Genomic DNA, 46,466 nt, shown 5'->3' on the forward strand with positions numbered 1-46,466 from the left:
CCCCGCCCCGCCCGGGCCCCCGCCACCCCCGCCCGGGCCGTCTCCGGCGCCTGCGGTCGGGCGGGGGACGTCACGGCCGCACTGCAATGCGCCACGGGCCCGTACCGATCGGCGGGACACCGCCTACTATCCCGACGTAACGTTCGTTAACCGGGAGGGTCCTATGGCGTCCGAGTTCGAGTCGGAGTTCGTGGCGGTGCGCCGCCACGAGGGCGGGGTCGCGGAGCTGGTCCTGGACCGCCCCAAGGCCATGAACGCGGTGTCGACCGACATGGCCCGCGCCATCGGCGCGGCCTGTGCCGCGCTGGCCGCGGACCGTTCCGTACGGGTCGTCGTGCTCTCCTCCGCCGCGGAGCGGGCCTTCTGCGTCGGGGCCGACCTCAAGGAGCGCAACTCGCTGTCGGACGCCGAGCTGGTGCGGCAGCGGCCCACCACGCGCGGTGCCTACGGCGGTGTGCTGGAGCTGCCGATGCCGACGGTCGCGGCCGTGCACGGGTTCGCGCTGGGCGGCGGCTTCGAGCTGGCCCTGGCCTGCGACGTGATCGTCGCCGACGAGACCGCGGTGGTCGGCCTGCCGGAGGTCTCGGTGGGCGTCATCCCCGGCGGCGGCGGCACGCAGCTGCTGCCGCGCCGCGTCGGGGCGGCGCGGGCCGCCGAGCTGATCTTCACCGCGCGCCGGGTGGAGGCCGCCGAGGCGCTCTCCCTGGGCCTGGTGGACTCCGTGGTGCCGGCCGGCCGGGACACGGCCGAGGCGCTGGCCCTGGCGTCGCGGATGGCCGCGAACTCGCCGGTGGGCCTGCGGGCCGCCAAGCGCGCGCTGCGGCTGGGGCACGGAATGGACCTGGCGGCCGGGCTGGAGATCGAGGACGCAGCCTGGCGGACGGTCGCCTTCTCCGGTGACCGTGCGGAGGGCGTGGCGGCGTTCAACGAGAAGCGCACGCCGAACTGGCCGGGGGAGTAGGCACCCGCCGGGCCCGGCCGGGCATCGTGCCCGGCCCGGCCCCGGCGGGCCCCGGTCGGCCCGCGAAGACCTCGGGCGCATCGAAACTCGCGCCATTTATCTCAAAATCCGACAAAACTCCCTAACCTGGGGTGATGGGAGCTGACGGGCGGCTGCGAGCCGTGGTGGGCCTCGCCCAGGCGATGGCCGCGGCGAGCACGCCGCGCGACAGTGTGCGGGCGGCCGCGCGGGGTGCGCGCCTGGCGATGGACGGCTCGTTCGCCGCGATCTCCGCGTGGGAGCGCGAGCGGGGGTGCCTGCGGGTGCTCGTCAACGAGGGCGAGCGGCGGTCGGACGAGGAGGAGTTCCCCGAGGACGAGTCCTACCCGGTGCACGACTTCCCCGAGATCACCGAGTTCCTGCACGAGCGGTGGGTGGGCGGTGGAGGCCCGCACGCCTGGGTCGAGAGCGCCGTCGGCGACCGTCCGGGGCGGCGCGGCGAGGCCCTGCGCCGCCGCGGCCGCGGTACGTGCGTGGTGGCGCCCGTCGTGCTCAGCGGCCGGGCCTGGGGTGAGCTGTACGTGGCCCGGGACGAGGGGCTGCCCGACTTCGACGGTGACGACGCGGAGTTCGCCACCGTGCTCGCCGCCGTGGTGGCGGCCGGCCTCGCGCAGAACGAGCGCCTCGAGGAGGCGCGCAGGCTCGCCTTCACCGATCCGCTGACCGGGCTCGCCAACCGCCGTGCGGTCGACATGCGCCTCGACGAGGCACTGGAGGAGCACCGGCGGACCGGCGTCGTCGTCAGTCTCGTCGTCTGTGACCTGAACGGCCTGAAGAAGGTCAACGACACCCTCGGGCACGCCATGGGCGACCGGCTGCTGGAGCGGTTCGGGTCGGTGCTGAGCCTGTGCGGGGCCATACTGCCGGGCGCGCTGGTGGCGCGCCTCGGCGGCGACGAGTTCTGCCTGGTCGGGGTCGGCCCGTCGGCGGACGACGTGGTCCGGGTCGGCGAGGAGCTGTGCGCGCGCGCTGCCGAGCTGGAACTGGGCGAGGGCGTGGCCTGCGGGGTGGCCTCCACCGGGGACCCGATCGGGCCGGTGAAGTCCTCCAGGCGGCTGTTCCGGCTCGCGGACGCCGCCCAGTACAAGGCCAAGGCGGCCCGTTCGGCCGGTCCGGTGGTGGCGGGCCGGGACACGGCGGTGGTGCGGCTGGCGGACGCCGCCGCCCAGGAGGCTCCGGGGGAACGGCGGCGCTTCCGCGGCCGCCAGTGACCGCGGGGCCGGTGCGGGGCGCCTCGTTGCGTAAGGGGTCCAGTGGCTGCGCGATCGTGACAGTTCCAGCTAGTGACATGTAGCGATTCAATCCGTAGGGTGCTGAATATGGATATGCACACTGTCGTGGTGGGGACGTCCGGTACCACCGCCGAGGACGTCATCGCCGTTGCCCGCGGCAACGCACGGGTCGAGCTGTCCGGCGAGGCGCTCGACGCACTCGCCCGCGCCCGGGAGATCGTCGACGCGCTGGCCGCCAAGCCCGAACCCGTCTACGGGGTGTCCACCGGGTTCGGCGCCCTCGCCTCCCGGCACATCAGTCCCGAGCTGCGCGCCCAGCTCCAGCGCAACATCGTCCGCTCGCACGCCGCCGGCATGGGCCCGCGCGTCGAGCGCGAGGTGGTCCGCGCGCTGATGTTCCTCCGCCTGAAGACCGTCGCCTCCGGCCACACCGGGGTGCGCCCCTCCGTGGCGCAGACCATGGCCGACGTGCTCAACGCCGGGATCACCCCGGTCGTCCACGAGTACGGCTCCCTGGGCTGCTCCGGCGACCTGGCGCCGCTGTCCCACTGCGCACTCGCGCTGATGGGCGAGGGCGACGCCGAGGGCCCCGACGGCGTCGTCCGCCCCGCCGGCGAGCTGCTCGCCGCGCACGGCATCGAGCCCGTCGAACTCCGCGAGAAGGAGGGCCTCGCCCTCCTCAACGGCACCGACGGCATGCTCGGCATGCTGGTCATGGCCCTCGCCGACCTCGACCGGCTCTACAAGTCCGCCGACATCACCGCCGCCCTCACCCTGGAGGCGCTGCTCGGCACCGACAAGGTCCTCCAGCCCGAGCTGCACGCCATCCGCCCGCACCCGGGCCAGGGCGCCTCCGCCGCCAACATGGCCGCCGTGCTGAAGGGCTCCGGGCTGACCGGGCACTTCCAGGAGGAGTCCGCGCCGCGCGTGCAGGACGCCTACTCCGTGCGCTGCGCCCCGCAGGTCGCCGGCGCCGGCCGCGACACCATGGCGCACGCCGCCCTGGTCGCCTCGCGCGAGCTGGCCTCCGCCGTCGACAACCCGGTGGTGCTGCCCGACGGCCGCGTGGAGTCCAACGGCAACTTCCACGGCGCCCCCGTCGCCTACGTCCTGGACTTCCTCGCCATCGCCGCCGCCGACCTCGGTTCCATCGCCGAGCGGCGCACCGACCGGCTCCTCGACAAGAACCGCTCGCACGGCCTGCCGCCGTTCCTCGCGGACGACGCCGGCGTCGACTCCGGCCTGATGATCGCCCAGTACACGCAGGCCGCCCTGGTCAGCGAGATGAAGCGGCTCGCGGTGCCGGCCTCGGCCGACTCGATCCCCTCCTCCGCCATGCAGGAGGACCACGTCTCGATGGGCTGGTCGGCCGCGCGCAAGCTGCGCACCGCCGTCGACAACCTGACGCGGATCATCGCCATCGAGCTGTACGCGGCCACCCGCGCCATCGAGCTGCGCCACGGTCTGACGGCCGCCCCGGCCAGCCTGGCCGCGATCGCCGCCGCCCGCGAGGCGGGCGTGCAGGGTCCCGGGCCGGACCGTTTCCTCGCCCCCGACCTGGCCGCCGCCGACGAGTTCGTCCGTACGGGCGGGCTGCTCGCCGCGGTGGAGCAGGTCACGGGTCCGCTCGCCTGACGACGGGCGCCCGCGCCGCACGACCGAAGGGCCGCCCCGGGAGAGATTCCGGGGCGGCCCTTCGTCGTCGTACGGGTGCTCTACGAGCCGGGGGAGCGGCGTACCGAGAAGGCCACGAAGGCGGCCCCGACGCCGAGGCAGAAGGTGCCGCCCAGGAGGTAGGGGGCGGTGTCGACGGAACCGGTGTCCGCGAGCGAGAGGGACTGCGCCCGCGTACCCGAAGCGGAAGGCGCCGCGCCCGTGATCGTCCCGGTGGGAGCCGCTCCGTCGGCGGCCTCCGCGGTGTTCGCGCCCGTGGGTACGGCGGAGGGGCCCTCGGCCGCTTCCGGGGCGGTCGCGCCCGCCGAGGGCACGAACCACAGGGCGGCGAGGAGGGTGGTCGCTCCGAGAGCGGTGAGCAGCGGTCGGCGTGCGGACACGGTGCGATCCCCCTTGTGGCAGCAGCGAATTGGCCGTGTGCGGTGATGCTACGGAAAGGGGCGGGTCGCGGGAAAGTCAGGGCTTCCCCGGGCTTACTCTCCGTCGTATGAACCCTTCTGAGACATCACGATATGTACGACTTCGGGTGGATCTGGTGCTTGAAGTGCCGGACGCCCAGGCGCTCACGGGTGCGGCGCTCGCCCACATCAAGGCCGACGAGTTCATGCCGGACGAGGAGCGCAGCCATGCGGAGGCCGCCGTCCGGGAGGACGAATCGGAAGCGCTGGCCTACCTCGTCGACCCCACCGACCTGGTCCTGGACATCCCCGGGGTGGAACTCGCGCAGGCCTCGTGGAGCAGCGAGCCCGTCGAATACGACCCCGAGTCGTTGGAGTGGGACCTCGACGAGGAAGATGGGGACTTCGACGAAGAACCCGACAACGCCTGACCGTGTGGTTGCCCACATCCGAACGGAATGTGGAACCGGCCGGCGCCGTTAACGCGTTGTCAGGACCAGGCGGGGGGCTGCGTCCCCCCGGCGGGCCAACCCCGGGACGGCGGTCTCGGGGTTTCCGGCAACGATGGAGTGGCGTGTGAGGACGGACAGCAAGCGACGGAGAAGGTCCCTGGCGGCCATATCCGTCGTGCTCGGCGGCGTACTGGTGCTCTCGGCGTGCAACGACGAGGGTGGCGGGGACCCCAAGGGCAACGGGGAGGCCAGCAAGTCCCAGGCGGACGTGGACGCGGCAGCGGCCAAGGACGCCTCGAAGGCCAAGATCACCATAAGCCCGAAGGACGGCGCGACCAATGTCGGCCTCAACGACGCGGCCAACGTCGCCGTCACCGACGGCACGCTGACCCAGGTCGAGCTGAAGACGAGCGAGGGCACGGCCGTGGCCGGCGACATAGCCGCCGACGGCAAGAGCTGGAAGCCCAAGGGTGCGCTGAAGCGCTCGACCAAGTACGCCCTGTCGGCGACGGCCAAGGACGCGGACGGCAAGGAGGCGCACGAGAACGCCTCCTTCACGACCGTCTCCCCCGAGAACAGCTTCGTGGCCTCCTTCGTGCCGGAGGAGGGCCAGACCGTCGGCGTCGGCATGCCGGTCTCGATCACCTTCAACAAGGCGATCAAGGACAAGAAGGCCGTCCAGGCGGGCATCACGGTCTCCTCCAGCAGCGGCCAGGAGGTCGTCGGCCACTGGTTCAGCGCCCAGCGCCTGGACTTCCGCCCCGAGCAGTACTGGCAGGCGGGCTCCACCGTCACGCTGAAGCTGGCGCTGGAGGGCGTCCAGGGCGCTCCCGGCGTCCAGGGCGTCCAGAGCAAGACCGTCACCTTCAAGATCGGCCGCAGCCAGGTGTCCACGGTCGACGCGAAGACGAAGAAGATGACGGTCACCCGGGACGGCGCGGTCATCAAGACCATCCCGATCTCCGCGGGCGCCCCGGCCAACCCGACCTACAACGGCCAGATGGTGATCTCCGAGAAGTTCAAGGAGACCCGTATGAACGGCGCCACCGTGGGCTTCACGGACGCCGACGGCAAGGGCGAGTACGACATCAAGGACGTGCCGCACGCCATGCGCCTGTCGAACTCCGGGACCTTCCTCCACGGCAACTACTGGGGTGCGGACTCGATCTTCGGCAGCGTGAACACCAGCCACGGCTGCGTGGGCCTGAACGACGTCAAGGGCGCGGGCGACCCCAACCAGCCGGCCGCCTGGTTCTACGACAACTCGCTCATCGGCGACGTCGTCACGGTGATCAACTCCCCGGACAAGACCATCAAGCCGGACAACGGCCTCAACGGCTGGAACATGAACTGGGCCGACTGGAAGGCCGGCTCGGCCGCCTGACACCCGGCACGGCGGGCCGCAGGCCCGTACCACCGCGAACGGCGGGGAACCCCACGGTTCCCCGCCGTTCGCCGTCCCGGCCGCACGACGGCCGAAAACTCCGGGGCGGCGCGCCGGCGCAATCCCTAAGGTCGGGGCCATGATGATCCACTCCCTCGTCCCGCCCCCGTCCGACACCGAGGTGGACACCTGGCTGGCGGTCCTCACCGCGGCCGCGGCCGTCGACCTGCCGCACCTGCCCCCGCCCTCCCGGGTGGAGGTCGCCGGACGGCTGCGCGTGACGCCGGCGCGCGGCCGGCCCGTGCTGTGGACGGCCGGCGAGGGCGGCGGCCGGGGCCGGGCCGGGGGCGACGGGGTGGCCGCCCTGCTCCTGTTCACCGAGGAGGGCAACACGCACACCGCGTTCCTGGACGTGCTGACCGTGCGTCCCGAGGCCCGGCGCCGGGGTGTCGGCACCGCCCTGTGGGAGCGGGTCCGCGAGGAACTCCTCGCGGACGGCCGGACCTCGGTCGCGGTCATGCTGGACCTCGGCGGCCCCGGCCAGGCCTTCGCGGAGGCGATGGGCTTCGAGAACGTCCTGCCGATGGCCTGGTACGCACAGGACGTCCCGGCCGTCGCACCCGTACCGGACCCGGCCCCGCCCGGCTACGAGCTCCACACCTGGCACGGCCTCGTCCCGGCCGCGTGGGCGCCGGCCGCGGCCGCCGCCCACGCGGCCATGGAGGACGCGCCGACCGGCGACATGGACGAGCGGATCCAGACCTGGACGCCCGAGCGGTTGCACACCCTCCAGCAGCTGGTCCTCGACCGGGGCGGCGAGATGATCACGGTCGCCGCGGTCACCCCCGGGGGCGAGGTGGCGGCGTACACGGAGATCGTCCTGCCGGATCCCGAGGGCACGAGCGCCGTCCAGTACGACACGGTGGTGGTACCCGCCCACCGCGGCCACGGCCTGGGACGGGCCGTGAAGGCGCACATGGCCGCTCAGGCCGCAGCCCGCCACCCGCGGCTGCGCCGCATCGCCACCACGGTGGCGGACGAGAACGGCCCCATGCGGGCGGTCAACGAGGCGCTCGGTTACCGGCGGGAGCGCGGCGTGGGCATCTACCAGATCAAGCTGTAGCCGCGTCCCGGACGCAGGCCGCCACCCCGGGGCGGGCGGCCCGCTCGGCGCCCTCCGCCGGGACGGCCTCCTGCCCGGTCGCGTGCCCGGCGGCCGCTCCGGCGGCCTGCTCGGCGGCCCGCTGCGCGTCCCAGGACGCCAGCAGGCGCAGGGCGTCCTCGGAGGCCGAGCCCGGCTCCGCGTGGAAGGTGATCAGGGCCTGCGTCGGATCGTCGGGGAGCGTCAGCGTCTCGAAGGACAGGCGCATCTCCCCGACGAGCGGATGCCTCAGCAGCTTCACCCCGTGCGTCTTGTCCGCCACCGTGTGCGCCGCCCACAGCCGCCGGAACTCCTCGTTCTTCACCGACAACTCCCCGACCAGCGCCGACAACTGCTCGTCGTCCGGGTGCTGGCCCGCGTACATCCGCAGGTTGCTGACGACCCAGCACGCCTGGCACTCCCACTCCCCGTACAGCTCGGCGGTCGCCGGGTCCAGGAACATCAGCCGGACCAGATTGCGTTCCGCCGCGGGAAGCGTCCCGAAGTCCCCGAAGAGCGCGGCCGCCAGCCGGTTCCAGCCGATGACGTCCTGACGGTGTCCCACCAGGTACGCCGGTACGCCGTCCATCGCGTCCATCAGCGTGCGCAGCGCCGGCCGTACCTGCTGGGGCCGCCGGCTCGGCCGCCGCCTGCGCGCCTTGGGGCGCGCCAGGTCCATCAGGTGCGCCCGCTCGGTGCCGTCCAGTCGCAGGGCCCGCGCGATGGCGTCCAGCACCTCCGCCGACACGTTGTGCCCGTCGCGCTGTTCCAGCCGCGTGTAGTACGCGACCGACACCCCCGCCAGCTGTGCCAGTTCCTCCCGGCGCAGCCCCGGAACGCGCCGACGGCGCCCGTAATCCGTCAGGCCCACGTCCTCCGGGCGCAGCCGTGCGCGGCGGGAACGGAGGAACTCGCCCAGGCACGCTCGCTGATCAAGCTGGTCCATGCCGCCCAGTATCGCCGGGCGGGATGCCGCCCGGAGGGCGTCAGCCTGACCCCAGCAGTAGTAGGTTCGCCAGTCCTAGGAAGCACAGGGGGATGGGTGCCGGCGCGACGGACCGGCAGCGTGGTGCGTACCGCAGACACCACGGTCCCGAGGAGCACGCACCCCATGTCCGCCACCGTCACCGCCGCCGACGCCCCCACCACCGAGGCCGCCACCCCGTACGCCCGGGTCGCCGCGTACGCCGCGCCCGCCCCGGGAGCCCCGCTGGAGCGCACCACCGTCCCGCGCCGCCCCGTCGGCCCGCACGACGTCCTCATCGACATCAAGTACGCCGGGATCTGCCACTCCGACATCCACCAGGCGCGCGACGGGTGGGGCGAGGGCATCTACCCCATGGTCCCCGGTCACGAGATCGCCGGAGTCGTCGCCGAAGTCGGCACGGGCGTCACCCGGTTCACGGTCGGGGACCGGGTGGGCGTCGGCTGCATGGTCGACTCCTGCCGCGCGTGCGAGCACTGCCTCAGCGGCCAGGAGCAGCACTGCGCGCAGGGCATGACCGGCACCTACAACGCCCTCGACCGCAACGGCGAGCCGACCTACGGCGGCTACTCGACCCGTCTCGTCGTCGATGAGAACTACGCCGTCCGCATCCCCGACGGCCTCGACCTCGCCGAGGCCGCCCCGCTGCTGTGCGCCGGCATCACCCTTTACTCGCCGCTGAAGCACTGGCAGGCGGGCCCGGGCAAGAAGGTCGCGGTCGTCGGCCTCGGGGGCCTCGGCCACATGGGCGTGAAGCTGGCGCACGCGCTGGGCGCGGAGGTCACCGTACTGTCGCAGACCCTCCGCAAGGAGGCCGACGGCCGGAGGCTGGGCGCCACCCACTTCCACGCCACCGCGGACGAGGCCGTCTTCGAGGAGCTCGCCGGGAGCTTCGACCTGATCCTGTCCACCGTCTCGGCCCCGCTCGGCCTGGACGCGTACCTGGGCCTGCTGAAGGTCGACGGCGCGCTGGTGAACGTGGGCGCCCCGGAGGAGCCCGTCTCCCTGAACCTCTTCTCCGTCATCGGCGGCCGCAAGACCCTCGCCGGATCGATGATCGGCGGGATCGCCGAGACCCAGGAGATGCTGGACTTCTGCGCGGAGCACGGCCTGGGCGCGGAGATCGAACTCATCGACGCCGACCGGATCAACGAGGCCTACGCACGCGTCCTGTCCAGCGACGTCCGCTACCGCTTCGTGATCGACACCTCGACGATCTGAGGGCGTCCGCCCGCCCGGCGGCCCGGCAGGCCGGTGGGCCTGCCGGAGCCGGGTCGGCGCTCGTGCGCCGGGTCCGGGTCCCTCATTCCCCGGGGGCCGCGGCCACGCCGATCGGGCAGGAGACGCCCGTGCCGCCGATGCCGCAGTAGCCGCCCGGGTTCTTGTCCAGGTACTGCTGGTGGGCAGCCTCCGCCGGCCAGAACGGGCGCTCGGCCGCCGGGAGCACGGCCGTGGTGATCTGCCCGTAGCCCGAGGAGCCCAGGACCTGCTGGTAGGCCGTGCGGGAGGCCTCGGCCGTAGCCTGCTGGGCGGGGGAGTGCGTGTAGACCGCCGAGCGGTACTGGGTGCCGACGTCATTGCCCTGGCGGAAGCCCTGCGTGGGGTCGTGGGACTCCCAGAACAGCTTGAGCAGGGACGCGTAGGAGACCTGTGCGGGGTCGAAGACCACGCGGACGACTTCGGTGTGGCCGGTCAGGCCCGAGCACACCTCCTCGTACGTCGGGTTCTCCGTGAAGCCGCCCTGGTAGCCGGCCAGCGTGGTCCACACCCCGGGGGTCTGCCAGAACTTGCGCTCCGCGCCCCAGAAACAGCCCAGCCCGAAGTCGGCGACCTCCAGGTGCGCCGGATAGGGGCCGGCCAGCGGGTTGCCCAGCACGGTGTGCTTCTCGGGAAGGGTGAACAGCGGCTCCGCGCGGCCCGTCAGGGCCTCCTCGCGGGTGGGGAGCTCGGGCGTACGGCGGTACGAGAACATGGATTCCCTCCTTGTGGGAGGGACAACGCACGGAGGGCGGGCCGGGATTCCCCGACCCGCCCCCGACCGTGCCTCACAGGCCCGGCGTGACCTCGCGCACCGCCCAGTTCCGTGCGTTCACGTACCGGGACCTCGGCGAGTAGTACCAGGGCATCGCCCCGATGTACCCGTCGATGTGCCGGAACTGCTCGACCGCCTCCGCGTCCCGGTCCTGCCAGAACAGGAACCAGGCGAGCAGGTGCCGCAGCCGGACCGTCCGCCAGTCGTCCGGGTCGGCCGCCGCCAGGTCCACGAGGGCCGCCTCCACCGCCGCGACCACTTCCGGCTCCTTGAAGAACGTCTCCGGCCGGAGGTCCGACTCGCGCATCTCCTGCTCCACGTACGCCGCCAGCGGCAGCAGCGACAGCAGCTCACCCGGCTTGCCCGAGGCGGCCGACTCCCGGGCGAAGGCCAGGGCCAGCTCGTGCGAGCCGCGCCACTTGGCGCACCAGTACTGCAGGGCGCTGGTGTGCGCCGTCAGCACCTTGGGGTCGCGGCGGGTGATCTGCGTCCACAGCTCGCCGTACTGCTCGTGCGCATAGCCCAGGCCCTGCGCGATGGGCTGCTCCACCATGTACGGGACCGGGTCCGCGGGATCGGCCAGCCGCTGGGCCTCGTGCGCGTCGGCCTGCGCCTTGACCAGCAGCTCGTGGAAGATCCGGAACTGTTCCCTCGTGGTGTGCTCGGCGGTCAGGCTGCCGCGCACGTTCCACGCCACCGCGATGCTCGTGTCGGCGTTTACCAGGGCGGCGGTCGCGTCGGCCGGGCGGGCCGCACGCCAGGCCAGCAGCCAGGCGTCGTCCTCGGCGGCCACCTCGGCCAGGGCGCGGACGCGCTGCCAGCGCTCCTCCCAGTCCGTCCCGCACGCCTCGACGTACGCGGCTCCCGCCTCCCAGTCGCCGGCGCGGACCGCGTCGAGCGCGGCCTTGCGCTCCGGCGGGACGGGCAGCGCGTTGTCGGTGTCGAGGTCCTCCTCCGCCACGAAGCCCAGCGCGACGACCGCGGCCGCCTCCCGGGCCTTCTGCTCGGCCTTGGCGGCGGCGGTGCGGCTGTCGGATGCCACGGTGCGGCCCTCCAGGGCGGCCACCTCCGCCTCCAGCCGCTTCGCCTTGCGGATGTAGTAGATGCCGCGCAGGATCTTGAACGCGCCGAACAGCAGCATGGCGCCGAGGACGTACAGGCCGATCACGGGGCAAGCACCAGCTTTCGCAGGGGTTCGGTGTCGGGCACGTCGGCGACGACCGCGTCCAGGGCCAGGCGGAGCCGGTCCTCGAAGCCCTCGGCCGGGTAGTGCAGGGCGGCCGAGTCGGACCACGACAGCTGCCAGCGGGCCTGGCCCCGGCCCGTCAGCTCCACGGTGACCAGCTGGTTGAGGGCGCGCCGGACCACCGGGCGGGCGAACTCGCGGGCCGTGCGACCGGTGGCGGCCGCGGCCTCCTCCGACTTCGGGAACCGGTCGGCGATGCGCCAGCGCACCGCCGGGTCGGTGTCGACCGCGTCGAGGAAGGCGGGCACCCCGGGGCCGGCGCCCTCGGCGGCGAAGGCCTCACGGATCTCCTCCGCGCCCTGGCCCACGTACTGCGTCATCGACTCGTGGACCAGGTCCTCCCAGTCCATCCGCCGGAGCCCGAGGGCCTCCGGGGTGAGGACGGCCTGTTCCAGCGCGGCCAGTGCGGCACCCGCGTCGGTCAGCAGCTCCAGGGCGGGACGGGCGCTCTGCCCGGCGCGGCCGTCGTCGGGCAGGGCCTCGATACGGGCGACGCGCTCGGCGAGAGGGGGGTGCGAGTCGTACGGGGAGGCGGGCTCGGTCGACAGGTCCCGGCGCAGTCCGTCCAGCTCCTCCGCACGGGCGTCGAGCAGCTTGCGCAGGCCGCCGAAGACCTCGCCGGGGCGGGGCAGCAGACCGGCGCCGACGCCGAGGGTGGCGTAGGAGCTCATGTAGAAGCCGTGGGCGGAGTCGAGGGCGTTCAGCTCGCGCAGCGCCGAGGCGGCGGAGTCGCGGCCGGCGACGCGCACCGAGGCGAGGTCGGCGGCGAGCTCCTGGCGGCGGCCGGCGGTGTGCGTGGCCCGCATGTAGAAGTTGCCGTACGCCATGTAGATCTTGGCCATGGCGCGGTACGTCGCGCCCTGGCCCGCGGTGTCGACGCCCTTGGCGTCCTTGCCCTTGGCGAGCCGCTTCTCGTCCCGCTTCTCCTGGCGGGCCCGCTCCTTGGCGACCTTGTTGTCGGCGCGCTCGTGGAAGTGGCCGATCGTACGGATCAGCTGGGCGCGGCCGCGGGCGATCAGCGGGGTGAGGCGGGTGTCGAAGTTGGCGTAGTGGCCCATTTCGTGGGCGAGCACGGCGCGCAGCTGCATCTCGTCCAGGCCCGTCATCAGGGGCAGGCCGAGGTAGAGACGGCGGGTCCCGGGCCGCAGGCCCAGCAGCCGGGCGTCCTCGGCGACGGCCGCGTTCACCTCGTCGATCAGGACGATCTCGTCGGGGGCGCGGGTGCCGACCTGCTGCGCGACCTCGCGCACGGTCTGCCACAGCACGGGCTCCTGCGCCTCGGTGACGGTGACACCGGCCGGCGGCTCGCCCTTGGGGGTGCGCAGCATGAACAGGCCACGGACGATCGGGACGGCGAGGACGACCGACACGATGATGATCTTGAAGGCTACCGGGCCGTGCAGCCAGGTGACGACGGCGAAGTCGACGCCGACCAGGGCGGCGAGCAGGATGACGCCGAGCAGGTAGAAGCCGGCGAGCAGGACGAGCGCGCGCACGGCGCGCAAAGAAGCGCCCATATGGACAGATCCCCCCACGGGATGAAGAACAGCGGTGCTGAGACGTGTGGCGGGGGTCGATGGCCGCCACGCCGCATGATGCGGCTCAGAGATTGTTTACGGCAACCTTATTCACCGCTCGTCGCCGCTGCTCGTGGGGGGTACCCGCGGGTATGGCCCGCGGGCGGCGCCGCTCTCCGGCGCGGATGCCCGGCGGGTGGACGGCCGCCCGCCGGGAGGGGGTGCGCTACTGCGGAAGCGTCGCCGGGGAGCCGCCGTTGGCCTCGTAGCCCGCCACCGCCAGCGCCCGGTACACCGCGTACTGCGCCGCCGGGTCCTCCGCCGCCGACCACGGCAGGGCGCCGACGTAGCCGTCCACGTGCCGGACCTGCTCCATCGCCTCCGCCCACCGCTGCATGTTGACCAGGAAGAGCAGCAGCAGGTGCCGTACGTGCGCCAGCATCGGGTCGTCCTGGCGGGCCGTGTGCACCGCGTACAGCGCGCCCTCCACCGCCCGTGTCACGGCCTCGCTCCGGTAGAAGCCGCTGCTCAGGATCACGTCCGGCAGGTTCTCGTACAGCGCGAACAGCGGCAGCGCCGCCAGCAGCGAGCCCTGGGGGGCACGCGCAGCCGCAGCGTGCGAGAAGGCGTCGGCCTTCTCCCGCGAGCCGTGCCACTTCGCGCACCAGTAGTGCAGCGCCGCCAGGTGCGCGCCCATGTGCTCCGGCGCCCGGTCGATGACCTTCGCCCACAGCTCGTCGAACTCCGCCTCCGGGTACGCCAGACCGCGGGCGATCGAAAGCTCCGTGATGTACGGGACCGGATCCCCCGGAGCCAGCAGCGCGGCCTTGCGGCACGCCTCCCGGGCCTCCTCCAGGATGATCCGGTGGTCCTCCGACCCGACACCGCCCGAATGCCGCCACGCCTGCTGCACCAGCAGCTCCGCGTGTACCTGCGCGCCTCCGGCGTCCTTGTCCGCCTCCAGCCGCCACGCCTTCAGCCACTGCGCGCCCGCCCCGGGCTGCGCCACCAGCTCCAGCGCCGCCGACCCGCCGAAGGCCTGGACGCGCTGCCAGCGCAGCTCGCCCTCCCGCGGGGTCCCGGCGAGCAGCTGCGAGGCCGCCTGCCACTGCCCGGTGCGCCGCACGTTGTCGAGCGCGTCGATCAGGTCCTGGTCGGGCCCGGGGAGGCGGATGTCGAGGTCCTCCTGCCGGTCGAATCCGTAGTTCGCCGGGTCGGCCGCGTCAGGACTGCCGGGCGCGACCAGGCGGACGCCGCCGCGCCGGCGCCGGACGTACGGGCCGACGATGAACACGATCATGAGCACCGCGAACAGGAACCACAGAATCTCCATGCCTCCAGCGAACCAGACCGAGGGGGCGGGAGGCGAACAGGGGGGTGCACGCCGGGCCGGGGCATAGCATCTGACCATGAGCGACGACAGCCACGAGCACCAGAGCTTCGAGACCCGCGCGATCCACGCGGGCAACACGGCCGACCCGCAGACCGGCGCGGTCGTGCCCCCGATCTACCAGGTCTCCACCTACAAGCAGGACGGCGTCGGCGGCCTGCGCGGCGGCTACGAGTACAGCCGCAGCGCCAACCCGACCCGCACCGCGCTGGAGGAGAACCTCGCCGCGCTGGAGGGCGGCCGCCGCGGCCTCGCCTTCGCGTCCGGACTGGCCGCCGAGGACTGCCTGCTGCGCACGCTGCTCTCCCCGGGCGACCACGTCGTCATCCCGAACGACGCCTACGGCGGCACCTTCCGCCTCTTCGCGAAGGTCGTCTCCCGCTGGGGCGTGGAATGGTCGGTGGCCGACACGTCCGACGCCGATTCCGTACGCGCCGCCCTCACCCCGAAGACGAAGGTCATCTGGGTCGAGACGCCCTCCAACCCGCTGCTCGGCATCACCGACATCGCCGTCGTCGCCGACATCGCGCGGACCGCCGGCGCCAAGCTGGTCGTGGACAACACCTTCGCCTCGCCCTACCTCCAGCAGCCCCTGGCGCTGGGCGCGGACGTGGTCGTGCACTCGCTGACCAAGTACATGGGCGGGCACTCCGACGTCGTCGGCGGTGCGCTGGTCACCGCCGACGAGGCGCTCGGCGAGGAACTGGCCTACCACCAGAACGCGATGGGCGCGGTGGCCGGGCCGTTCGACTCGTGGGTCGTGCTGCGGGGCATCAAGACCCTGGCCGTCCGCATGGACCGGCACGCGGAGAACGCAGCCAAGATCGTCGAGGTGCTCAAGCGCCACCCGAAGGTCACCAAGGTCCTCTACCCGGGTCTGCCCGAGCACCCGGGCCACGAGATCGCCGCCAAGCAGATGCGCAACTTCGGCGGCATGGTCTCCTTCCAGGTCGTCGGCGGCGAGGAGGAGGCCGTCGCGGTCTGCGGCCGTACCAAGATCTTCACGCTGGCCGAGTCCCTGGGCGGCGTCGAGTCCCTCATCGAGCACCCGGGCCGCATGACGCACGCGTCGGTCGCCGGCTCGGCGCTGGAGGTCCCGGCGGACCTGATCCGCGTCTCGGTGGGCATCGAGAACGCCGACGACCTCATCGCGGACCTCACCCAGGCCCTGGGCTGATCCCCCGCCCCCGCCGGACCCGGGTCCAGCCGGGCCCGGCGGGGGCCGGCCCGGGTCTCGGCCGCACCGGGCCACTCCAGCCCCGCCGGAAGCCGAACGGCCCGGCGGGGCCGATACGGCACGGCGGGGCCGGAGGGTGGGGCTACCAGCCCTCCAGAGGTGGGGAGATGCCGCTCGGCGGGCCCGACCAGGGGCGGGTCAGGGACGCCCAGACCACGAAGGCCACCGCGGCGGCGAACAGCACCGCCCACCCGAACCTGCGCAGTGCCCGCCGCCGCCGCAGGAGCCGGTCCCCGCGGGCCGCCGCACCCGCGGCCAGGCCCGTCGGGACCACCGGGTACGGGCCCTCAAGGAGCTGCCTGACCTGGGCCTCCTTCCGGTCCGGGAGCCCGCTCACGCCGCCTCCCGGGCCCTCAGCAGGGACACCGCCCGGTTGCACAGCACGCGGACCCGCTCCACCGGCATCCCGAGCTGAGCCGCCGTGACCTCCTCCGCGAGCCCCTCGTAGAGCCGCAGGACCACCACGAGCCGCTCCTGCGGGCCCAGCCGCGCCAGCACGCCGGCCCCGCCGTGGTGGCGCCAGCCGGTCCGGGCGAAGGCCGTGCACAGCTCATGGCGGGTGAAGTCGTATGGGTCGTCCGCACGCAGCCGCCGCCAGTGCGCGTACGTACGGGCCAGCGCGCCCGCGAGCAGCCGGCGGGCCGGCTCCGGTTCACCGGTCAGCAGCACCGCGACATGCAGCAGCCGCCCTGCCGCACCCGCGACGAAGGCCTCGAACTCCCCGTGGGAGCCGGACTGTTGATCAACCGCCCGCATGCTCACATAGTGCGGCCGGTAGGGCCGGTCAGGTCAAGAGGACGGACGTACTCCGCTCAGGAGGCCGGACCGGCTTCGGCCACGGCCGCCATCAGCTCCGACAGCGACAGGTTGAAGCGCGTCAGCAGCCCGGTGAAGGACTCGCGCTCGTCCTCGCTCCAGCCCTCCGTGACCCGCGCCATGAGCTCGCGCCGCGAGGAGCGCACCTCCTCCAGCCGCGCCAGCCCCCGCGGGGACAGCGCGAGGACCACGGCCCGCCCGTCCTCGGGGTGCGAGGTCCGCTTGACCAGGCCCCCGTCGACCAGCGGTGCGACCTGCCGGGTCACCGTGGACGAGTCGATCCCCATGCCGCCGGCGAGCGCCTTGACGCCCATCGGGCCCTCCAGGTCGAGCCGGTTGAGCAGCAGGTAGGCGGCGCGGTCCATCGAGTTGCGGGCCTGGCCCACGCCGCCCAGACGGGTCTGCTCGGCGCGGCGGGCGAAGACCGCCACCTGGTGCTGGAGCGCGTCGAGGAGACCGGCTCCGGCGGGCGCTTCGGCCTGCACGGGCAGATCGGAATTGGCCGGGGAGGAAGGCATGGCCGTGGGCTCTCTTCGCGTGGGTCCGACAAGGATGGGGGACAGCGTACGCGGCCCTGCGGCGGCTCGTACGCCTCGTACGAGAACTGGTACGACCCGCCGGGGCGGCCGTCCCACGGGCGTTCCGGATGGCGAGATTTCGCCCCTGCGTCATCAGCCCGGCCCGGGCTCCGCCGCAGGGCGCCCCGGCCCCCGCTCCAGGGCCCGGCCCCGCCCCTTCCGGAGCTCCCGCGGACGCTCCGGGCCCGGCCGCTCCCGGGCTGCGAGACTGACGGCATGAACTACCGCGTGCCCCAGCCCGTCCCCCAGGTCATCCTCGACGACGTCCGGGGGGCCCAGAAGATGCTGTCCGGCGTCTCCCGGGTCACGCCGATGGAAGGCAGCAGGCACCTCTCCGCCCTCACCGGCTCGCCGGTCCACTTCAAGTGCGAGAACCTCCAGCGCACCGGCTCCTTCAAGCTCCGCGGGGCGTACGTGCGCATCGCGGGCCTGCGCCCCGAGCAGCGCGCCGCCGGCGTCGTGGCCGCCAGTGCCGGCAACCACGCCCAGGGCGTGGCGCTCGCCTCCTCCCTCCTCGGGGTCCGCTCCACCGTGTTCATGCCGGTCGGGGCACCGCTGCCGAAGGTCGCGGCGACCCAGGAGTACGGGGCCGACGTCCGCATGCACGGCCAGGTCGTCGACGAGACCCTCGCCGCGGCCCAGGAGTACGCCGACCGCACCGGGGCGGTGTTCATCCACCCCTTCGACCACCGCGACATCATCGCCGGCCAGGGCACGGTGGGCCTGGAGATCCTGGAGCAGTGCCCGGAGGTGCGCACCATCCTGGTCGGGATCGGCGGCGGCGGGCTCGCCGCCGGCGTGGCCGTCGCGGTGAAGGCGCTGCGGCCCGACGTGCGGGTCATCGGGGTGCAGGCGGCCGGCGCGGCCGCGTACCCGCCCTCCCTCAGGGCCGGCCACCCCGTCTCGATCGACGACCCGAACACAATGGCCGACGGCATCAAGGTGGGCCGCCCCGGCGACGTCCCCTTCCGGATCATCGGTGAGCTCCTCGACGACGTGCGCACGGTGTCCGAGGACGCCCTCTCCAGCGCCCTGCTGCTGTGCCTGGAACGGGCGAAGCTCGTCGTCGAGCCGGCCGGGTGCAGCACGGTGGCGGCCCTGCTGAGCGAGCCCGAACTGTACGGCGAGGGCCCGGTGGTGGCCGTACTGTCCGGCGGGAACGTCGACCCGCTCCTGCTCCAGCGGATCCTGCGGCACGGCATGGCGGCGGCGGGCCGCTACCTGTCGCTGCGGCTGCGCGTGACCGACCGGCCCGGCGCGCTCGCCGGGCTCCTGGGGGTGCTGTCGGTGGTCGACGCGAACGTGCTGGACGTGAGCCACGTGCGGACCGACCCGCGGCTGGGCCTCACGGAGGTGGAGGTGGAACTGCAGCTGGAGACGAAGGGGCCGGAGCACTGCGCGGAGGTCGCCCGGACGCTGCACGGCGCCGGGTACAAGGTGATCGGCTAGGCGGGCCGCCTCCCGGGCCCTGCGGCCTCCCGCGGGGACCGTCCTGGGTCTTGCTCGGCCCGGCGGTGCGGCCAGGACCACGACCGTACGCGTCCTGACCACCCTCCTGCGTCCCGACAGCGGTGGCGCCTGCGGCGCCCGCGTCGAGGTCCTGAGGCATCCCCACGAGGTCCGGCGCGCCATCGGGCCCGTACGCGTGATGCCCGGCCGGAGAACCGGCCGGGCATCACGCACGAACCAACAGTGATCGGGCGATCGCGCGATCGAGGGTGATCAGCCGGTGAAGGGCTTGACGTCCAGGATCCTGACCGAGGCCTTCTTGCCGTTCGGCAGCTCGTACTCGGCGTCCTCGCCGATCGACTTGCCCATGACGCCGGTGCCCAGCGGGGACTGCGGGGAGTACGTCTCGAAGTCCCCGGACGCGTACTCGCGCGAGGCCAGCAGGAACTCCATCGTGTCGTCCTCGTCGCCGTCGAAGGCGATCTTCACGAGGGTGCCCGGCGCCACCACGCCGTCGGAGGCGGGGGCCGTCCCGACCTTCGCGTTCTCCAGGAGCTGCGTGAGCTGGCGGACCCGGAGCTCCTGCTTGCCCTGCTCCTCCTTGGCCGCGTGGTATCCGCCGTTCTCGCGGAGGTCACCCTCCTCGCGGGCGGCTGCGATCTTCGCGGCGATCTCCGTGCGGGCGGGACCAGAGAGGTAGTCCAGCTCCGCCTTCAGCTGGTCGTACGCCGCCTGGGTCAGCCAGGTGACGCTCTCGCTCGTCTGGGTCACGGGTGCTCCTCGTCGGTACAGGGGACTACACGCCCGCCAGCGGCGGACGAAACCACGAGCCTAACAATTCGGGAAGAAAAGGGGGAGGACCCCAGAGGGGCATTGCCCCTCGGGCCGCGCTCCCAAGCCTCGGCGTGCGCCTCAGCCGGCGGACGCCGCCGGCTGGCATCCGACCAGCTCGATCATGGTGGCCCGGCCGGTCGTCTTCACCGAGACGACCTCGTCGACCCGCGACTGCCGCTGGGCGAAGGTGAAGTCGGCACGACCCACCTCGGCGTGCTGTTCGTCCTGCGAGACCATGGTGCAGACGCCGGTGACCGAAGCGTCCTTGCGGACCTCCAGGTGCACCTTCACCTCGGTGTCCGAAATCACCTGGAACTTGATCACCTCGGCGCTCACGCTCCGCCCCGCGACGTAGTCCCAGCCGATCCAGCCGATCACGCCCAGCAGGACGGCACCCAGCGCAGCGCCGATGATCTTGAGCTTCCGGTCCGCACGCTCGTCCGCCGACCGGCCGTACCGGCCCTCGGGCAGTCCCTCGCGCACCGCGCTCATGATCTTTTCCTCTCGCTGGGGAGGGTGGGTCATCCCTGGAATTTTCCGTCCCCCAGTTCGGTCACTATAGAAGCCGAGTGTCGCGCCGAATCGCAGAGGATCCTGTTTTGACCGAGCAGCTTCGACTGATGGCCGTCCACGCCCACCCCGACGACGAGTCGAGCAAGGGCGCGGCCACGATGGCCAAGTACGTGTCCGAGGGGGTCCCCGTGATGGTCGTGACCTGCACGGGCGGCGAGCGGGGCTCCGTACTGAACCCCAAGCTCCAGGGCGACAAGTACATCGAGGAGAACATCCACGAGGTACGCGCCAAGGAGATGGAAGAAGCCCGCCAGATCCTCGGCGTCCAGCAGGAATGGCTCGGCTACGTCGACTCCGGCCTGCCCGAGGGCGACCCGCTGCCCCCGCTCCCCGACGGCTGCTTCGCCCTCGCGGACGTCCACGAGGCCGCCGGCGAGCTGGTCAAGAAGATCCGCGCGTTCAAGCCGCAGGTCGTCACCACGTACGACGAGAACGGCGGCTACCCGCACCCCGACCACATCATGACCCACAAGATCTCCATGGTGGCCTTCGACGGCGCGGCGGACACCGAGAAGTACCCCGAGGCCGAATACGGCCCCGCCCACCAGCCGCAGAAGCTCTACTACAACCAGGGCTTCAACAAGCCGCGCACCATCGCCCTGCACGAGGCGATGCTCTCCCGCGGTCTGGAGTCCCCCTACGGCGAGTGGCTGGAGCGGTGGAAGGAGTTCGAGCGCAAGGAGCGGACCCTGACCACCCACGTCCCCTGCGCGGACTTCTTCGAGATCCGTGACAGGGCGCTCATCGCGCACGCCACGCAGATCGACCCGGACGGCGGCTGGTTCCGCGTTCCCATGGAGGTCCAGAAGGAGGTCTGGCCCACCGAGGAGTACGAGCTCGCCAAGTCGCTCGTCGACACCTCCCTCCCCGAGTCCGACCTCTTCGCGGGCATCCGGGAGAATGCCTAGCCATGAGCGCTACGCAGGCAGCACTGACCCAGCTCCTCCCCCTGGCGGGTGACACCTTCGACAAGAACAAGGTGACCCCCGGCATCCTGGGCTTCCTCGTGTTCGCGGCCCTCGCACTCGGCGTGTGGGCCCTGATGAAGTCCATGAACCGGCACATGGGCCGGGTGGACTTCGAAGAAGCTCCGGACCCGACGACGGCCACCCCCGAGCCGAAGCCCACCAACTAGCCCCCGCCGGGTCCGCCAGGGCCGGCGGGGCGCCGGGACCGGCACGCCGGCACGCCGCCGGGCCCTCGCGCCGCCCGGGCCTGCGGCCGCGCCGACGGCTCAGCCCTGTCGGCCGACGCCACCGGGCCCCTGTGCGCTGTACCCGGGCCTGCGGCCGCCCCCGCAGCCGTGCGGCCGGGGTTCCGTGGGCGGCGTGCGGGGCGGCCCTGCGGGTCCGCCTTGCGGCCATGCCCCGCGGCCGTCCTGCGGCCATGTCCCGCGGCGGTGCGCGTCGGCCGGGTGGCCCGCGGCGGCCGGGGCCGGCCGCGGACGGCGGCGGGCGGGCCCTGCGGACGGCGGCGGGTGTCCGGTCAGGACCGCGGTACGCCCATGACCTCCCGCGAGTGCAGGTTCGGTACCAGCCCCAGCCGCCACGCCTGCCAGCCCTCGGCCGGATCCACACCCCGGCCCAGGATCACCCCGTACGTCTCCAGGCACTCCTCCAGCCGGCCGTCACGCGCCGGATGCCGCGCCTCCACCAGCCGCGCCAGCTCCGCCCGCGCCTCCTCCGGCACCCCCGGCCCGGCGAGCCCCACGTACGGCAGCAGCGTGCACCGCAGGAACCGGGCCCAGTCCTCCCCGCGCCGGTCCCCGTACGAGATGAACAACCGGACCGCCTCCTCGCACAAGCCGAGCGCCGGTGACAGCCGCCCGTTGCCCGCGTCGACCACCGCCAGCTCCAGGCACGTCCACGCCTCCCCGTGTGCCAGCCCGATCCGCTGGAAATCCGCCCGTGCATCCACCAGCAGCTGCCGGGCGAAACCCGAGTTCTTCAGGTTCCCCGTCTGCGCCGCCCGCTGGTCCCGCGTCACCCGGCCCGAATGGTGGCGGGCGTGCGCCAACCCGTACACGTCCCGCATCCGCGAGAACATCGTCCGCGCCCGCTCCAGCTCCCGCACCGCCCGGTCCCGCTCCCCGCTCACCTCCAGCGCCTGCCCCAGGTAGTACTGCGTCCACGCCTCCCCCCGCGCGTCCTCCGCCTCCCGGTGCCGGGAGAGCGCCTCCCGCAGCCGCTCCACCGCCGGCCCGGGATCCCCGTCCACCACCCGCGCCCGGCCCAACTGCGTCAACGCCCAGGCCTCACCGCGGTCGTCCCGGGTCCGCCCGTACAACTGCAACGCCAGGTCCAGCTCCTTCTCCGCCCGCTCCACCTCACCGAACCGCAGGTGCACCTGCCCCAGCTGGAAGTGCGCCCACGCCTCCCCGTGCACGCTCTCGCTCTCCCGGTGCAGCTCCAGCGACGTCTCCAGCAGCCGCGTCGCCTCCGCCAGGTGCGCCAGATCCCGCTCCACCGCCGCCAGCGCGTGCAGCCCCCACGCCCGGTCACCCGCCAGCTCCGCGGGCTCCTGCAACACCAGCGCCTCACGGATGCGCACCGCCGCCTCCGGCAGATTCCCCTGGTGGTGCAGCGTGATGCCGAGCGAGACCAGCGCCATCGCCGCCCCCGCCTCCTGATGGGCCTCCATGTACTGGTCCACCACCGACGTCAGCGTGGTCCGCGCCTTGTCCAGCTCACCCAGCTGCCGCGCCGCGATACCCGTACGCCACTGCACCGACCGCACCAGCCGACCCTGCGGCCCCGCCTGGTCCTGCCCACCCGCCGCCACCGCCTGCGTCAGCTCGTCGATCTCACCCAGCCGGTACAGGTCCCCGCGCAGCAGACAGAAATCGCACAACGCCCCCAGCAGGTCCAGCACCGCCTGCTGGTCCACCCCCTCCGAGTGCCGCAGCGCCGCCGTGATGAAACTCGACTCGTCGTCCAGCCACCGCAGCGCCGCGTCCAGCGACACGAAGCCGTGCCCCCCGAACTGGTTCGCCCGCGTCGACATCTTCCCGTCGACCATCCGGATCACCGAGTCCGCGAGCTGCGCGTAGTCACGGATCAGCCGCTCGTGCGCCGCCACGGCCTCCGCCCGGTCCTCGTCCGCCGCCAGCCGGGCCGCCGCGTACGCGCGCACCGCGTCATGCATACGGAACCGCTGCCCCCGCACCCGCTCGATCAGACCGGCCTCCCACAGCTCCTCCAGCGTCCGCAGCGCCGCCTGCTCCGGTACGTCGGCCAGTGCGGCCGCCGCCGCGCCCCCCAGCGAGGCGCGCCCCGCCAGCGGCAAGCGCCGCAGCAGCAGCCGGGCCGGCTCGGCCAACCGGGCGTCGGCCGCCCGCAGCGCCGCCTCCACCGGATGCACCCCGGCCCCGTCACCGCCGCCCGAAGCCACTGCCCCGGCCCCGTTCCCGTAGCCCGAGGCCACTGTTCCGGGCCCGTTCCCGCCGCCCGAGGCCACTGTTCCGGGCCCGTTCCCGCCGCCCGAGGCCACTGCCCCGGCACCGTCCGCGCCGCCCGAGGCCACCGCCCCGGTCCCGTCCGCGCCGCCCGAGGCCACTGCCCCGGCACCGTCCCCGCCGCCCGAGGCCACCGTCCCGGCACCGTCCGCGACGGCCACCCCGTCCCGCACCAGCGGAGCCAGCATCCGCAACGCGAGCGGCAGCCCCCCGCTCACCTCCACCACCGAGGCCACCCCGGCGGCGGATCCCACGGCCGCCGCCTCCGGCGCCACCGCCCGCACCAACTCCGCCGCCTCGTCCCCGCCCAGCCGCTCCACCGGCAACTGATGCACCCACGCCGCCAGATCCCCCGGCAACTCCAACGGCTCCCGCGCCGTCACCAGCACCAGACTCTCCGAACGCTCCGGCACCAGCATCCGTACCTGCGCCGCATCCACCGCGTCGTCGAGCAGCACCGTCACCGGCAACCCCCGCAGATGCTGGTGGTACAGCTCGCCCAGCCGCCTGACCTGCTGCTCCGCCGACGCCCCCTCCCGGAACAACAACTGCTCACGCGGCGCACCCAGCCGGTTCATCAGGTGCAGCAACGCCTCCCGCATCGACAGCGGCGCCTCACCCGGCTCACCACCCGTCGAACCACCCCGCATGTCCACCACACACGCACCCCGGAACTGGTCCCGCAACGCGTGCGCCGCCCGCAACGCCAGGGCCGTCCGCCCGACCCCCGGCTCCCCGTGCAGCACCACCACCACCGGGCGGGTCTCCGTACTCGCCCGCGCCGCCTGCACCCACTGCGCGATCCGCGTCAGCTCCGCCCGCCGCCCCACGAACCGGTCCGCCACATCCGGCAACTGCCCGAACGAATGCTCCAGCGCACTGCGCCGCCGCGCCTCCGCACTGCGATCCACCCCGCGCAACGCCGGCCCGGCCGTCCGCGCCGACGACAACGCGACCGGCCGCGGCGCCCGCGCCGCCGCGGCCACCGCACGCTGCTGCTCCAGGAACGGACGTACCCCGCGCACTTCCAGCGCCGACAACCACTGCAGCTTCAGCTGCTCCGCCCCACCGGGCCGCCCCCGCTCGCCGGCCCGCCGGTTCGCGGCCGGCACGTGCACCGCCGTCACCTTCGCCACGGTCGCCACCGCCCCAGCGATCCCCACGACAGCGCCCGCCGTCAACGCCGTACCCGCCGCGACACCCAGCGACAGGTCCGCCCCGACGGCCGCGGCCGCCGCGACCGCGGTCACCAGCACCGCCGTCGACGTGTCACTGCGCCGGAACGCCTCACCCAGCGACTGCTCCCCGGCCGCCGCCTCGTCCAACGCCCTTACGTACGCCTCGTACTCGGGAGCCGCACTCGCGGCGAGCGCGTCCAGGGCCTCCTTGCCGCGCGCCAGCAGCGCAGCCCTGTCCACCGCCCCGCCCGCGGTGTCCGCCGAGCCCGCCCCCCGCCGGACCGCCTCGTCCACAGCCCGCTCCAACAAGCGCTCGGCTTCACCGCGATGGCTGTCCCGCATCGGCATCCCCCTCAGAGAGCTCCGGCAACGTGCCACAAGTGTCCTGCGGGACTCCGCCGCGCGCGAGGGAATCTGAGCTAGTTCAGAGGGAAGCGGACACTCCTTCGTACAGTCGGGTCGAAAAACATCAACTCCCTTAAGGCAGAGCCTCCATGACGCCACGAGCGATCCGCGCCACGGCGGCCCTGTGCGCCGCCCTCCTCCTGCCCGCACCCCTCACCGCATGCCAACAGCCTCCACCCACACCGGGATTCGCCGCACACCAGGAAGAACCCGCCCCCGCGGACCGCGCCGGCGCGGCCGTCCTGAATCAGCACCGGATCGCCGAGACCGTCACCGCCGACCTCAACGCCTACCTGGACCTCCCCCACCGGATCGAGGTCGTCGCCCGCTCCTGCGCGGGCGAGGGCAGCGGCTACGACCCCGCCGCCCACCGCATCGAACTCTGCTACGACGACCTCACCGAGGACCGCGCGCTCTTCGAGGACGCAGGCGCCGGCCCCACGGACGAACAGCTCGCCGCCCTGGCCCGCGAAACCCTCTACCACGAGGCGGGCCACGCCCTCATCGACACCCTCGGCCTCCCCGTCCCCGGCGACCGCGCCGAGGAGGACGCCGCCGACCGGTTCGCCCAGCTCATGCTGCTGCGCGAGGGCTGCCCGGACGGCGAACGGACCCTCCTCACCGCCGCCCGCGCCTACGACCTCGCCGCCGCGGCCCACCCCGAACCGGACCCCGACGACGAACACGCCCCCGACCCCGCCCGCGCGGAATCCCACCGCTGCGCGACCTACGGCGCCGCACCCACCCGCAACCCCGACCTCGCCACCCCACTCCGCACCCACTGCCCCCACACCTGGCCCCGAACCCGCGACGCCTGGACCCGCGACCTGGCCCCCTTCCTACGGCGGTGATCCAACCCCGTGCGGCAGGATGGGGGCATGCCGAATCGCCTTGCGAACGAGACCTCGCCGTACCTGCTCCAGCACGCGGACAACCCCGTCGACTGGTGGCCGTGGTCGCCCGAGGCCTTCGCCGAGGCGCGGGAGCGGGGCGTACCGGTTCTGCTGAGCGTCGGGTACAGCTCTTGTCATTGGTGTCATGTGATGGCGCACGAGTCGTTCGAGGACGAGCTGGCCGCCGCCTACATGAACGAGCACTTCGTCAACATCAAGGTGGACCGGGAAGAGCGGCCCGATGTCGACGCCGTCTACATGGAGGCCGTGCAGGCCGCCACCGGGCAGGGTGGATGGCCCATGACGGTCTTCCTCACGGGAGACGCGGAGCCGTTCTACTTCGGGACCTACTTCCCGCCCGAGCCCCGGCACGGGATGCCCTCCTTCATGCAGGTGCTCGAAGGCGTGCGGGCCGCCTGGGTGGGGCGGCCCGAGGAGGTGGCCGAGGTCGCGCAGAAGATCGTGCGGGACCTCGCCGGGCGGCAGCTGGACTACGGGAAGGCCGGGACCCCGGGGCCGGAGGAGCTCGCGCAGGCGCTGCTCGGGCTGACCCGCGAGTACGACGCCACGCGCGGCGGGTTCGGCGGGGCGCCGAAGTTCCCGCCGTCCATGGTGCTGGAGTTCCTGCTGCGCCATCACGCGCGCACCGGATCCGAGGGCGCGCTGCAGATGGCCGCCGACACGTGTGAGGCGATGGCCCGCGGCGGGATCTACGACCAGCTCGGGGGCGGGTTCGCGCGGTACTCCGTGGACCGGGAGTGGGTGGTGCCGCACTTCGAGAAGATGCTCTACGACAACGCCCTGCTCTGCCGGGTCTACGCCCACCTGTGGCGGGCCACCGGTTCGGAGCTCGCGCGGCGGGTCGCGCTGGAGACCGCCGACTTCATGGTCCGGGAGCTGCGGACCGCCCAGGGCGGCTTCGCCTCGGCCCTCGACGCCGACAGCGAGGATCCGCTGACCGGGAAGCACGTGGAGGGCGCGTACTACGCCTGGACGCCCGCGCAGCTGCGGGAGGTGCTGGGGGAGGGCGACGGGGAGCTCGCCGCCGGGTACTTCGGGGTGACGGAGGAGGGGACCTTCGAGCACGGCGCGTCGGTGCTCCAGCTGCCGCAGGACGGGCCGGCGGTGGACGCGGAGCGGATCGCCGGGATCAGGGCGCGGCTGCTGGCCGCGCGGGCGGAGCGGCCGGCGCCCGGCCGGGACGACAAGGTCGTCGCCGCGTGGAACGGTCTGGCCATCGCCGCGCTGGCCGAGTGCGGGGCGTACTTCGAGCGGCCCGACCTGGTGGAGCGGGCGACCGAGGCCGCCGATCTGCTGGTGCGGGTGCACTTCGACGCGGCCGCCGGCCGGGCCCCCCGGCTCGCGCGGACCAGCAAGGACGGCCACGTGGGTGCCAACGCCGGGGTGCTGGAGGACTACGGCGACGTCGCAGAGGGCTTCCTCGCCCTGGCGTCGGTGACCGGTGAGGGGGTCTGGCTGGAGTTCGCCGGGTTCCTGGTGGACCTGGTCCTGGACCGGTTCACCGCCGAGGACGGGTCGCTGTACGACACGGCGCACGATGCGGAGAAGCTGATCCGGCGGCCGCAGGATCCGACCGACACGGCCGCGCCGTCCGGGTGGACGGCGGCGGCGGGTGCGTTGCTCTCGTACGCGGCGCACACCGGGTCCGAGGCGCACCGTACGGCGGCGGAGCGGGCGCTGGGGGTGGTGGCCGCGCTGGGTCCGCGCGTGCCGCGTTTCATCGGGCACGGGTTGTCGGTCGCCGAGGCGTTGCTGGACGGGCCGCGTGAGGTGGCGGTGGTCGGGCATCCGGAGGATCCGGCGCGGGCGGCGCTGCATCGGGCGGCGTTGCTGGGGACGGCTCCTGGTGCGGTGGTGGCGGTCGGTCTGCCACAGTCGGCGGAGGGCGGGGGCGAGGGGGAGTTCCCGCTTCTGGCCGAGCGCACTCTCGTGCGCGACCTTCCGACGGCGTATGTGTGTCGACATTTCGTCTGCGCGCGGCCTACGACGGACCCGGTCGAGCTGGGGGAGCAGTTGGGTGCGGTTCGTCCGTGAAGTGCCTGGAGTGCCGTCAATTCCGTTTGTGGACATGTCGATTCTGAAACGCGTGCTTCATCGACACTGAGGCTGGATGTCATGTTCACTGCCTAGTCTCATGTCTTCGGGATCCACCGAGACGGCGCGCTGGGGGGTGCGACCGGGGGGACGCGGGGGAAGCGGGGCGGCGGCGGGCCGGGGGGCCTGCCGCGAGTCTCCGGGGGGTTTTCTGATCGCCGCCTGGGGGGCGGCGGGTCTGTGGGGGGCCTTATGTACACGTCTGTGTTCATTGCTGTCATTTCACTGGCGCTCTTCTGGATGGCCGCGTTCACGCTCTGGTGGCAGATGCACGCGTGGCGGACCCCCGAGACGCTGGCCTCCACGCGCTTCGACCGTCCCGACGGGGAGGGGCGCCTGGCGTTCTCGCTGCTGTTGCCGGCCCGCCACGAGCAGGCGGTGCTGGAGCACACCATCGACCGGCTGCTGGAATCGAGCCACGCCGACTACGAGATCATCGTGATCGTCGGGCACGACGACCCGGAGACCGCGGCCGTCGCCGAGCGGGCCGCGGCCCGCGAGCCGGCCCGGGTGCGGGTGGTCGTCGACCACCACGAGACCAAGAACAAGCCGAAGGCGCTCAACACGGCCCTGCCGTCCTGCCGCGGCGACATCGTCGGGGTATTCGACGCCGAGGACCAGGTCCACCCCGAACTGCTGGCCCATGTCGACCACGCCTTCCGTGCCACCGGCGCCGACGTGGTCCAGGGCGGGGTGCAGCTGATCAATTTCCACTCCAGCTGGTACAGCCTGCGCAACTGCCTGGAGTACTTCTTCTGGTTCCGCTCCCGGCTGCACCTGCATGCCGAGAAGGGCTTCATCCCGCTGGGCGGCAACACCGTCTTCGTCCGCACCGAGGTGCTGCGCGAGGCGGGAGGCTGGGACCAGAACTGCCTGGCCGAGGACTGCGACCTCGGGGTGCGGCTGTCGTCGGTCGGCAAGAAGGTCGTCGTCGCCTACGACTCCGACATGGTGACCCGTGAGGAGACGCCCGGCTCGCTGGTGAGCCTGCTCAAGCAGCGCACCCGCTGGAACCAGGGATTCCTCCAGGTGTACCGGAAGAAGGACTGGCAGCAGCTGCCCGGCCGGGGCCAGCGCTGGCTCGCCCGCTACACGCTGATGACGCCGTTCATGCAGGCCGCCTCGGGTGTGATCATCCCGGTCAACTTCGCCGTCGCGGTCCTCCTCGACGTACCGGTGGGCATCGCGATCATCACCTTCCTGCCCATGATCACGGCGCTGGTGACGTTCGTCTTCGAGATCGTCGGCCTGCACGACTTCGGCCGGCAGTACGGCCTGCGCGTGCGCTTCGTGCACTACGTCAAACTCGTCGTCGGCGGCCCCTTCTACCAGGTGATGCTCGCGGGCGCCGCGATCCGTGCCGTCTGGCGCGAGCAGCGCGGCCGCAACGAGTGGGAGCTGACCAGTCACACCGGCGCCCATCTGACGGCCGTCCCCGCAGCCGCAACCGCATCCGCCCCTGCCGCGTCCTCCGCCTCCGCCTCCGCCGCGATCCGAGAGGACAGCAGCCGGTGACCGCCACCCTGCCCACGGCCACTGCCCCCGGAACCGGTCCCGGGACCGGAACCGGAACCAATCCCGGGACCGGAACCAATCCCGGGACCGGAACCAATCCCGGGACCGGGACCGAGACCCCGGCCGTCCCCGCCCGGCGCACCACGGCCGGCGGGCTCGGCCGCCGCCCGGCCCCGCCCGTCCGCCCGCTCGTCCGCTTCCGCTCCTCCCGCCCCGACCTGCTGCTGTGCGGGGCCCTGCTGCTCGTGATCGTCGCCGTCCAGGGCTGGAACATCACGAACTTCCCGACCCTGAGCGACGACGAGGGCACCTACCTGGCCCAGGCGTGGGCGGTCCAGCAGGGCGAGGGGCTGGCCCACTACACGTACTGGTACGACCATCCGCCGCTCGGCTGGATCCAGGTGGCGGCCCTGACGTACCTGCCGTCGCTGTTCGTGCCGGAGTGGATGACCGTCGCGCCGATGCGGTTCTCGATGCTCGCGGTGTCCGGGGCGTCCTCGGTGCTGCTGTACGTGCTGGCGCGCCGGCTGTGGCTGCCGCGCTGGGCGGCCGGGCTCGCGATGGCGCTGTTCGGGCTGTCGCCGCTGTCCGTGGTCCTGCAGCGGGAGATCTTCCTCGACAACCTCGCGGTGATGTGGATGCTGCTGGCGTTCTGCCTCGCCGCGTCGCCCAGCCGCCACCTGTGGCACCACTTCGCCTCCGGGCTGGCGGCCGCCACCGCCGTCCTCACCAAGGAGACGATGCTGGTGGTGCTCCCGGCTCTGCTGGTGACGATGTGGCGGCACAGCCACCGTGACACCCGGAAGTTCGCCGTCACCGGTGCCGTGACCGCCTGTGCGCTGATCGGCCTGTCGTACCCGCTCTACGCCCTGCTCAACGGCGAGCTGCTGCCGGGCGCCGGCCATGTCTCGCTCATCGACGGCATCACCTACCAGATGGGCCGTGAGGGGTCCGGTTTCATCCTCACGCCCGGCTCGGGCTCGAACGGAGTGTTCCGGTCCTGGCTGTACTACGACACCGTCCTGCCGCTCGGGGGTCTGGCCGGCGCGGCGCTGCTGATCGTGACCGTGCGGCGGTCGGTGACCGCCCGTGCGCTGGCCGGCCCCGCGCTCGCCGCCGTCATCCTCGCCGTCGTCGCGATGCGGCCCTCCGGCTACCTGCCGGCGATGTACGTGATCCAGGCACTGCCGTTCCTCGCCCTGGTCCTGGCGGGCGGGGCGGCCAGTGTGACGCACGCCGTGCTGCGCCGCCGCCGCGCGGCCGGGCAGCGGGGGCCGCGGCTGTGGGTGCGCCGGGCGGTGCTCGGCGTACTGGCCGTGTCGGCCGCGTTGTACGTGCTGCCGCGCTGGTACGAGGGGAACCGCACCGCGCTCACCGTCGACGCGAACGCCCCGTACCGGCAGGCCGCAGCGTGGCTCGGCCGTGAGGTCGCCGATCCGGCGCGCACCCGGGTGCTGCTCGACGACGCGCTCTGGCTGGACGCCGTGCACCACGGCTTCGAGCCGGGGCCCGGCGCCATCTGGTTCTACAAGGCCGACCTGGACCCCGCGGTCACCAGGACCCTGCCGGGCGGCTGGCGGGACATCGACTACGTCGTGTCCTCGCCCACGGTCCGCCGTGACGCGGTGGACCTGCCCACCGTGAAGGCCGCGCTGGAGCATTCGACCGTGGTGGCCGTCTTCGGTTCGGGTGAGGACCGCATCGAGATACGCCGCACCGACCGCGAGAGTGGGAGCTGAGCCACCATGAGCGAGGACGTGTGGTCCCCCAGTGCCCCGGTCGGTGCGGAGCGAGATGCTCCGCGGGGGGCGGCCGGCAGCGTCACCTTGATCATCCCGACGTTCAACGAGGCGGGGAACGTGGCCGAGTTGCTGCGCCGGCTCGGCCGGGCGCTCCCGGGTGACCTGCCCTGCGAGGTGCTGTTCGTGGACGATTCCACGGACGACACCCCCGCCGTCGTCGAGAAGGCCGCCGCCGACCACCCCTTTCCGGTGTCGGTGCTGCACCGGGAGGTGGCCGAGGGCGGCCTCGGCGGGGCGGTCGTCGAGGGGATCCGGCGGGCGGACAGCGACTGGATCGTCGTGATGGACGCCGACCTGCAGCATCCGCCCCACCTGGTTCCGGAGCTCGTTGGCGAGGGCGAGCGCACCGGCGCCGATCTCGTGGTCGCCTCCCGCTACGTCAGCGGCGGCAGCCGGGCCGGGCTCGCCGGGAGCTACCGCGTCGCGGTGTCGCGCGCCGCGACGTGGCTGGCGAAGGGGCTCTTCCCACGGGCGCTGCGCGGGATCAGCGATCCGATGAGCGGGTTCTTCGCGATGCGCCGCTCGGCGGTGACCGACGGGGCGCTGAGGCCGCTCGGCTACAAGATCCTGCTGGAGCTGGCGGTGCGCTGCCGTCCTGCCCCGGTGGCGGAGGTGCCGTTCGTCTTCCAGGAGCGTTTTGCGGGGGAGTCGAAGTCCACGGCCCGGGAGGGCCTGCGGTTCCTGGCGCACCTCGCCTCGCTGAGGTCCGCGGCCCCGCTCGCGCGCATGATCGGCTTCGGGCTCATCGGTCTCACCGGTTTCGTGCCGAACCTGGTGGCGCTGTGGCTTCTCACCGGCGCGGGGATGCACTACCTGCCGGCGGAGATCGTCGCGAACCAGGCGGGGGTGCTGTGGAACTTCGTCCTCATCGAGGTCCTGCTCTTCCGTGAGCGGCGCAGGTACCGGCACTGGGCGGACCGGGTGGGCCGGTTCGCGCTGCTCGCCAATGCCGATCTGCTGCTGCGCATCCCGCTGATCGCGGTGTTCGTCGGCCGGCTCGGGATGGGGGTGCTGCCGGCCACCGCGCTCGCGCTGGTGACCACCTTCGTGCTGCGGTTCGCGGCCACCGAGGCCCTGGTCTACCTGCCGCGCCGTACGTCCCCGGTCGAGGCGGGGCACCGCACCAGGAGTTGAGCCCCACAGATAGAGCCGCACGGATCGAACCGTACGGATAGAGCCGCACAGAAAGGAACCTTTCCATGCGTCCGACCTTCCGGCGGAGGGCGGGGCGGCGTGCCGCACTGCTCGCCGTCGGGGCGATGACCGCGGGTCTGCTCCTCACCGCACCGCAGCAGGCTACGGCCGGTCCGCCCAATCTGTTGTCCAATCCCGGTTTCGAGACCGCCGGCGCCGCCGGCTCCGACATGCCGTCCTGCTGGTCGAAGTCCGGCTGGGGCGACAACGACTTCACCTTCGCGACCGTGCCCGACGCGCACAGCGGCACGAAGGCGATGCGGGTGTCCCTGACCCGTCGGGTGGACGGTGACCGCAAGGCGCTGGTCACCGAGAACACCGTGTGCGCGCCGACGGTGACGCCGGGCCGGCAGTACGACCTGTCGGCCTGGTACAAGTCGAACACCCCGGACGTGTCGGTGACGGTGTTCCGCCGCGACACGACGTCGGGCTGGCAGTACTGGACGGACCTGCAGAATCCGCCCGTCAGTGCCGGGTGGTCGCGTACGGAGGTCCGTACGCCGGTGGTTCCGCCCCACACGGACAAGATCGCCTGGGGTCTGTCGGTGTACGGGGTGGGCACGCTCACCACGGACGACTACGCGCTGGAGGAGGTGGGTGCGCTCCCGCCGCAGCCGGTCTGTTCGGGCACGGCGGAGGAGTGCGCGAAGGGCAAGTGGCAGGTGATCCCGGCGCAGAACCCGGTGCGTTCGATGCACGCGGTCGTGCTGAAGAACGGCAAGGTGCTGCTGATCGCGGGCTCGGGCAACGACATCGCGCAGTTCAACGCGGGCACCTTCACCTCCGCCGTCTACGATCCGGCGAACGGGTCGTTCAGGACGATCCCGACGCCGGTCGACATGTTCTGCGCGGGCCATGTGCAGCTGTCGGACGGCCGGGTGCTGGTGATGAGCGGGAACAAGGGCTATCCGTCGGCGGACGGGAAGATCGGCTACCAGGGGCTGAAGGACTCGTACACCTTCGATCCGGTCACCGAGACGTACACGAGGACGAACGACATGAACGGCGGGCACTGGTACCCGTCGGCGACGATCCTCGGCAACGGCGACGTGATCTCCTTCGGCGGGCTGAAGGAGGACTCGACGGGCAACGTGACCGCGGAGAAGTTCTCGGCGGCGCAGAACAAGTGGCTGCCGATGAACGAGGTCAACCAGACCTGGTCGTACTGGGGCCTGTACCCGTCGATGATCCTGATGCAGGACGGGCGGCTCTTCTACTCGGGCAGCCACACCTTCGGCAACGGCACCCCGGGCACGGGCGCCTCGATCTACGACTACGACGCCAACACCATCACCGACGTGCCGGGCCTGCGCAACAAGGACGAGCGGGACGAGTCGGCGAGCGTGCTGCTGCCCCCGGCCCAGGACCAGCGGGTCCTGACCATCGGCGGTGGCAACAACGAGCGCAACCCGGCGGCGAACCGGATCACCGACATCATCGACCTGAAGAAGCCGAGCCCCGCCTACACGGCCGGCCCGGACCTGCCCCAGGGCCTGGTCGACACCGGCACCGGGAAGCGGCCGCAGACCGGCGCCGAGGGAAAGATGTACGTCTCGGCGGTGCTGCTGCCGGACGGCAAGGTGCTGGAGACCGGCGGTGGGCTGCACGACCGGGCCGACCCGGTCTTCGAGGCCTCGTTCTTCGACCCGGCGACCAACAGCTACCAGGCGGGTCTGGCCACCGACCCGATCCCGCGGACGTACCACTCGGCGTCGTTCCTGATGCCCGACGGCCGGGTCATGTCGGTGGGCGACAACCCGGGCAACGGCACCTACAACCACAACGTGTCGATCTACACGCCGCCGTACCTGTTCAAGGGCGCCCGCCCGCGGATCACCTCGGTGATCGACACGCAGTGGGTGTACGGGGACACGCAGCGGATCACCGTCGACCGGCCGGTCGCCAAGGCGGAACTGATCCGTCCGGCGGCGGTGACGCACTCCTCGGACCCGAACCAGCGGTTCGTGGACCTGCCGATGACGGTGGACGGGACCACCATCGACCTGAACGTCACGAGCAACCCCAACCTGGCGCCGCCCGGCTGGTACATGCTCTTCGCGGTCGACGCGAACGGCGTCCCGTCGATCGCGACGTGGGTGCACCTGGGCGGTCCGTCCGCCCTGGCGGCCGCCCAGGAGCAGCCGTCCGCGCACGAGCACACCTTCGCGGACGCGCTGGGCCCGGCCAAGAAGAATCCGGCGAAGCGGGACTCGGTCCCGGTCGCGCCGAGTGTGGCGGGCTGCGACCGGCACTACGGCTCGGTCAACGTGTGCGTGCCGACCCGGTTCCCGGCCGAGGTGGAGGCGACGACGAAGGCCCGCTGCGAGTGGCTGGCCTCCCACCGGTATCCGAAGCGCCTGAAGGTCAACGGCAGTGATCCGCTGCGGCTGGACCCCGACGGCGACGGATTGGCCTGCTGAACGCGTCGGACAACGGAAGGAGGGACCCGGCCCGGGCGTGCGACCGGGTCCCTCCTTCCGGGATCAGTGCTGGTAGGCGGCCAGCGAGATGCCGATGTAATGGGCGACGAAGGCGGCGAGGGTCAGGGAGTGGAAGACCTCGTGGAAGCCGAAGAAGCGGGGGGAGGGGTTGGGCCGCTTCATGCCGTAGATGACGCCGCCGACGCTGTACAGGAGGCCGCCGACGATCACGAGGACCAGGACGGCGATGCCGCCGGTGCGCATGAAGTCGGGGAGGAAGAACACGGCGGCCCAGCCCATGGCGATGTAGCAGGGGGTGTAGAGCCAGCGCGGGGCGCCGACCCAGAAGACGCGGAAGGCGATCCCGGCCGCGGCCGCGATCCACACCGCCCACAGCAGGGTCCGGCCGGTGGAGGGCGGGAGCAGCAGGACGGTCAGCGGGGTGTAGGTGCCCGCGATGATCAGGAAGATGTTGGCGTGGTCGAGCCGTCGCAGGATGGCTTCGCCGCGCGGGCCCCAGGTCCCGCGGTGGTAGACCGCGCTGACGCCGAAGAGCAGGCAGGCGGTGAGGACGTAGATCCCGCAGGCGACGCGAGCCCGGGTCGAGTCGGTGAAGGCCATCAGCGCCAAGCCGGCGACGAGCACGGCGGGGAACATGCCGAGATGGAGCCAGCCGCGCAGCAGCGGTTTGGTCTCGATCGCGGACTCGACGGCTTCTGCGGCCTCGATGACGGGGGAGGCCTCGATGACCGGGGAGGCCTCGGAGGTCGCTGCGGCCTCGGCGGCGGGGACGGCGGCGGCGTCGGAAGTCATGCGCGCCATGCTACCTACGGGTCCGTAGGTTCTCGGCCATCGTCTTTACGGAAGATTGACGGACGTGGCAATGCTCACGTGAGAGGCCCTCTGGACATATGCGCACATCCACCGGATGATCAGATGAGTGCGGTCGACACCGGATGAGCGGAGCGCGAAGCGTCCGGGTCGCAGCCCCCACGGGGCCAACACCAAACACACCCCTCAACAAGGAGCAATCGTGGCGCGCGACAACGCGGCTCCCACTGTCCCGACGACCCACCAGGAGCTGATCTCCTGGGTGGACGAGATCGCAGCCCTGACCCAGCCGGACCGCGTCGTCTGGTGCGACGGCTCCGAGGGCGAGTACGAGCGCCTGTGCGAGGAGCTCGTCGCCAAGGGAACGTTCAAGAAGCTCGACGAGACGAAGCGCCCGAACTCCTACTACGCCGCCTCCGACCCCTCCGACGTCGCGCGCGTCGAGGACCGGACGTACATCTGCTCCGAGAAGGAGGAGGACGCGGGCCCGACCAACCACTGGAAGGCCCCGGCGGAGATGAAGGACATCTTCGCGGGAGACCAGGGCATCTTCCGCGGCTCCATGAAGGGCCGGACGATGTACGTCGTCCCGTTCTGCATGGGCCCCCTCGGCTCCGAGCTCTCCGCGATCGGCGTCGAGATCACCGACTCCGCCTACGTCGCCGTCGCCATGCGCACCATGACCCGCATGGGCAAGCCCGTCCTCGACGAGCTCGGCACCAACGGGTTCTTCGTCAAGGCCGTCCACACCCTCGGCGCTCCGCTCGCCGAGGGCCAGGCCGACGTGCCGTGGCCCTGCAACACCACCAAGTACATCTCGCACTTCCCCGAGACCCGCGAGATCTGGTCCTACGGATCCGGCTACGGCGGCAACGCCCTCCTCGGCAAGAAGTGCTACGCCCTGCGCATCGCGTCCGTCATGGCCCGCGACGAGGGCTGGCTCGCCGAGCACATGCTGATCCTCAAGCTCACCCCGCCGGCCGGCGAGGGCGGGACGAAGTACGTCGCCGCCGCGTTCCCGTCCGCCTGTGGCAAGACCAACCTCGCCATGCTGGAGCCCACGATCCCCGGCTGGACGGTCGAGACCATCGGCGACGACATCGCCTGGATGCGCTTCGGCGAGGACGGCCGCCTCTACGCGATCAACCCCGAGGCCGGCTTCTTCGGCGTCGCCCCCGGCACCGGCGAGCACACCAACGCCAACGCCATGAAGACCATGTACGCCAACACCGTCTTCACCAACGTCGCGCTCACCGACGACGGCGACGTCTGGTGGGAGGGCATGACCGAAGAGGCGCCCGCCCACCTGATCGACTGGAAGGGCAACGACTGGACCCCGGAGTCCGAGACCCCGGCCGCCCACCCCAACGCCCGCTTCGCCGTCCCGGCCTCCCAGTGCCCGACGATCGCCCCCGAGTGGGAGGACCCCAAGGGCGTCCCGATCTCCGCGATCCTCTTCGGCGGCCGCCGCGCCTCCGCCGTGCCGCTGGTCACCGAGTCCTTCGACTGGAACCACGGCGTCTTCATCGGTTCGAACATCGCCTCCGAGAAGACCGCCGCCGCCGAGGGCAAGGTCGGCGAGCTGCGCCGCGACCCCTTCGCCATGCTGCCGTTCTGCGGCTACAACATGGGCGACTACATGGCCCACTGGGTCAAGGTCGGCGCCTCCGCGGACGCCGCCAAGCTCCCGAAGATCTACTACGTGAACTGGTTCCGCAAGAACGACGCGGGCAAGTTCGTGTGGCCCGGCTTCGGCGAGAACAGCCGCGTCCTGAAGTGGATCGTCGGCCGCCTCGACGGCACCGCCGAGGGCGTCGAGACCCCCATCGGCATCCTGCCGACCAAGGACTCCCTCGACCTCGACGGCCTCGACCTCCCCGCCGAGGACCTCGACTTCCTCCTCACCGTCGACAAGGAGGTCTGGCGCGAGGAGGCCGCCCTGGTCCCCGAGCACCTCAACACCTACGGCGACCACACCCCCAAGGAGCTGTGGGAGCAGTACCACGCACTCGTGGAGCGCCTGGGCTGAGCCGGGACACGCCCTGAAGAAGGGCACGCCCTGAACAAGGGCACGCCCTGAACAAGGGCACGCCCTGAACAAGGGCCGATGAACGTGGGAGCCCCCGACCAAGCGGCGTCCCACCGCTGTGGGAGCCCCCGACCAAGCGGCGCCCACCGCAGCACCGACCTGTCCTGTCAGGAGCGTCCGCGCTCCTCCAGGTAGGTCGTGTGCGTCTGCTGACGGCGGGCCTCCACCTCGTGGAGGCCCGCCGTTACGCGTCGCGCCTCCTCGCGCAGCAGCCCCAGCTGCCGCTCCAGATGCCGCTCCGGAGACTCGCCGCCCGGCGCCATCCGGCTCCACCAGCGGGTCCGGTTGTAGGCGTCCACGCTCTCCGGCACGTCCCGGCGCACCGCACGCGACACCGCGTGCACCGCCTCCGGGTCGGCGGCCAGCACCTCGGCCACCCACCCCGGCTCCAGCAGCGCCCCGTACAGCTCCAGCAGTTCCGCGAGGACCGCCCCGGCCCCCGGCGGCAGCTCCACCCCCTCGACGTACCCCCGCAGCCGCCCGAAGTCCTCGCGCAGCACGCCGAGCTCCTCCCGCGGATCGAAGGGCGGCGGTGCCGTCCGCTCCGGCGGGGCGATCAACGCACCCGCTCCGTACAGCCCGGCGACGACCACCGGCCAGTACGCACCGGCCACCCCGGCCAGGGTGAGGGCCAGCCCGGCCACGCCGCAGGCGGAGCCGGCCAGGTTCTTCCGCGACTCCAGGTACCTCAGGACCCCCGTCGCCCTACTGGTAGCCACGGATCTCCTCGAAGGCTCCGGCCAGCGAACCGGTCCCGCCGGTGGCGTCGAAGAGCCGCCCACCGGTCAGCTCCGTGATGTGGGTGAGCTCCTTGCGGTCCGAATCGCCGAACAGCACGGCGAAGACCGGCGTCCGCTTCTGCGCCTCGGGCAGCTTCGCGTAGAAGGAGTCGAAGTGCCCGGCCCCGACGCCCTCGGTGTTCTCGCCGTCCGTCATCAGCACGATCGAGGTGAAGGCGTCCGTGCCGCCCTTGCCGAGCTGCTCGTACGCCGCCTCCAGGCTGCCGTAGACCGCCGTACCCCCCTCCGGCTCCAGCGACTTCACGTCCCGGCGGATCGCCTCCAGGGCCGGCCCCGGATTGCCGGGCTCCACCACGTGCGTGTTCACCTCCTTCACCTTCGACCCGAAGGGCAGCAGCGTCACCTCCTCGCGGTCCCGGAAACGCCGCCCGGTACCCGAAGTCCCCGTACCCGTCAGATCGGTGAGCGCCGACCTCAGCCGCCCGATGCGGTCCTCCTCGCTCATCGAACCCGAGGTGTCCAGCACGTACACCGTCCGCGAGGGCCGGCGCAGCTCGTTCTCGTAACTGGCCAGCAGCCCGTCGGCGACGACACGCGAACCGGGGAACGGCAGCTCGCGCCGCTTCTCCTGGTCCAGCCCGGCGGCCGGCGCCACCCCGGCCGTGACCGGCCGGCGGAACGTCTGCCCGGTGATCGCCCGCTGCGCCTCCGGGCCGCGCAGCCAGTCGGTCAGTACCCGACCCGCATCACGCGCCCCGGCCGGGGCCGAGGCCAGCAGGGTCAGCGGATAGGGGGCCGTCACCACCCCGTCGCGCGGCCGGACCACCGTCAGCGGCGCCCGGCCGTCCTTCGCGTCACGGTTCATGGACAGCAGCACCGACTCGTAGTTCACCAGCGCGTCCACGTCCCCGCGCCTGCCGTACGCGGTCACCAGCCAGCCCGACGAACCCGACGTCAGCTTCTGCCCGGCGAAGAACTCCTTCAGCCGCGGCGCGGCGGCCTTCACGTCCGCGTCGCTCAGCGCCGCCTGCGCGCCCGACAGACCCGAGGCCACCGAGACCAGCGCCGAGAAGCCGGAGTTCGAGCGCACGGGGTCGGTCATCCCGTACGTCAGCCTGCCCGCCGCGACCGCCTCGTGCACCGCCGGCCAGGTCACCTCCCCGGGCTTCCAGCCGAGCCGGGCCAGTGCCTCCGGCTTCACACCGAGGGCGACCGGCGAGGACATCACCGGGGTCTCGCTGGAGAGCTTCCCGGCGGCCTCGGGCCGCAGCCGCAGGTAGTCGTTGGACGACAGCCAGATCGCGTCGTACCGGCCGTCGGCCTGCCCCGAGGCGACCTGCTCGGCGGCGTCCAGCGTCCCCGACCACGTCAGCTTCACGGTGACCCCGGTCGCCTTGCGGGCCTGCTCCAGCACCGGCTCCATGTCCACGAGCTCACTGGAGGCCAGCACCCGCAGCGTGCCCTCCTTGTAGGCCGTCTCCGCGGGCCCCGGGGACCCGCCGGAGGTGCAGGCCGTCGCCGCCACGAGCACGGCGAGGGCGAGCACGAGGGCCGTCCGGGCCCGTCGGCGCCGCGGCCGCGGGGGCCGGGGCGGAGCCTGCGCCGCCGCCCGTACCCGCCCGGCCGCGCTCACAGGGCACCGCCCTCGGACGCACCGGCGGTCCGCGTCCGCGCCAGGTACGCCGACGCGCTCTGCAGCTCACCGGCGAGGGACTCCACCGTCGCCGCCATGTTCTCCGCGGCCTGCACCTTGAAGGTGTCGATCGCGTCCAGCGTCCGGTAGATCTGGGCGAAGGCCGTCCGCAGGGTCTCCGCGCCCACCGCCGGATCGGCCGCGATCCGCTGGATCTCACCGCTCTGCGCGGACAGCATGTCCGCGTTGCCCCGGATCAGCTCCTCGGTGGTCCCCTTCAACGCGTTGACCTGCTCGGTCACCTTCCGCTGGCTGTCCAGGGCCGACGCCAGCATCACCGCGATCCGCAGCGCCGACACGGTGGTCGTGGCCGCCCGGTCGACGCCCTTGATCAGCTCGTCGTTGTTGCGCCGGACCACGTCCATCGCCAGGTAGCCCTGGGCGCACACGGCCAGCTGCGTCAGCAGGTCCTGGTGCTTCTGACGGACCGGGAAGAGCACGTCCGCGCGCAGCGCGTCGGCCCCCTGCGGGTCCGTGCGCTCGGTCTCGGCGACCCGCTGCCCGACGGCGATGTCCAGGGCCTCGGTGAGGACCGCGTACTCCTGGAGCCTGCCCATGGTCTCCCACAACCGGGAGCGCTCGGTGTGCAGGGCGGCGTTGTCGCGGCGCAGCTCGTCCTGGCCGCTGCGCAGCGCCCCCACGATCCGGTTCAGGGCGGTCTGTGACGAGGCGTACTTCGCCACGTGGTCGCGGAACCGGTTGCCGCCCGGCAGCTTCGCGAGCAGCCTGCGGGCCCCCTTGGCGGGAGTGTCCCGCGGGTCGAGGTCCTCGACCGTGCGCCGCAGTTCGACCAGGGAGCCGGCGACCCGCGCCTGGGCGTCGCCGCCGCCGTCGGAGCCGAGGGAACGCACGGCCCGCTCCAGCATCCGGTTGGACTGCTGGGCGGCGGTGCGGACGTCGGCCGAGCCGAGCGCGGTGATCTCACCGACGCGCTGCGCGAACTCGGGGGAGCGGGCCTCGATCCCGGCGAGCGAGCCGACGTACTCCCCGGCCCGGCGGGCCATCTCGTCGCGTACGCCGTCCTGGAGCGGTACGAGTCCGGCGGCCTGCTCCTTGCGGACGGCGGGCACGGGCTCGGGAGCGCTGAGGACGAGCGGGGCGTCCTCGGGTGGTGTCAGTGTCATGGCTGTCGTCCCCTAGCCCTTGGCGCGCTGGGCGAGCGCCATGAGGATCTTGACGGTGGGTGTGCCGACCTGGCGGATACCGGCCAGCCCCGGGTTGAGGTAGCCGGCGTGCGGGGCGGTCGCGGCGGTGAACTCGGCCACGCCGTCCTGCGGGCGGAACCCGCGGAGCACGGCCAGCTCGCGCAGCTTCGGATCGGTGGCGAGGAGCGCGCCCAGCTCCTTCGCGTTCTCGCTGAGCGGTACGAAGGTGTGCGCCGTGTTCACGGTGGTGTCCGGGTAGAGCACCACCATCTCGCCCGGGTCCTGCTTCTGCAGCAGCAGCGAGGCGACCTGGGACTCGTACACCAGGATCAGCGGTTCGCCGCTGCCGCTGATGAAGGCGCGGAAGGGGTCGTCGGTGCTGGTCTCCAGGGCGCCCTGGACGGAGATCAGCTTGCGCATCAGGGGCGCGGTGCGCTCGACCCCGGCGTCGTCGGCGACGACGGTGTTGCCGTTCGCGACGTTGGAGGTGGCGGCGAGGAAGAGCGCGCCGGAGTTGGAGGAGGCCGGGTCGGTGGTCCTGACGAACACCGTGCCGGTCAGCTCGGCGTGCGCGGAGGAGCCGGCCAGCTGCTGCCAGGTGCGGTCCTCGGCGGCGGCCTTGAGGAAGGGGCCCATCAGCAGGGTCCCGGAGTTCTTGCCGGTCAGGGTGGCGAGGCCGCCGGCGGCCAGCACCTTCGCGGCGCCCGGACGGGCGAGCACGACGAGCGGGGAGTAGAAGGGCTTGGTCTCCTGGGCTCCCTTGAGGCCGGCGGCCGCCGCGACCTCCTTGGCGGGTTCACTGCTGCCGGGGAAGGCGAAGTCGAATTCCTTGAGGGCGAGTTGGTCCATCGCCCAGGAGCCCGAGGTCTCCGTCTTCACGATGTAGCCCTTGGCGGCAAGGGCCTTGACGACGTCAGGGTCGCGGAAGAATTCGGACTTCTCCGAACCGATGACGCCACGCACGGTCTTCGTTGCCGTGGATTCTGGGCGATCCTGCCCCTGCAGTGCGACGTAGAGCACGCCGCCGATCAGGAGGAGGCCCAGGACGATTCCTAGGATGCGTCTCACGGGTGCAGCGTGCTCACGGAAACCCACATTCCGCGCCCTCTTGAGTGAACGTCAGGTGTCCAGACGGTCCCACTTCGAAATGCTGTGTGAGTTCGCGGGTGCTGGTGGGCGGGGCGGCCGCCCGGGAGGATCGGGGGCATGGGCGTGAGCGCGTTGAAGTGGCAGGGCTGGCTGGTCGGTCTGGTGACGGTCGCCGGGCTGCTGGTGTTCGCCCCGCTGGGCCTGTACGTGTGGGCGAGCGGCGGTGAACCGCAGCAGGCGCCGCCGCGGGCGGCGGCGCAGGACGTACGGGTCACCGGATGCCGTGTCGATCCGGCCAGTCGGCGGGTGGTGGCCGCGGTCGAGGCGACCGGGCGGGCCGAAGGAGTCGGCGCGTACGTCGTGACGGTGGAGTTCCGCGACCGGGCCGAAGCGGACCCGGGACGACGGGCCGCCCAGGCGCTGGTGCGGATCCCGGGCGTGGCCCCGGGCGCGACCGAGTACGGGGAGGCGGTCGGCCCGGTGTGGCCGGTGGCCACGGTGCCCTGGTGCGGGGTCGCCGGCGCGGAGTTCACGCAGCCGACCCCGACACCGGGGCTTCCGTAGCGGGTGGGGCGGGTGCCCGTCAGCCGTTGTTCACCTTGACGACGACGGTGCTGCACACCTTGTCGGCGAAGGTCTGCTTCTTGGCGTCCCACAGCGGCCACAGCCAGCCGAGGTAGCAGGAGAGGCTGTCCAGGGCGTGCGCCAGCTTGCGGACGAAGGCCATGCCGAAGCCGAGCGTGGCGCCGTCGGCCTCGCGGTGCAGGCTGATGCCGACGACCTTCTTGCCGATGGTCTGGCCGGTGGTGCCTTCCTTGTAGAGCTGGAAGATGGCCATGCCGAAGGCGTACAGCATGCCGATGAGGCCGAACACACCGGCGACCGAGTCGCCCGTCTCGTCGCCGGCGAACGCCGCGCCGAGGCCGATCAGCGCGTACATCGGGCCGGCGATGATCAGCAAGTCGAGCAGGTACGCGCCGACGCGCAGGCCCCAGTGGGCCAGCGGCGGCATCCCGACGGGCATGCCGGGCATGCCCGGGGGCGGGTACGCGCCGTACTGCGCCGACGGCGGGGTCTGCTGCGGGTAGCCGTACTGCGGGGCCGCGCCCGGCGCCGGCTGCTGCGGGTAGCCGTACTGCGGGGGGACGCCCTGCGGGGCCTGCTGGCCGTAGCCGGGCTGGCCCTGCGGGGGCTGCTGGCCGTAGGGGTTGTTCGGATCGCCGAAGCTCATGGGCGCATCTCTCCAGAGTGCTCGATCGGGGACGAAGCGGAGTGGAGGAGATGGTTCATATGAGCGGCCTCCCCCGTGCTGCCGCGATGTTTCAGCCAACATCGTGTTCGGAGCGCCGGGATCTGTCCAATTCATTGGCCGCACGGCGGGCGGCGGAGCGGCCCCGGAAGGGTCGTCCGCAGGGGTATGGCGCCCGGTCCGGAGCCTCCGCGGCCCCGGACCGGGGCCGTCTAGAGGGCGCCGGCCAGGTCCAGGGACTCCAGGGCGGCGGCGTGCGCGTCCATGCGCTCGGCGGCGAGGATCGCGACGGTGGTGTCGGCGCGTGACGCGGCGACGAGGAGCGCGCGGGCGGCGAGGTCGTGCGCGCGCTGGTGCAGCGCGGCGGCGTCCCCCGCGGAGCCCCGGGGCGCCCGGGCGGGCTGCGCCCCGCGCAGCCGGGCGACCTGGTCGGCGATCCCGGCGGCGGCCTCGTCGAGCCCGAGCTCGTCGGTGACGGCGAGCAGGGCCGCGAGGTGGCCGGCGAGCTGGATGTCCAGCGCTTCGCCGCGGCTGCGGTGGGGGTAGTCGACCGTCGTGCCGCCCATCCGCTGGACGACCGGCTTGGTGCGGATCGGCTCGTACATGAGTGGGCCTCCTGCGTGGTCAGGAGACCATCCTACATTGGATTGGTTCTAATTTTGAGTTCGATCCTGTTGTTGGCCGAGTATGTTCGCTCCGGCCGGCGGCCGGTACCACGCCCGGAACCACCTCAGGCCTGGCTGTAGCCGTCCAGGAAGTTCCCGATCCGGGTCACGGCGTCGGCCAGATCCTTGGCGTTGGGCAGGGTCACGATCCGGAAGTGGTCGGGTTCGGGCCAGTTGAAGCCCGTACCGTGCACGACCATGATCTTCTCGGCCCGCAGCAGGTCCAGGACCATCTGCCGGTCGTCCTTGATCTTGTAAACGGCCGGATCCAGCCTCGGGAAGGCGTACAACGCGCCCTTGGGCTTCACGCAGGTGACGCCCGGGATCTGGGTGAGCAGGTCGTGGGCGACGTTGCGCTGCTCCAGGATCCGCCCGCCGGGCAGGACCAGGTCCTCGATGGACTGCCGGCCGCCGAGCGCGGTGGCCACCGCGTGCTGCGAGGGCATGTTCGCGCACAGGCGCATGTTCGCGAGGATCGTGAGGCCCTCGATGTAGTCCGTGGCGTGGCTCTTCGGGCCGCACACCGCCATCCAGCCGGCCCGGTAGCCGGCGACCCGGTAGTTCTTCGACAGGCCGTTGAAGGTCAGCGTCAGGACGTCCGGGGCGATGGCGGCGGTGTTGAAGTGCTTGGCGCCGTCGTAGAGGATCCGGTCGTAGATCTCGTCCGAGCAGACGATCAGGTTGTGGCGGCGCGCGATGTCCGTCAGACCGCGCAGCATCTCCTCGTCGTAGACGGCGCCGGTCGGGTTGTTCGGGTTGATGATCACGATCGCCTTGGTGCGGTCGGTGACCCTGCGCTCGATGTCGGCGAGGTCCGGCATCCAGTCGGACTGCTCGTCGCACCGGTAGTGCACGGCCGTGCCGCCGGCCAGCGAGACGGAGGCCGTCCACAGCGGGTAGTCCGGCGCCGGGACCAGTACCTCGTCGCCGTCGTCGAGCAGCGCCTGCATCGACATCGTGATCAACTCGGAGACGCCGTTGCCGAGGTAGATGTCCTCGACGTCCAGGTCGATGCCCTTGGTCTGGTAGTGCTGCATGACCGCGCGGCGCGCGGACAGCAGGCCCTTCGCGTCGCCGTATCCGTGGGCGGAGCCCAGGTTGCGGAGCATGTCCTCGAGGATCTCCGGCGGGCACTCGAAGCCGAAGGCCGCGGGGTTGCCCGTGTTGAGCTTGAGGATGCGATGACCTGCTGCTTCGAGTCGCATGGCCTCTTCGAGCACGGGGCCGCGGATCTCGTAACAGACATTGGCGAGTTTGGTTGACTGGATCACCTGCATGACGGGAGCTTACGGGCCCGGGTGCGGGGTTCACCTGCGTTTTCGCAGGGAGACTCGAAGGTGGTTTTGTCCCGTTTGGCGGGATGGGCGGGTAGGGGTGCGCTCTTCCCTTGGAATCCGGGGCCGCGGCTGCGCTTCGGCCTGCGGAATGGGTGAGCCCGACTGCGTCGAAGTGCTGCGTGTTGCCCTCGTCACCCTGAGGGGGTCGCGGGGGAGGCGGGGCGACTGAGTACCCGGGCTGAGTACGCGCACTCATGCGGCCGCCCGGCCCGCGGGAGAGGCTGGGGTTCTGAACCAGGGCGAGTGATGCCTGAACGGCGGCAACCAAGGAGCGCGGGGCAGTGGAGTTCGTAGTCGGTGACATGGCGATCACCACGATCGGCACGGATGGCGACGACCGGGCGATCGAGTTCCTGGTCAGGCCGGAGGGGACCCTGGAGGAGGGCCACTTCGCGATCTTCCGCGAGCACGGCCGGGGCTGGGAGGACGCCCGCCTGACCATCGACCCCGCGGCGGGCAGCGTCCCGGTGGCCGCGGTCGAGTGGGCGGTGGAGTTCGCCCGCGAGTACCTCTGAGGGCGGGCTCCCCTCGGGGCGCCCGAGGGGTACGGGGGTCCCGTCGGGCGGCTGAGGGGTACGGGGTCCCGTCGGGCGGCGCCCCCACCCCCGAAGCCCCGCCCTCCGGGCCGGTGGTTGCCCACCCACCTCGGGGCGGGACGGCCGGAGCGGCTCGGGGAGGCGCGGCGGTGGTGTGGGGGCGGGGGTGGTGCTGGGC

General features: G+C 72.4%; 40 protein-coding genes and 1 pseudogene. 21 read left to right on the forward strand and 20 right to left on the reverse strand.

What is annotated here, in order from left to right; genetic code table 11:
• Window positions 1-163: 163 nt before the first annotated feature.
• From IH80_RS0129470 to hutH, 3 genes are all read left to right on the forward strand, one after another.
• The gene (locus tag IH80_RS0129470) at window positions 164-961 is read left to right on the forward strand and encodes an enoyl-CoA hydratase/isomerase family protein (protein ID WP_030964540.1); all 798 of its coding nucleotides are present in this window, start codon (window positions 164-166) and stop codon (window positions 959-961) included.
• A gap of 134 nt (window positions 962-1,095) precedes the next feature.
• On the forward strand, window positions 1,096-2,211 hold the full coding sequence (locus tag IH80_RS0129475) for a GGDEF domain-containing protein (protein ID WP_030964541.1): 1,116 nt from the start codon (window positions 1,096-1,098) through the stop codon (window positions 2,209-2,211).
• 114 nt (window positions 2,212-2,325) lie between these two features.
• On the forward strand, window positions 2,326-3,867 hold the full coding sequence (gene hutH, locus IH80_RS0129480) for a histidine ammonia-lyase (protein WP_030964544.1): 1,542 nt from the start codon (window positions 2,326-2,328) through the stop codon (window positions 3,865-3,867).
• Between the two features lie 80 nt (window positions 3,868-3,947).
• On the opposite strand, the gene IH80_RS0129485 is transcribed toward hutH, so the two are convergent.
• Window positions 3,948-4,286 carry a hypothetical protein gene (locus tag IH80_RS0129485; RefSeq protein WP_030964545.1) on the reverse strand — a complete coding sequence of 113 codons (339 nt, stop codon included), beginning with the start codon at window positions 4,284-4,286 and terminating at the stop codon, window positions 3,948-3,950.
• A 155-nt stretch (window positions 4,287-4,441) separates the two neighbouring features.
• Between IH80_RS0129485 and IH80_RS42790 the strand changes: the two genes are divergently transcribed.
• From IH80_RS42790 to IH80_RS0129500, 3 genes are all read left to right on the forward strand, one after another.
• Window positions 4,442-4,735, forward strand: coding sequence for a hypothetical protein (locus tag IH80_RS42790; RefSeq protein WP_030964547.1), 294 nt, complete (start codon window positions 4,442-4,444; stop codon window positions 4,733-4,735).
• A gap of 133 nt (window positions 4,736-4,868) precedes the next feature.
• Window positions 4,869-6,140, forward strand: coding sequence for a L,D-transpeptidase (locus IH80_RS0129495; protein ID WP_030964548.1), 1,272 nt, complete (start codon window positions 4,869-4,871; stop codon window positions 6,138-6,140).
• 139 nt (window positions 6,141-6,279) lie between these two features.
• A complete protein-coding gene (locus tag IH80_RS0129500; protein ID WP_051810107.1) occupies window positions 6,280-7,263 on the forward strand; it encodes a GNAT family N-acetyltransferase in 984 nt (327 codons plus the stop codon).
• Here IH80_RS0129500 and IH80_RS0129505 read toward each other — a convergent pair.
• Complete coding sequence (locus IH80_RS0129505; protein ID WP_078906803.1) at window positions 7,253-8,227, reverse strand: helix-turn-helix transcriptional regulator; 975 nt, start codon at window positions 8,225-8,227, stop codon at window positions 7,253-7,255. The two genes, IH80_RS0129500 and IH80_RS0129505, sit on opposite strands and share 11 nt — an antisense overlap.
• A 165-nt stretch (window positions 8,228-8,392) precedes the next feature.
• On the opposite strand from IH80_RS0129505, the gene IH80_RS0129510 reads away from it, so the two are divergent.
• A complete protein-coding gene (locus IH80_RS0129510; protein WP_030964551.1) occupies window positions 8,393-9,487 on the forward strand; it encodes an NAD(P)-dependent alcohol dehydrogenase in 1,095 nt (364 codons plus the stop codon).
• An 82-nt stretch (window positions 9,488-9,569) separates the two neighbouring features.
• On the opposite strand, the gene msrA is transcribed toward IH80_RS0129510, so the two are convergent.
• The 4 genes from msrA to IH80_RS0129530 all read right to left on the reverse strand — a co-directional run bounded on the left by msrA (window position 9,570) and on the right by IH80_RS0129530 (window position 14,394).
• Window positions 9,570-10,238, reverse strand: coding sequence for a peptide-methionine (S)-S-oxide reductase MsrA (gene msrA / locus IH80_RS0129515; RefSeq protein ID WP_030964552.1), 669 nt, complete (start codon window positions 10,236-10,238; stop codon window positions 9,570-9,572).
• 73 nt (window positions 10,239-10,311) lie between these two features.
• Window positions 10,312-11,466: a hypothetical protein gene (locus IH80_RS0129520; RefSeq protein ID WP_051810109.1), complete on the reverse strand. Its 1,155-nt coding sequence runs from the start codon at window positions 11,464-11,466 to the stop codon at window positions 10,312-10,314.
• Window positions 11,463-13,061, reverse strand: a complete 1,599-nt coding sequence (locus IH80_RS0129525; RefSeq protein ID WP_030964555.1) for a M48 family metallopeptidase — start codon at window positions 13,059-13,061, stop codon at window positions 11,463-11,465. The genes IH80_RS0129520 and IH80_RS0129525 overlap by 4 nt, the downstream gene beginning before the upstream one ends.
• A 226-nt stretch (window positions 13,062-13,287) precedes the next feature.
• Window positions 13,288-14,394: a hypothetical protein gene (locus IH80_RS0129530; RefSeq protein WP_030964557.1), complete on the reverse strand. Its 1,107-nt coding sequence runs from the start codon at window positions 14,392-14,394 to the stop codon at window positions 13,288-13,290.
• A gap of 76 nt (window positions 14,395-14,470) precedes the next feature.
• Here IH80_RS0129530 and IH80_RS0129535 point away from each other — a divergent pair, with 76 nt between their 5' ends.
• Window positions 14,471-15,628 (forward strand): cystathionine gamma-synthase, encoded by a 1,158-nt coding sequence (locus tag IH80_RS0129535; RefSeq protein ID WP_030964559.1) that lies wholly within the window; start codon window positions 14,471-14,473, stop codon window positions 15,626-15,628.
• Between the two features lie 142 nt (window positions 15,629-15,770).
• Here IH80_RS0129535 and IH80_RS0129540 read toward each other — a convergent pair whose 3' ends face one another.
• From IH80_RS0129540 to IH80_RS0129550, 3 genes are read right to left on the reverse strand one after another with little or no spacing between them, the layout of a single operon-like run.
• Window positions 15,771-16,025, reverse strand: a complete 255-nt coding sequence (locus tag IH80_RS0129540) for a hypothetical protein (RefSeq protein WP_030964560.1) — start codon at window positions 16,023-16,025, stop codon at window positions 15,771-15,773.
• Window positions 16,022-16,444 carry a sigma factor-like helix-turn-helix DNA-binding protein gene (locus tag IH80_RS0129545; RefSeq protein ID WP_030964561.1) on the reverse strand — a complete coding sequence of 141 codons (423 nt, stop codon included), beginning with the start codon at window positions 16,442-16,444 and terminating at the stop codon, window positions 16,022-16,024. The genes IH80_RS0129540 and IH80_RS0129545 overlap by 4 nt, the downstream gene beginning before the upstream one ends.
• A 56-nt stretch (window positions 16,445-16,500) precedes the next feature.
• Window positions 16,501-17,022, reverse strand: a complete 522-nt coding sequence (locus IH80_RS0129550) for a MarR family winged helix-turn-helix transcriptional regulator (RefSeq protein ID WP_046779115.1) — start codon at window positions 17,020-17,022, stop codon at window positions 16,501-16,503.
• Window positions 17,023-17,298: 276 nt separating this feature from the next.
• Here IH80_RS0129550 and ilvA point away from each other — a divergent pair, with 276 nt between their 5' ends.
• Window positions 17,299-18,531: a threonine ammonia-lyase gene (ilvA, locus tag IH80_RS0129555; protein ID WP_030964564.1), complete on the forward strand. Its 1,233-nt coding sequence runs from the start codon at window positions 17,299-17,301 to the stop codon at window positions 18,529-18,531.
• Between the two features lie 28 nt (window positions 18,532-18,559).
• Window positions 18,560-18,718: pseudogene (locus tag IH80_RS46335) on the forward strand (daunorubicin/doxorubicin resistance ABC transporter ATP-binding protein DrrA); the annotation flags it as partial.
• Between the two features lie 86 nt (window positions 18,719-18,804).
• Here the strand turns inward: IH80_RS46335 and greA are convergent.
• Window positions 18,805-19,302 (reverse strand): transcription elongation factor GreA, encoded by a 498-nt coding sequence (gene greA, locus IH80_RS0129560; RefSeq protein ID WP_030964565.1) that lies wholly within the window; start codon window positions 19,300-19,302, stop codon window positions 18,805-18,807.
• Between the two features lie 141 nt (window positions 19,303-19,443).
• Window positions 19,444-19,857: a DUF4307 domain-containing protein gene (locus tag IH80_RS0129565; protein WP_030964566.1), complete on the reverse strand. Its 414-nt coding sequence runs from the start codon at window positions 19,855-19,857 to the stop codon at window positions 19,444-19,446.
• A gap of 107 nt (window positions 19,858-19,964) precedes the next feature.
• On the opposite strand from IH80_RS0129565, the gene mca reads away from it, so the two are divergent.
• Window positions 19,965-20,846 carry a mycothiol conjugate amidase Mca gene (gene mca, locus IH80_RS0129570; RefSeq protein ID WP_037881454.1) on the forward strand — a complete coding sequence of 294 codons (882 nt, stop codon included), beginning with the start codon at window positions 19,965-19,967 and terminating at the stop codon, window positions 20,844-20,846.
• Window positions 20,847-20,848: 2 nt separating this feature from the next.
• On the forward strand, window positions 20,849-21,073 hold the full coding sequence (locus tag IH80_RS0129575) for a hypothetical protein (RefSeq protein WP_030964569.1): 225 nt from the start codon (window positions 20,849-20,851) through the stop codon (window positions 21,071-21,073).
• 350 nt (window positions 21,074-21,423) lie between these two features.
• Here the strand turns inward: IH80_RS0129575 and IH80_RS44075 are convergent, their stop codons facing one another.
• Window positions 21,424-24,912, reverse strand: a complete 3,489-nt coding sequence (locus tag IH80_RS44075) for a tetratricopeptide repeat protein (RefSeq protein WP_030964572.1) — start codon at window positions 24,910-24,912, stop codon at window positions 21,424-21,426.
• A 152-nt stretch (window positions 24,913-25,064) separates the two neighbouring features.
• Between IH80_RS44075 and IH80_RS41085 the strand changes: the two genes are divergently transcribed.
• The 6 genes from IH80_RS41085 (at window position 25,065) to IH80_RS0129610 (ending at window position 34,914) form a co-directional block, all read left to right on the forward strand.
• Window positions 25,065-25,826, forward strand: coding sequence for a DUF4344 domain-containing metallopeptidase (locus tag IH80_RS41085; protein WP_030964575.1), 762 nt, complete (start codon window positions 25,065-25,067; stop codon window positions 25,824-25,826).
• A 27-nt stretch (window positions 25,827-25,853) separates the two neighbouring features.
• Window positions 25,854-27,923, forward strand: a complete 2,070-nt coding sequence (locus IH80_RS0129590; protein WP_030964576.1) for a thioredoxin domain-containing protein — start codon at window positions 25,854-25,856, stop codon at window positions 27,921-27,923.
• A gap of 252 nt (window positions 27,924-28,175) precedes the next feature.
• Window positions 28,176-29,498: a glycosyltransferase gene (locus IH80_RS0129595; RefSeq protein ID WP_037881457.1), complete on the forward strand. Its 1,323-nt coding sequence runs from the start codon at window positions 28,176-28,178 to the stop codon at window positions 29,496-29,498.
• The gene (locus IH80_RS0129600) at window positions 29,495-31,237 is read left to right on the forward strand and encodes a phospholipid carrier-dependent glycosyltransferase (protein WP_030964578.1); all 1,743 of its coding nucleotides are present in this window, start codon (window positions 29,495-29,497) and stop codon (window positions 31,235-31,237) included. Before IH80_RS0129595 ends, IH80_RS0129600 begins: the two co-directional genes overlap by 4 nt.
• A gap of 6 nt (window positions 31,238-31,243) precedes the next feature.
• The gene (locus IH80_RS0129605) at window positions 31,244-32,434 is read left to right on the forward strand and encodes a glycosyltransferase (protein WP_030964579.1); all 1,191 of its coding nucleotides are present in this window, start codon (window positions 31,244-31,246) and stop codon (window positions 32,432-32,434) included.
• Between the two features lie 65 nt (window positions 32,435-32,499).
• Entirely contained in the window at window positions 32,500-34,914 is a 2,415-nt protein-coding gene (locus IH80_RS0129610) for a galactose oxidase-like domain-containing protein (protein WP_030964581.1), read from the forward strand.
• Window positions 34,915-34,977: 63 nt separating this feature from the next.
• Here IH80_RS0129610 and trhA read toward each other — a convergent pair whose 3' ends face one another.
• Window positions 34,978-35,736, reverse strand: coding sequence for a PAQR family membrane homeostasis protein TrhA (trhA, locus tag IH80_RS0129615; RefSeq protein WP_030964582.1), 759 nt, complete (start codon window positions 35,734-35,736; stop codon window positions 34,978-34,980).
• A gap of 211 nt (window positions 35,737-35,947) precedes the next feature.
• Between trhA and IH80_RS0129620 the strand changes: the two genes are divergently transcribed.
• On the forward strand, window positions 35,948-37,774 hold the full coding sequence (locus IH80_RS0129620; RefSeq protein WP_030964583.1) for a phosphoenolpyruvate carboxykinase (GTP): 1,827 nt from the start codon (window positions 35,948-35,950) through the stop codon (window positions 37,772-37,774).
• Between the two features lie 167 nt (window positions 37,775-37,941).
• On the opposite strand, the gene IH80_RS0129625 is transcribed toward IH80_RS0129620, so the two are convergent.
• The 4 genes from IH80_RS0129625 to IH80_RS0129640 form a co-directional block, all read right to left on the reverse strand.
• Complete coding sequence (locus tag IH80_RS0129625; RefSeq protein WP_030964585.1) at window positions 37,942-38,553, reverse strand: hypothetical protein; 612 nt, start codon at window positions 38,551-38,553, stop codon at window positions 37,942-37,944.
• Entirely contained in the window at window positions 38,540-40,120 is a 1,581-nt protein-coding gene (locus IH80_RS0129630) for a substrate-binding and vWA domain-containing protein (protein WP_030964587.1), read from the reverse strand. The genes IH80_RS0129625 and IH80_RS0129630 overlap by 14 nt, the downstream gene beginning before the upstream one ends.
• 83 nt (window positions 40,121-40,203) lie before the next feature.
• A complete protein-coding gene (locus tag IH80_RS0129635; RefSeq protein ID WP_030964588.1) occupies window positions 40,204-41,391 on the reverse strand; it encodes a toxic anion resistance protein in 1,188 nt (395 codons plus the stop codon).
• A gap of 12 nt (window positions 41,392-41,403) precedes the next feature.
• Window positions 41,404-42,480, reverse strand: a complete 1,077-nt coding sequence (locus IH80_RS0129640) for a substrate-binding domain-containing protein (RefSeq protein WP_030964589.1) — start codon at window positions 42,478-42,480, stop codon at window positions 41,404-41,406.
• 138 nt (window positions 42,481-42,618) lie between these two features.
• On the opposite strand from IH80_RS0129640, the gene IH80_RS41090 reads away from it, so the two are divergent.
• Window positions 42,619-43,065 carry a hypothetical protein gene (locus tag IH80_RS41090; RefSeq protein ID WP_051810111.1) on the forward strand — a complete coding sequence of 149 codons (447 nt, stop codon included), beginning with the start codon at window positions 42,619-42,621 and terminating at the stop codon, window positions 43,063-43,065.
• Between the two features lie 19 nt (window positions 43,066-43,084).
• Here IH80_RS41090 and IH80_RS0129650 read toward each other — a convergent pair whose 3' ends face one another.
• From IH80_RS0129650 to IH80_RS0129660, 3 genes are all read right to left on the reverse strand, one after another.
• Window positions 43,085-43,732, reverse strand: a complete 648-nt coding sequence (locus tag IH80_RS0129650) for an RDD family protein (RefSeq protein WP_030964592.1) — start codon at window positions 43,730-43,732, stop codon at window positions 43,085-43,087.
• Between the two features lie 230 nt (window positions 43,733-43,962).
• Window positions 43,963-44,355: a hypothetical protein gene (locus IH80_RS0129655; RefSeq protein ID WP_030964594.1), complete on the reverse strand. Its 393-nt coding sequence runs from the start codon at window positions 44,353-44,355 to the stop codon at window positions 43,963-43,965.
• 125 nt (window positions 44,356-44,480) lie between these two features.
• Window positions 44,481-45,692, reverse strand: coding sequence for a pyridoxal phosphate-dependent aminotransferase (locus IH80_RS0129660; RefSeq protein ID WP_030964595.1), 1,212 nt, complete (start codon window positions 45,690-45,692; stop codon window positions 44,481-44,483).
• A gap of 341 nt (window positions 45,693-46,033) precedes the next feature.
• On the opposite strand from IH80_RS0129660, the gene IH80_RS0129665 reads away from it, so the two are divergent.
• On the forward strand, window positions 46,034-46,267 hold the full coding sequence (locus IH80_RS0129665; protein WP_030964596.1) for a hypothetical protein: 234 nt from the start codon (window positions 46,034-46,036) through the stop codon (window positions 46,265-46,267).
• Window positions 46,268-46,466 lie beyond the last annotated feature (199 nt).

This window comes from Streptomyces sp. NRRL S-378 (assembly GCF_000720645.1).
GTDB lineage: Bacteria > Actinomycetota > Actinomycetes > Streptomycetales > Streptomycetaceae > Streptomyces.

What these genes read in the sequence shown, in the direction of transcription:
- IH80_RS0129470 (WP_030964540.1), top strand. Translation starts at nt 164, where the DNA reads ATGGCGTCCGAGTTCGAGTCGGAGTTCGTGGCGGTGCGCCGCCACGAG.
- IH80_RS0129475 (WP_030964541.1), top strand. Translation starts at nt 1,096, where the DNA reads ATGGGAGCTGACGGGCGGCTGCGAGCCGTGGTGGGCCTCGCCCAGGCG.
- hutH (WP_030964544.1), top strand. Translation starts at nt 2,326, where the DNA reads ATGCACACTGTCGTGGTGGGGACGTCCGGTACCACCGCCGAGGACGTC.
- IH80_RS0129495 (WP_030964548.1), top strand. Translation starts at nt 4,869, where the DNA reads ATGGAGTGGCGTGTGAGGACGGACAGCAAGCGACGGAGAAGGTCCCTG.
- IH80_RS0129500 (WP_051810107.1), top strand. Translation starts at nt 6,280, where the DNA reads ATGATGATCCACTCCCTCGTCCCGCCCCCGTCCGACACCGAGGTGGAC.
- IH80_RS0129505 (WP_078906803.1), bottom strand. Translation starts at nt 8,227, where the DNA reads ATGGACCAGCTTGATCAGCGAGCGTGCCTGGGCGAGTTCCTCCGTTCC.
- IH80_RS0129510 (WP_030964551.1), top strand. Translation starts at nt 8,393, where the DNA reads ATGTCCGCCACCGTCACCGCCGCCGACGCCCCCACCACCGAGGCCGCC.
- msrA (WP_030964552.1), bottom strand. Translation starts at nt 10,238, where the DNA reads ATGTTCTCGTACCGCCGTACGCCCGAGCTCCCCACCCGCGAGGAGGCC.
- IH80_RS0129525 (WP_030964555.1), bottom strand. Translation starts at nt 13,061, where the DNA reads ATGGGCGCTTCTTTGCGCGCCGTGCGCGCGCTCGTCCTGCTCGCCGGC.
- IH80_RS0129530 (WP_030964557.1), bottom strand. Translation starts at nt 14,394, where the DNA reads ATGGAGATTCTGTGGTTCCTGTTCGCGGTGCTCATGATCGTGTTCATC.
- IH80_RS0129535 (WP_030964559.1), top strand. Translation starts at nt 14,471, where the DNA reads ATGAGCGACGACAGCCACGAGCACCAGAGCTTCGAGACCCGCGCGATC.
- IH80_RS0129545 (WP_030964561.1), bottom strand. Translation starts at nt 16,444, where the DNA reads ATGCGGGCGGTTGATCAACAGTCCGGCTCCCACGGGGAGTTCGAGGCC.
- IH80_RS0129550 (WP_046779115.1), bottom strand. Translation starts at nt 17,022, where the DNA reads ATGCCTTCCTCCCCGGCCAATTCCGATCTGCCCGTGCAGGCCGAAGCG.
- ilvA (WP_030964564.1), top strand. Translation starts at nt 17,299, where the DNA reads ATGAACTACCGCGTGCCCCAGCCCGTCCCCCAGGTCATCCTCGACGAC.
- IH80_RS0129565 (WP_030964566.1), bottom strand. Translation starts at nt 19,857, where the DNA reads ATGAGCGCGGTGCGCGAGGGACTGCCCGAGGGCCGGTACGGCCGGTCG.
- IH80_RS0129575 (WP_030964569.1), top strand. Translation starts at nt 20,849, where the DNA reads ATGAGCGCTACGCAGGCAGCACTGACCCAGCTCCTCCCCCTGGCGGGT.
- IH80_RS44075 (WP_030964572.1), bottom strand. Translation starts at nt 24,912, where the DNA reads ATGCGGGACAGCCATCGCGGTGAAGCCGAGCGCTTGTTGGAGCGGGCT.
- IH80_RS41085 (WP_030964575.1), top strand. Translation starts at nt 25,065, where the DNA reads ATGACGCCACGAGCGATCCGCGCCACGGCGGCCCTGTGCGCCGCCCTC.
- IH80_RS0129590 (WP_030964576.1), top strand. Translation starts at nt 25,854, where the DNA reads ATGCCGAATCGCCTTGCGAACGAGACCTCGCCGTACCTGCTCCAGCAC.
- IH80_RS0129595 (WP_037881457.1), top strand. Translation starts at nt 28,176, where the DNA reads ATGTACACGTCTGTGTTCATTGCTGTCATTTCACTGGCGCTCTTCTGG.
- IH80_RS0129605 (WP_030964579.1), top strand. Translation starts at nt 31,244, where the DNA reads ATGAGCGAGGACGTGTGGTCCCCCAGTGCCCCGGTCGGTGCGGAGCGA.
- IH80_RS0129610 (WP_030964581.1), top strand. Translation starts at nt 32,500, where the DNA reads ATGCGTCCGACCTTCCGGCGGAGGGCGGGGCGGCGTGCCGCACTGCTC.
- trhA (WP_030964582.1), bottom strand. Translation starts at nt 35,736, where the DNA reads ATGGCGCGCATGACTTCCGACGCCGCCGCCGTCCCCGCCGCCGAGGCC.
- IH80_RS0129635 (WP_030964588.1), bottom strand. Translation starts at nt 41,391, where the DNA reads ATGACACTGACACCACCCGAGGACGCCCCGCTCGTCCTCAGCGCTCCC.
- IH80_RS41090 (WP_051810111.1), top strand. Translation starts at nt 42,619, where the DNA reads ATGGGCGTGAGCGCGTTGAAGTGGCAGGGCTGGCTGGTCGGTCTGGTG.
- IH80_RS0129650 (WP_030964592.1), bottom strand. Translation starts at nt 43,732, where the DNA reads ATGAGCTTCGGCGATCCGAACAACCCCTACGGCCAGCAGCCCCCGCAG.
- IH80_RS0129655 (WP_030964594.1), bottom strand. Translation starts at nt 44,355, where the DNA reads ATGTACGAGCCGATCCGCACCAAGCCGGTCGTCCAGCGGATGGGCGGC.
- IH80_RS0129660 (WP_030964595.1), bottom strand. Translation starts at nt 45,692, where the DNA reads ATGCAGGTGATCCAGTCAACCAAACTCGCCAATGTCTGTTACGAGATC.